Raw genomic sequence first — 57,671 nt, 5'->3', positions numbered from 1 at the left:
TTTGTTTAGTGTAGAGCCTGACGGTAAATCGCGAGAATACTCGGCACTAACGCTTCACAGGAGTAATGACTGGATACTGTCGTTATACAACTTTCGGCCATGGTTTTACGCTGCCCGGCATCTGTTTGACGCCATGCCTCTATATGTCGACAAAATGCTTCCAGATCTTCTGCCGGTGCCAGCCAGCCATTCTCTTCTTTGTTGATCAGTTGAGGTAAACCGCCGACCTGTGATGCCAGTACCGGGATACCATAGGACATCGCCTCAAGAGCAACCAGCGGCAGGCCTTCATCACGTGAAGTAATGCTGAGTAGCCCCAGTTGGGGCCAGTACTGCTCCATATTACGGGTCATACCCCTAAAGCAGACATTGTCTGGTGCTTTTGCTTCCAGCTCACTCCGCATAGGGCCATCACCAAAGATGATGAAGGGTTGGGATGGTACCCTTTTAGCCAATTCAATAAATATATCCGGGCCCTTCTCATGACTCAGGCGCCCGACAAAACCAATGGCCTGACCTGAGGACTGCACGCCCGGCTCGGGCATATCGACAAAGTTGGGAATGACCTTACGGTTGAAAGGAAGCTTGCTACCTATTTCCTCGCTGACAGCAATGTTGGCTGACAGAAAAGAAGTCAGGCGGTCGAGCAGGGTATAAATGCGCATTTTTCCCTGACCAAGGTCGCCATTATGAAAAGTACTGACAACGGGGATACCTGCGAGCTTTCCTGCGATTCGACCGGAAAGTCCGGCCTTATAGCCATGAGTATGAACCAGTGCCGCAGTTCGCAGCTTATTGCGAAGTTGTCCAAGCCCGCCATCCAGATACTCAAAATCAATCTCCAGAGATTTCAGGCTGTCTTCCATAGGGTGGGGCTGGTTGTACTTTTTCATAAACAGTACAAGTGGGTTGATACCATCCCGCTTGAGTGATTTGGCCAGTAGTAATACATGAGACTCAATACCACCCGTTCCGCGACTATCAAGCAGCAATACAACCGGGCCTGAAAAGCGATCAGCCATTACCATATTCCCTGTTTTGATCCCTGATCATGCTTTCGAATGCATCAGGAGAAACCGGCTTGCTGTAATAATATCCCTGTCCTTCATCGCATTCCTGGCAAGTCAGATACTGTTCCTGCTGCAGGGTTTCGACACCTTCGGCCAGAACAGTCATCTTGAAGCTTTTGCCCAGTTGGATAATGGCATTGACGATAACGTTGTTTTCACTGTTTTCCGGCAGACCATCAACAAAACTGCGATCGATTTTGACCTTGTCGAAGGGAAAACGCTTCAGATAGCTGAGAGAGGAGTAGCCGGTACCAAAATCGTCGAGAGCCAGTTTTACACCGATATCCTTGATTGCGCGCAGTTGACGACAGGAGCGTTCTACGTCGTTGATAAGGCTGGTTTCCGTGATTTCCAGTTCAAGGGTATGAGGTGCTATGTCGTACTTTTTCAACAGTTGGGCGACTCTGTCCGGTAGTTCGTCATCCTGAAGCTGGATAGCAGACAGGTTTACTGCCAGAACAATGTCTCGGTAGCCTTGCTGCTGCCAGTCATGGAGCTGGCGGCAGCCGGTTTCAAGAACCCAGTCACCAATCGCGATAATATCCCGGCTGTTTTCAGCCAGAGGAATGAATATATCAGGTGAGACAAGCCCTTTTTCCGGATGGGTCCAGCGCAGCAATGCTTCGGCGCCGATGATACGGGCATGGTCGCTGAATTTAACCTGGGGCTGAAAAACCAGGTGAAGCTCATCATGATCCACCGCATGGTGGAGGTCGGCCTCCAGCTTTTTTCTTTCCCGTATTTCCTGATCCAGACTTGCGATATAGAATTGATATCGAAGGTTTCGTCGACTTTTGGCCAGTAACATAGCGGCTTCAGCCTGCTGTAGAAGCTCTTCAACACAATGGCCGTCGTCGGGGAACACGCTGATACCTATGCTGGCTTCAATCGTAATGCTTTCCTTTACGGTATCGAAGGGCTTACCCAAATCGCGAAGAATTTTCTGAGCCAGTTCAGCCGCTTCTGCCGGTTGCTCTAGTGGCTGTACCATACAGAACTGATCACCACCCAGACGTGATGTGTAAACACCATTTCCGGCTATATCTCGCAGCCGGTCGGCAAGCTTTACCAGCAAATGGTCGCCGGTATGAAAGTTATACTGGGCGTTGATTTCAGTGAAATGATCCGGCCCGATACACAGGATGGCAAAACGCTGTGGTTGTTTACTGTTGTTTTTAATCAGGCGTCGTAAGTGTTTTTGTAATGTTCTCTGGTTTGGCAGGCGAGTTAGATAGTCGTATTGCGACAGTTTAAGAATTTGAGCCTCGGCTTTCTGACGTAGATTGAAATTACGTTCGATAGCACGCAGCAGTTGATTAGCCGTTCTGACCCATAACCCGAGTTCGTTGTTACGATGCCCTTTCAGGTAAGGAAGCTGCTCTTTTCCCGGATGTTCAGGGTCGATTTTAGACAGGTTACGGATCATCCGGTTAAGCGGACGGGTGAGAATGAGTGAGTAAATAAGATACAGCAGTAGCGCCATGGTAGCTGCGCGTACCAGACCAGACAGCATGATCACAATACCGCGGCGAATGAAATTTCTGCCGTAATATGCGGTATCTATATGAATCACAATATCGCCGAAGTAATCTGGATAAGGCTCTTCTGCAGTCAGAGGGGTTCTATAAATCCGGGAACGGTCAAAAATCTGGTCTGATATCCGGCGGTAACGACTCTTGCTGAAGGGGCGGGACATTTCAGCCAGGGGTTTTTGATCAGGGTGGACTATGGCTGCATATTGAATGGATTCGATCTCAAAGAGGCCTTCGAGTACTTCGACCGCCATCTCCTCTTCAATGCGGTATGCTGCCCTTGTGGCAGGATCACGTACCATCGACAGCATCTGTTTTGCTTCTGTATCAATGGCGTGGCCGGAGTTGTAAGCATCAAAGATAATCTGGATAGTACTCAGGACAATACCGATGAAACAGGCAGAAAGCATTACGACTTTAAACAGTCGTAATGAAAGCTTTGTTTGAGGACGCCCGGTATTTTGCGGTGTCATTGACCTGTACTTCGACCCTGAACCCAGTTGAGATCAAATAGCTCTCTTTTAAAGCGAGCTGTTAAATCAAGGCAGCGGCTGGAGACTCCAGACTCACCGAAAAACAACTGAATTAAATTAATTTTTAGGAATTCAAGGTCAAACTGCTGCCTTTGTTCCTGTAATAAATAAGTGTAGAGAGGGGTTTTATGGCATCTAATAAGAAAAAGGAATTTAAAAGTTTTCTGTTTTCAGGAAATAATCACTTTTATTAGTTTGATTTTTTATATTCCGAAAAAATATACATATTTTGATTAAGTCCTGAATTCAATCAAAACTCTTCGCTAGGATTAATTATGTAGAGCTGCCGTTTATTCGGATGTTTCTACTTAGCTAAAGACCCCGTTCATTATTAAGGAATCAAACGGGATCCATCCAGGGAAGGAGTAGAAGTAATGGATTACCAGACATTTCATGCCGCAGACTTTGATGTCGTTTCTCTTCAGTCAAAGTTTGACGCCGATACTGTGCCAGGTCTGAGAGGCCACTTTGAACACCTCATAAAGGACTGCAACGGCAACGTATTGATTGATATGAAATCAGTACAGGAGCTTGATTCATCCGGTGTTGGTGCTCTGGTATTTCTTTATAAGCGACTGAAGCAAAGTCAGCGTGAACTTGCACTGCTGGGTGTTCAGGGCAAGCCTCAAGAGTTGCTCTCTCTGTTGCGTATTGATCACACCATCAAACAATACAACAACCTGGCTGAATATCAGAATACCCCCTGATTTACTGAGGGGGGCTCTGAATTACATGTGAAAGGGACTTATGTTTTACCGTAACAGGCTGGTCGTTATAATTTTTACCCTGACAGGGCTGGTTGGCTGCTGGAGCTGGCCTGATGATTATGAACGATCTGTTGTTGATGTCCCGGATGTTAAAGCAGAGCAGCTATCTCCTCTTGTTGAAGTGGTTCAACAGAAAATATCTTTATTAAGTGGTCAAGGGGCTGATTACTGTTTACCGGGACAAATGAAAATTTTGAGACAGAGTTTGGGTGATATAGAAATCAACCTGGAACACGACTTCGATTTTGATGCCAGTGAAGATATTGTCAGACTCTATGACGATATAGAGAAAGTTTCTCAAATGCTGGATCTGATTGGCAGAAGAACTGAATGCATTGCTGAGTTTGAAACTAATCAGATAAAGCAGAAGAAAATAAAGAAAGTCGTAGCATCATTGAATTCAAACCTGAATTGCAGTTGCAAGATTTTTGAAAGTGACGAAAAGCTAAGCACCAGTTTTGTTGAAAAGTTAAGTGATAGTGCTCAAGTTATAAAAGCAAACCCGAATGTAATTATTGAAATTCATAAGCCTGATTTGCAGCATGACAATGACTTGATTGAGACAGCACTAGTTTCTTTTGGTGTCTCCAGAGAAAGAATCCTGAGTTTTACCTTTATTGATTCCGGTAAAACACCGGGTGGTAATACCCCATTCTTTGTGGCTACAGAGCGGATACTGTACCACGGAGAAAAAACAAAACGTTTACGTGACTGGGAGCTGAAGCAGGTAACTGCTGAATCAGAAAACCAAGAACAATGACAAGGTTACTTCACAACCTGTCGTTCAGTCTGTTGTTTGCCTGGCTGGCATGGCTGAATCCAGCAGCTGTAATGGCTACAGAATATGTAGCTGGAGATCGTATTTACAGGTCAACACCGTCTTACGATGATGCCAGCTGTCTGTATGCCGCTAACAGCTATGGCCAAATCAAGACAGAGGCAATGATTAGTGCTCCGGCTGCAATGAATGGCCTTGCAGGCTCTGCTTCTGATGACAATCCTTCCTCGGAAAATAACTCAAATTTCTGGCCTGATGATCTGATTTCTGATGTAACCGTGCTTGGAGATATCAACGAGCCGGGTGCCATACAAATTCCTTTGGGTTACACCCTTGATCAGATGCTGGAGCAGATCAGCAGTGATGCAGTGGAGTACTCAGACTCATCCTACTGTGTCGTCCGTCAGGGCAGTCGCCTGAATATTGATAGTGATGGCGCTGAACAGTTTGTGCTGCAGGGTGAAGATATTGTGATTGTTGCTCGTGGCGATCAACTTAAACCACCTGTTGTTCATAACCCTGAGCCAGTGCTTTCTACTGATGATAATGACGTTACTGCAGGTGCTGAAAAATTTGGAGCTGATGGTGAAACTGCAGCAGCTGATGTACCGGCAGAACATTTACCTCTTTCACCCGATGATATGTATGTTTTGCAAGCAGGCGACAAAATCTTTGTTGGCTTGCCTGATGAGAAAGAATTCAACCAGATCTTTGAAATAGACCGTGAAGGTGTCGTTCAGCTACCTGAAATCGGTTCCATTACACTGGCAGGCTTATCTCTGACTGAGGCCAGAGAAAAACTGTTTAGTGAGTTAAGCAAGGTCTTCCGCGGGCTGGATCGTCTGGTTGTTTCTCTGAAGGAAAGACAGATCTTATTGACGGTACTCGGATTTGTGGAGTCACCCGGGGAAGTTCAGCTGCCGGTTAACGGCAATATCCAGATGGCGATCAATGAGGCCGGTGGTCTCAGTGATGGAGCACAGATGGATAAGCTGCAGCTGAGAAGAGGTGATCAGGTCACATCCTTTGATTACAAGATGTATCTGGACACTGGTGACCTGTCGATTCTGCCTCAGCTACAAACACTGGATGTACTTTTTGTTCCTTCTTCTCCGATGCTGAGCAATATTCACGGTCACTCTGCGGATACCGGTGCAACCAGTACCGGAATGGAAGAAAAAGGCTTCAAGGTTCTGGGTGAAGTTTCAAAGCCAGGCAGTTATCCCTATAAAGAAGGGTTAACCGTTGTAGATCTGATAACTGTTTCTGGTGGTGTAACCCGTTATGCCAATGTTGAGCAGATCCGGGTGATATCCGGTAATGAGCCGGTCCTTTTCAATCTGAAGCAATATCTGGATTCTGGTGACAGCAGTTTACTGCCGACACTGGTTGAAGATTCAACAGTCTTTGTACCCAAACAAAGTGATGCCATTCGTTCTGGAACCAATGTTGTTTACATCATCGGTCAGGCAAACAAACCCGGTGCCTATGAAACCAGTGATAATGTGAATTTTCTTGATGTGCTGGCAAATGCTGGCGGTCCCAATCGATTTGCCGAGCTGAGACAGGTCAGAATTTTGAGATCGGATGGCTCGGTTGAGCCGGTCGATCTGAGTGCTTATACCGAAGGCAAGCTGGACTCTTTGCCTCAGCTTCGTCTCGGAGACGCAATCTTTATTCCGGAGAAAGGTGGTGATGGGACAGAAAAATCCTGGCTTAAGCTGCCTTCCGAGCGTGCCGTCAAAATTATCGGAGCCGTTAAAAAACCCGGCAGATACGAATGGTCAAATGAAGTCGATCTGCTTGATCTCCTGGGTAATGCTGGAGGGCCAACGCCTAAAGCCGATCTGGCCCATATAAAGGTATTGGCAAACGAGGACGGAAAACAGCTGGTTGCATTTGAGTTTGATCTCGATACCTTGATGAAAGAAGGTGGTGATCCATCTCTGCTACCGGTTATTAAGCCTGGTTATACGATTACGGTTCCTCAACTGGCTGAAAGCCCGACAGATAATAAAGGCAGTTGGATTCGGCAGCACCCTGACCGCTCTGTTTACATTATTGGTGATGTTGTAGCACCGGGTCGTTATGCTTTCTCTGAAGAAATGGATTTCCTCGATATATTATCAGCAGCAGAAGGCCCCAAGCCGGATGCAGACTTGAGAAATATCGTAATCAATCACCGTGGTGGAGCAGCGCCTCATGTGACCCGGTTCAATATGCTGCTTTATTTTGAAACCGGAGATGAAACGCTGCTGCCGCAAATTCAGGCGGGCGATAATATCTATATCCCTTCGCGCAAGGGGAACTGGATCGAGCAAAAGAAAAAGGACACTGTCAGGATTCTGGGGGCGGTGAAAACCAGTGGCCGTTACCAGTTCAGTCGTGAAATGAGCATCCTGGATGTTCTGGCTGAAGCTGGTGGACCCACCAAAACTGCTTATATCGAGAAAATTATTGTTGTCAGTATGTCTGGCAATCAGAACGAGGCCTACACCTTCGATCTGCTGGAATTCATGAAGGATCCTGATGTTTCTGATCTACCGGTGCTTCGCCCCGGAGATACCGTGTATGTGCCTGATAATTCCAACAGCCGCTGGGCGGTGGTGATGGAGAATATCAAGGACATCCTGAGCATTATTTCGCTGATTGCGCTGAGTAAGAGCCTATGATCCGGTTACCGATTAACTATCTGGAAGTCGAGACGGTTTACTCCAATACCATCGGTAATGGCATGCGCTCAGTAGCCCTGACATCAACCATGCCCGGTGAAGGTGTCAGCACCATGGCTTATGCACTGTGTAAGCGAAGTGAGGCGGCTCATCAGAAAACGCTGCTGGTTGAAATGAACATGCAGCATCCTGAAATCGGTGAGTTAACCGGGCACAATCATGAAAAATGGTATCCGGATATTCCTTCTGCTGATGCTTCGATTATTCATCAGAAAGGTGAACAAACGGATGTATTACCTGCTCCAGTGGATACGGATGCGCTGGTATTTCGAAATAACAGCTCCATGAAAGACTTGCTGGATCACTGGCTGGAAGAATATCAGGTGGTGATTTTTGATACTTCACCGGTCAATGCGATTAACTGCCGGAACATACCTGCGGAGATGGTATGTTCCATTGCTGATGGCACGGTAATGATGGCACTGGCAGGAAAAACCAGGCAATCAGATTTTTCCATTGCTGTTGAGCGACTGAACCAGGCCAATATCAACCTGGTCGGAGTTGTGTATAACGATATGCATAACCCCAGACTGGCAGATGAAATCGTTCGCGAAAGCCGCAGGCTGGACCGGCTCTTCCCTAATGCGATGAATCGTCTGAGACGCTACATCAGGCTTTCAGCATTTTTTAATATCAACCTGTAACCTGCTAATTAGCGATTACCGGAATCGATCAAGAATTTCTTCTATTTTTCCCTGCTGCTTGAGTTGCTGAAGTATTTTATTTATTTCTCTGCCGTCTTCTGCTTTGTCTTTGGAAAACATAAAGGCGACAGGAACACAGTCAAACCTTTCTCCCAGCTCAAACTCTTTTGACCAATTACTTTTCATCAGGTGCTGAGCGACCAGTGCATCCATAAACGCAAGTTCTGTGCGCCCAAAAGAAAGCATCTTGAACACATGGTTTTCGTCGAGCGCGTCGACCCGGGTGATCTTTTTTGATTCGAAATGATCTTGATAGCTGGGAAAAGTGAAACTGGCGACAGTCCCTACTTTTTTTCCAAAAAGATCAGGTGCGCTTTGAACCTGGATTTTTTTTCCTTTGGGGAAAACCATGACTTCACAGTGCTCAGTGATAGGCGATGTGAAAAAAACGTGATCCTTCACATTTTGTCGCCATGCTGGTGATGTCCAGGCTTCCAGGTCCAGCTCTCCGTCCGCGACTTTTTTGATCAAACGGTTAAATGGATATACCTGAGTTTCAAATTGATAGTTGCTCACACGTTCAATGGCTTCAAGGGTCAGTTGAATAATGCCTTGTTTTTCTTGATGCCAGAACAGGGGGGGGTAGTCCTCAGGGTAAAGGCCGACAGTTATGACCTTCTTTTCCTGTTGAGCTGTAGCAAGTCCGGAGAGTAAAACAGCAACTAGACAGAATGACTGGATAAAACCTGACCAGATTTTCATTTATTCTCCTTCCCTGGAGTAAGTAGGCCAACGGAACTTGTTGCTTATGTTGGCGGAGTCTCCCCGATGATCACTGGGTCGCCCAGAAAACGGGGTTGTGTATTTATCAGGTTAACATCAATTACGGCGAGCACACGTGCCAGATGCTCTCTCAGACGATTACGCCAGTCTGCGGGAAAGCCGGTTCCGGCATTAAAGCCGATGGCTTCGATATCATTTTCCCGGGCAATATAGATTGCCCGCTCATTCTGATAGGGCTGGGAAATGATTGTGAACTGCTCCAGCCCGAAGACCCTGTTAGCCCGGATCACGCTATCCAGTGTTCTGAAACCGGCGTAATCACGATAAATGCTACTGGCAGGAATACCCCGAGCCATCAGGTCGGCACGCATTCGAGTTGGTTCGTCATAATAGCGAGTGGCATTATCACCACTAACAAGCAGATAGCTTACTTTGCCAGCTTTATAGAGCATGACCGCGGTGTTAAGCCGCAGGTAATAGTGAGCATTCTGGTTGCCTTCGGAGGTGTAGCGGCTGGTACCCGGAATCAGACCGACTTTGCGATAAGGCAGCTTTCCGAGCGAGTCATAAAGGTAAACTTCTGTTTTTGTGGATATCAAACGGTTGCTCTCATAGACCAGCAGTCCAGTCATGATGATTATGCTTAATACGGCAAGCAGTATTATCTGGAGCGGTCTAAAAGAACGAAGCGGCATCAGTCTCAGTCATCAAAGCCTTCAGTTGTGTGAAGGCTGTTCTCAAGTCAGATCGGGTAGATATCAGTTCCAGCTGCCAGTTAAACACAATCGTACAAGCCATTAAAGCCTCGGCCATGGCGATTACTGTAACTGTTGCCGGATCAGGTTCAGCATGAGTGCTGAGCCCTCGCCTGGAAGCCCCAGTTTTGAAAACCGGGCAGATGCACTGTCACTATCCGTACTTCGAAGTACTTGCTCCAGCTGCTTCTGACTGCTGGCAAGAGGTGCTATCCGATACTGAATCAGCGGTGTGGAATGATCGGACTCCGCTACATATACAACCGACTTGCCCTTGTAGGCTGCCTGAATAGCGACGGTTGATTTATGAACGGCAACCAGATTAGCCGCAACCGATAACTCGGCAGTATTGTGGACAGACGAGGGAATGGCTCGAATAGATTTACTGCTGGCCCTGGCAACCAGCTGTTTTTCCAGACTCCCGTCAGTTTTGGGATGCCAGGTAATCAGTGTTTCCCATTCCGGGTTCAGTTTCATGGTATTGATAAACAGCTCAAGGTACTCGGGGTAGGAGCTGTCATAACCTCCGGCAAACACCACTACCTTCTTATCTGCTGGGATACCTAGCTCTTGCTTCAGGGCGTTGGCGGAAAACTGTCGATAAGTTTGATCCCAGGACTCCAGTGATGGTTGTCCTACGATTTCGATAACCGAAGGGTCTATTTCAAGGTGACGACCCATATCGTCTCTGACAATACTGGCAGGTACCCAGAAACGGTCTATCTGACGGGCCTTGCCCAGAAATGCCTGAACAAAGGGTTTGTGCTCTACAGAGTCCAGATTGTCGTAGTAAGCAATGGCGTAACTTTTCTGCTTGTCTCTGAAATAGTTCAGAGTTTCTGCCTGAGCGCCGCTGGCCATTCCCGAAATGACCAATCTGACCTGCCACTGTCGGGCCAGTTCAGCAAGCGTATCACTGTCGATACGTGCCGAGCGCTGGGTATGCCAGTCGCTGTCCGGACGTGCATCGGTTTTGATTGCAATAACCTTGTCATTTCCCTGCAACCGGCCGGCTGCGGCATCCACGGCCAGTATCCGATAGTCAATAGCTTCTTTGTCCAACAGCTTCCAGAGGGGCTTGAAAGCATTGGTCTCGCCCATGTCATAGACACAGAACAGCAAAGGAAGCTGAGCCATCTCGGCTGCCGGAACAGGGGTTGCACCCAATAAAAACAACACCAGCAGGATGCTGGAAAATGACAGTTTATTCATGAAAATCCGTATTTTTAGCTTGAGCCATCTCTGAAAGTAATAGCTCATAAAAGCAGGATTTTCCGGTATTGGCGGGAAAGAGGGCTGCAAAGCCCTCTTTGGAATCGAGATTAGCTGCGGCGTTTCAGCAGCACACCGCATTCAGCGTGATCGGTGTAGGGAAACTGGTCGAACAGTGCAAAGCGCTCAACCGAGTGGGTTTGAGTCAGGGTTTCCAGATTTTCCCGCAGAGTTTCAGGGTTGCAGGAAATATAAACAATATTGTCAAAGCGCTGTACCAGCGCTTCGGTACCCTTATCAAGACCGGAGCGAGGTGGATCAACAAAAACGGTGCTGAACTCATAGCTGTCCAGATCAATACCCTTCAGGCGATTGAATTCGCGCTCTTTGTTCATAGCCTGAGTGAACTCTTCGCTCGACATACGGGCAATCTCCGCATTGCGGACACCGTTCAGCGAGAAGTTGTGACGAGCAGAGTTTACGGAAGTCTTGGAAATCTCTGTTGCCAGCACCTTGTCGAAGTTTCGGGACAGCACGCAGGTAAAGTTGGCATTGCCACAATACAGCTCCAGCAGATCCCCGGAAAAGTCTGTGGTTGCACCTTCTGCCCAGCCCAGCATTTGCTCATTGATGCCGGCATTCGGCTGAGTGAAGCTGTTTTCGACCTGCTGGTAGCGCCAGATACGGCCATTGACGGTCAGGGCTTCGGTGACAAAGTCTTCTTCCAGCACAATCTTCTGCTTGCGGGCACGGCCAATCAGCTTGATATTGAACTGCTTCTGCAGTGGTCTGGCTGCTTCGATCCACTCTTCACCCAGTGCCTTGTGGTAAATCAGGGTAACCAGCATCTCGCCACTAAGGGTGCTGAGAAACTCGATCTGAAACAGGCGGTGAGCCAGCACCTCCTGCTCCCGGCAGGCATCCAGCAGTGGCTGCATGAGCGCGTTGATAGCTTCTGAACCGATCGGGTAATCCTGCAGCAGGATAGGCTCATTCTTGCAGCCCTTGCGGAACATGGCGTAGTCCAGCTTACCATCATGGCGCCAGATCTTGAATTCGGCCCGCATCCGGAAATGACGGTCGCGGGAACGGAAGACTTCCAGTTCGGGCACATCAAACGGGCCAAAATCGGCACGCAGGCGCGCAGCTTTATCGTCTAGAAGAGCGGTATATTGTTCCGGAAAAATGGCGCCTGGCGTCATGGTGTTGTCTGCATCCCCAGTGAAAACGGACTTCAATTACAACCCATCGGGTTGGAAGAGGGCGCATGATATACGAGCCGGGACGAAATGTTGATCAGGTCGTGCTGTGAATATAAGAAAGCCTCCACATTGTGGAGGCTTTCCCGTCACGGATTTTCCCTCATGGATCAGAAGAAGCCGAGTTTGATCACAAACAGAGCAGTCAGTACTACCAGTGCCGGTGTGATTTCATCACGACGGTTACTCAGCAGCTTGATCGCGGTGTAAGAGATGATGCCAAGAGAGATACCGGAAGTAATAGAGTAGGTCAGTGGCATGCTGACAGCAGCAATCACAACCGGAGCGGCTTCGGTAATATCTTCCCAATCAACCTGAGTCAGGCTGTGAGTCATCAGTACAGCAACAAAGAACAGTGCCGGAGCCGTAGCATAGGCTGGTACTGCGCCCGCCAGTGGTGACAGGAACAGTGCTGCCAGGAACAGCACACCGACAACTACGGCGGTCAGACCGGTACGTCCGCCTGCGGCGATACCCGCACCACTCTCGATGTAACTGGTGGTGGTAGAAGTACCCAGCATGGAACCGGCAATGGTTGCACCACTGTCGGCAACCAGCGCTTTTTTCAGACCCGGCAGATTACCTTTCTCATCCAGCAGCTTGCCTTTCTGTGCTACGGCGATCAAGGTGCCGGAGGTATCAAACATATCCACAAACAAGAAGGAGAACACGATACTGATCAAGCCAATTTCCAGTGCACCGGCAAAATCAAGCTTCATCAGGGTCGGAGCCAGACTCGGTGGTGCAGAAACAATGCCGTTTAACTCGACATGACCACTGAAAATACTGATCAGGGTGACTGCCAGAATACCGATCATTACCGAGCCGGTTACCTGGCGGTGGTACAACGCAGCAATAATAATAAAACCAAGGCATGCCATCAGCGCCGACCAGCTGGTCATATCCCCCAATGTGACCAGTGTGGCAGGGTTATCGACGACAATGCCGGCATTTTGCAATGCCAGAAAACCAAGGAACAGGCCGATACCGGCGCCAATACCGCCTCGCAGGGACAGCGGAATACTGTTGATAATCCACTCCCGGATTTTGAATGCACTCAGCAGGAAGAAGCAGATACCTGAGAAGAAGACAGCCCCCAGTGCCACTTCCCATTTGTAACCCATTTGTCCGACAACAGTGAAACTGAAGAAAGCATTCAAGCCCATACCAGGTGCCAGAGCGACCGGATAATTGGCATAAAAGCCCATAATGAAGCAGCCGATAGCGGCAGCCAGACAGGTAGCTACAAATACTGCGCCGTAATCCATACCTGCTGCTGAGAGCAGATTGGGGTTGACGAAGATGATGTAGGCCATCGTCAAAAAGGTAGTAAAACCGGCAAGCATTTCAGTCTTGACGGTCGTCTGGTTTTCCCGGAGTTTAAATAATTTTTCTAGCATGATTATTGTGCTGCAGTCGGGTATGCGGGCGGTTTTGATCTGCACACCGACAGTCTGAGCGTCCCTTGTTATAAGTTAGATACCTGCGGGTGCGTATTCTAATTTCTGCTAGATATATGTAAACAAAATGATTGTGGAAAATAACGGGCGAGCTGTGGTTATTTCTTACAGTTGTGCCCGAGATAGAAGTCACGTGCCATTGGCAGGCTGAGCCGGAATGCTTCGTCTTCATGATCCCGGCTGAGGTAATCTTTCCGGAACTCTTCCTGTTTTATCTCACCACGCTCAAACTGTCGTACGTGTACCAGTTCATGGGCGAGAGTGATTCTCAACTCGCTGGGTTCAAGGTGTGGAGCCAGAATGATCAGGTATTTATGTGGCGCAAGCTGACGAGCCTGACCGAGGTGATAGGGGTGTGACAGGTCTTCAAAACGATATTCGATTTTTATATCCGATAACCCGAGCCGGCTGAGATAGAATGCCTCCATCGTTTCAAAATCACAGGCAGGTAAAGAGACGTTTTCTGATGACTCAGGCTGTTGAGCCATAGCAGGTATCAGTGTCAGTAAACCAACCGTGATCCCTGCTATCGCCGGCCTGAGATTCATATCAGGCTACGTCCTGACTTAACCTTGCACCACGACATTCCGGATAGGTACTGCAGACCCAGCATAGCTCGCCAGCATGTTCACCCTTGTTGATCCGGCGTTGCTGCATATCGCTGCCACACTTGGGGCAGGCCGGATGTTCCTGTTCCGGCAGTTCTCTTTCAGGTAAATCCGAGAGTTGCTCTTCCAGTGCAGACTGAACGGCAGGTGAGCTGTCATGCAACAGGGTATCGTGCAGATTGGCCGCACTCAGTACTTCATGCTTTAGCGTTGGCACATCAAAACAGGGTTTGAAGCGATACTCCAGCAGTGGTAACTCTGCCTTGTCGAACATTCGGTGCATCAACTGGCTGGTTTTAACCTCAGCCCTTGAAGGGGCTTTGCTTTCCAGCTGTACAATGGTTTTTACTTCCAGTGTCCGGCGATCACAGAGAACGTAATCCAGTGAACGGTGCTGGATTTTCTTAAGCAGCCATTTCTGACGCCAGCCTTTGGGCTTCAGAATATGAGCCACAGGCATACACGGCATAATCGTCAGATGATCCCGCACTGCAATTTCCAGCAATCCGAAAAAGGCGCGGTGATCCTCATCCAGCGGGGTCGGCCTGATATTGATGGCGGGTGGATGCTTTTTTAGTCGGCTCAAATAGAGCCAATACAAGATCCCGGTCACCAGGGCAGATGCGATGGTGAGAATAATTGTCTGATTGGTCAGTACGAGTGTCACAGGCGGCACCTGAAAAATATCCGTAATCCTTTCGATCATTACTGCTCTGATTAATCCCTGAATTCAAACATGGCCATCTGAGTTATACAGTGGCCAATCCAATCTTTGTCACAGTGCCTGACCTTTACCCTTCAAATGTACAGGTGTCAGTTGACGGACAAATACAACGGCGCATTCCCGATGGTGGTTTCAATCAGTTCAAACTTTTCTTCGTAATCGGGATCACCTGGTCCCTCATACAAGTCGCGAAACTGAGTCAGGCTCATCGATTGCGGCAAGCCGGATGGTATTGGCAGAAAGTCATCTTCCTGCCTGTGTTTCATCATGAACTGTTGAAAGTGCTCGGCACTCTCGGGAGTCACAGCGATTCTAGCAAATGCTATGCCAGCAACGTCGGCTGCCAGATCGGTGAAGTTAAAGCCGGAACCGCCGGGACGGGCATCTTCCATTTCCTTGTTGAAGCCGATCTGCAGTGCAGTGTCATCTCCCAGCTGCAATGCCAGCGCTGCACTGATCAGAAGGTGCTGGGCCAGATCATGTCGGTTATGAATGCTCAGTCTCGAAGCACCCTTGACCGCGGATCCTCTTCCGAGCATCGGGCTGACTTCTGGTGGAGCTACAGCCTTGGCCAGGGTGTGAATCAACAGCCTGTTTTCTGCAATGGCTGAGTTTCCCGCTTTAGTTCGGGTATGTGCCAGACCTGCCAGAACCCGCAGCACTGGAGTGAGGGATACGTTTTCTCCCTTGCTGGTGGATATTGCAGCCTCCAGTACCTGTTGATAAAGCTGGCGATCTTCAACCGTACCCGGAGCCACCAGATCATTCAGTGACGTCGTTTTCAGACGCTCCCTGAAATCTTCCTGTAGCCGAATCCCGACCAGAATAGCGCTTTCATTAATATCCACATGCTCAACTGAAGCGATGGCATCATTCCATGACTGTTGATGTTGTTCCGGCAACCATGGATAGACAAGATAACGCCAGGCTGTTGCAGCATACTCTCCGGACAGGGTCACGCGTCCAAGCTGTAACCAGTTAATGACAGGCTTGTCATCCCGGTGTCCAAACTCAATACCCAGCCGGGTAAACCATCCAGACCATTTATTCAGTGAGATGCTGGCTGCAATCTCGGCAGATTCATCCCTAAAATCAGTACTGCCGTTGATTTCTACTGGCAGAGGTAGCTGCTGAACGCGTGCGAGCCCATGATGAAGCATAATCCTGATATCACGGCGGGACAGTTGCAGCCAGCTGTGTTCCTGGTGTGTCAATACCTTGAGGCGCTTGATAATCTGCTGGACTTCTTTACTGGAAGCCTGCTTTGACAGTATTGGCTTGCCTCTGAAAGGGGGCTCGCCTCGCTCTATCAGAATAAATGCAAGGCTGATACTGCCAATAACAAGCACGACGCAGAATGCCTGCAGCAAACGCTTGAGTAGGCGACCTGAAAATTTTGCCAGCTTGAAAGCAATAGATTGTCGGGGCAGTTTCATGAAGAACAATCCATGTTCGGGGTGAAACCAGATATTCCGTAATCTGTCATCCAGTAAAAAGTTACACTGTCTGAAAAAAATTATACAGCGGTAATGTTCAATTCGGCTGGCAGCTTTTGTGGATCTTCAATTCTGACAGTTTTCTGGCGGTTCAGCTCGCCGCTGATAATCGATATATCCCGCTTGGGAACACCGAATTGCTTGCTCAGAAAACCGGTAAGGTAAGCATTGGCCTTGCCATCGACCGGTGGTGCCTTGATCCGGATTTTGATGCTGTCCCCGTGAAGTCCGGAAAACTCGTCCTTACTGGCTCGGGGTTGCAGATGACAGCGAAGAATCAGGGCTCCGTCCTGCCATCGAAAGAAATCTGACATGTCTGTCTCTGTGATCGTGGTATGCCTGCGCTATTGTAACCAATCAGTGGCCTGTAACTGTATTCGTAGTATCTTCCTGTTGAGCCAGGGCTGATTATCCTGGCTCTGATGTTCGGGTTACTTCTGAGCTATTTCCCGGCTATTTCTGAGCTATGCTGTTCTGGTTCCCATGGATAAAGAATCAGGCTGCCAGTCATGCGCATGAATCACCCTGTGGTATCCCGTCTCCTTCGCGGCCAGTCCGGCACTCAACTGCGATGGCGGGTTCTGTCTCTTCTGGTTTCACTACTGTTTATTGATCCGGTTCTGGCTCTTGATCCAAGCAAGTTTCAGCTGCCTGAAGACCGCTGGGGGCAGCTGGTTATTTTGAACAGTAGTAAGGATGCTGACGATGCAATTGAACTGCATTATCTCTTATGTAGTACGCGTGAGAGCCGTATGACCTATCAGCCGGCAGAGCGGAAAGAGCTTTGTCTGGCAGAAAAAACGGTCACGATTCCTGCGGGTGGCATGATTGAAGTGTCCGTACGCGACCAGATTCAGGCTATGAGAGATAAGAAGCCTCAGGATGATGACATTATTTACTATGTGCGTATCACCGGCCTGGAGGGCAAAGGATTTACGACAATTGAAAAGGGTGGTCAGGGAGTACTGTTCAGAGATCTGTTTTGTGAGCGCCGTTTACCGATATGGCATCGTGGATGGCGTGAGTTGAGACCTCATGTGCTGGATCTATCGGTTTTCCGTGACAAGAAGGTTGTGGTATGTCGTGACTGTTCACCCAACATCAATTCCGGTCTTGAAAACCCATACTTCAATAAAAAGATTCCCGCGCCTCAAACTGTTATTGAGAAAGAGTAAGGGCTTGAAGCAATATGCCGGACAAGCCGCCGGCATATTGCGCGATGAAAATCAGGCCGCCTTGTTTTTCCTTCTAGGTGCCTTTTTCTTGGGTTCTGCTTCGGGGAATACGGCTTTCACCTGATCCCCATCGACAGACTCGAGATGGACATCGAACCCCCACAGTCTGCGGCAATGCTTCAGGATCTCGGTGGTGGAACCGGCATCCAGAGGTTGCCCCTGATGCATAAAGTGACGCAGGGTCATTGACCGGTCACCCCGGGTTGCCACGTTGTAAACCTGAATGTTCGGCTCACGATTACCCAGGTTATATTGTGCGGCCAGCGCCTGACGAAGTTCGCGATAGCCGGATTCGTTATGAATCGGGCCAACTTCAATATAAGGGTTTTCTTCGTCATCTTTCAGACAGAACAAATGCATATCCCGCATTACCTTGGGTGACAGGTACTGCAGAATAAAGCTCTCGTCCTTGAAGTTCTCCATTGCGTAATGCACTGCTTCCAGCCAGTCACTGCCGGCCAGATCAGGGAACCAGGCCCGGTCTTCATCGGTCGGGTTTTCACAGATCCGGCGAATATCGCAGAACATGTTAAACCCGAGAGTATAAGGGTTGATGCCACTGAAGTAGGGTGAATCAAATCCCGGCTGCATTACCACGTTGGAGTGGGAATGCAGGAACTCCATAATGAAGCCTTCGGTGACCAGTCCCTCATCGTACATTTCATGCAGGATGGTGTAGTGCCAGAAGGTAGCCCAGCCCTCGTTCATCACCTGGGTCTGGCGCTGGGGATAGAAGTACTGGGAAACCTTGCGCACAATGCGGATCAGCTCCCGCTGCCAGGTTTCCAGTAAGGGTGCATTCTTCTCAATGAAGTACAGGATATTTTCTTCCGGGTCAGCCGGGAAACGGCGGTCATCCTGCGCCTGATCTTCATCGGACATTTGCGGAATGGTGCGCCACAGGTCATTCAGATTGCGCTGTATATATTCCTGCCGTTCCTTCTGCCGCAGCTTCTCTTCTTCAGCCGAAATGGGTCTTGGTCGCTGATAGCGATTGACCCCTTGGTGCTGCAGAGCATGGCAGGCATCCAGAATATCCTCGACCGCATCGATACCGTATTTCTCTTCACACTGGGCCACATAGTTTTTGGCGAACAGCAGGTAATCGATAATGGAATCAGCGTCTGTCCAAGCCTTGAACAGATAGTTGCCCTTGAAGAAGGAATTATGTCCATAGCAGGCATGGGCAATAACCAGGGCCTGCATCGGCATGGAGTTCTCTTCCATCAGGTAGGCAATACAGGGATTGGAGTTGATAACAATCTCGTAAGCCAGTCCCATGCGACCACGCTGATAATTCTGCTGGTTGCTGAGGAACTGTTTGCCATAGCTCCAGTGGTTGTACATCAACGGCATGCCGACAGACGCATAGGCATCCAGCATCTGTTCAGAGCTGATGATTTCAATCTGGTTGGGATAGGTATCCAGCCTGAACTTTTCAGCAATGCGGGCAATTTCCCGGTCATAGCTCTGAATCAGCTCAAAGCTCCACTCTGAGCCGGTGGAAAGCGGTTGTTTGCGTTTGGTCATTACGCTTCCCTCTTTTCAAACAGTTTGCGGAATACCGGATAAATGTCTCCCGGCTCCTGAATATGCTGTATGGCAAAGCGATCAGGGTGTTCGTCTTCAATGGCTTTGTAATCGTGCCAAAGTGCTTGATGGTGACGGTCGGTAATCTCTACATAGGAGAAGAACTGGACCTTGCTCAGAATCTTGTTACGAATCAGGTCGTCGCACTTGGCACAGTCTGCTTCCCAGTTATCGCCGTCAGAAGCCTGGGCTACATAGATGTTCCAGTCTTTCGGGCTGTAGCGCTCATCAATGATCTCATTGCTCAGCTTCAGGGCGCTGGATACGACGGTGCCTCCGGTTTCACGGGCGTAGAAAAAGTCATGCTCGTTGCACTCGCGAGCCTCGGCATGGTGACGAATAAAGACCAGTTCAACGGTTTCATAGCTGCGCTCAAGGAACATATAAAGCAGCATGAAGAAACGCTTGGCCATATCCTTGATATCACGTGTCATGGAGCCAGAGACGTCCATTACACAGAACATCACTGCTTTGCTGGAAGGGTTGGGTACCTTCACCATGTTGTTGAATTTGAGATCAAACTCATCAATAAACGGCAGTCGTTTTATCTTGGCATTGAGCTCCCTGATTCGGGCACGGAGTGCTTCAACCCGTTCCTTATCGGTTGTTTCAGGGCTGACTTCCATCTCCCTGATTTCCCGCTTGAGTTCACGAATCTCTTTCCGCTCTTTGCCTGACAGTGCGATCCGGCGGGCATGAGCCCCGCGCAGGGAGCGAATAATATTGATTTTGTCCGGCGAGCCGGCATTTGTGAAGCCGGCACGCTTGAGCTTGTAATCACTGGATTCTTTCAGCTCTTTCTCAACCAGGTTGGGCAGTTCCAGATCTTCAAACAGGTATTCCAGCAACTCTTCTCGATCGATCTGGAACACAAAGTCATCCATACCTTCGCCGCCATCACTGGCCTGGCCTTCGCCGGCACCACCGCCTCCGCCACCACCCCGCGGGCGGGCGAAACGATCGCCACTGTTGAAATCTTTGTTGCCGGGATAGACACGCTCTGTCGCACCACCTTCACCATGGTGAAAGAAGGGTTCGGACAGATCTTTGGTAGGGATTGAAATTTCACCGCCCCGATCGACATCCGTGATCGAGCGCTGGTTTACAACTTGCTCAACAGCCTTTTTGACGTGGTTCTTGTAGCGCCGCAAAAAACGCTGGCGGTTCACCGTACTCTTCTTTTTGGCGTTGAGGCGTCGATCAATCACGATACTCATAGGACGCACTCCCTTGTTCTGTGAATGACTCTGTGAATGACTGCCCCGGTCCGCCTGCAAACTCTGTGTACGTTGAAGACGTTTAAGACTCAGCCGGCCGGATTCATCTCTACGGGCCGGCTGATGGCAGTGTTTTTATCGGATGTATCAGGGCGTACCCGGTAAAGGGCACGCCTGAGCTGATGATTACTGGGACTTGCGAACACGGATATACCATTCAGATAACAGGCGAACCTGCTTTTCGGTATAACCATGCTGCACCATGCGGGACACAAAGTCCTGATGCTTGCGCTGCTCGTCCTGACTGCCCTTGGCATTGAAAGAGATGACCGGCAGCAGATCTTCGGTGTTGGAGAACATTTTCTTCTCGATCACTGCACGCATCTTTTCATAGCTGAGCCAGCTCGGGTTCTTGCCTTCATAGTTGGCCCGGGCTCGCAGTACAAAGTTGACGACTTCGTTACGGAAGTCCTTTGGATTGGCAATGCCAGCTGGCTTCTCGATTTTCTCCAGTTCATCGTTCAGGGATGTACGGTCCAGAATCTGGCCGGTATCCGGGTCACGGAACTCCTGATCCTGAATCCAGAAGTCGGCGTAAGTGATATAGCGGTCAAAAATGTTCTGGCCGTACTCACTGTAAGACTCCAGATAAGCGGTCTGGATTTCCTTGCCCAGGAACTCGATGTACTTGGGTGTCAGGTACTCCTTGATAAAGCTTACATAGCGCTCATGGATTTCCTGCGGGAACTGGGCCTGTTCAATGGTTTGTTCCAGTACATACATCAGGTGCACCGGGTTGGCAGCCACCTCTGACGGATCAAAGTTGAATACCTTGGATAGCACCTTGAACGCGAAGCGTGTAGACAGACCTTCCATACCTTCGTCCACGCCAGCCAGGTCTTTGTACTCCTGCAGTGACTTGGCATTCGGGTCGGTGTCTTTCAGGTTTTCACCGTCATAGATCCGCATCTTTGAGAACAGGTTGGAGTTTTCCGGTTCCTTCAGACGGGACAGAATGACGAACTGGGCCAGCATCTTCAGTGTATCCGGAGCGCAAGGCGCTTGTTTCAGTGAGCTGTGCTCCAGCAGTTTTTCATAGATCTTGACCTCTTCATCAACCCGCTTGCAGTATGGCACCTTGATGATGTTAACCCGGTCAATAAAGGCTTCGTTGGTCTTGTTGTTGCGGAATGTCTGCCACTCTGATTCGTTGGAGTGCGCCAGAATTATGCCGCTGAACGGAATCGCCGCCATACCTTCGGTGCTGTTGTAGTTGCCTTCCTGAGTTGCAGTCAGCAATGGGTGCAGAACCTTGATCGGGGCCTTGAACATTTCCACAAATTCAAGGATACCCTGGTTGGCCCGGCACAGACCGCCGGAGAAGCTGTAGGCATCCGGATCATCCTGGGAGAACTCTTCCAGCTGACGGATATCAACCTTGCCGACCAGGCTGGAAATATCCTGGTTGTTTTCATCACCCGGTTCGGTCTTGGCTACGGCAACCTGATCCAGACGACTGGGGTAGATTTTTACAACCTTGAATTTGGAAATATCTCCGCCATATTCATGCAGCCGCTTCATGGCCCACGGCGACATGATGGTTCCCAGCTTGCGAGAAGGAATATTGTATTCCTCTTCCAGTATCTGGGCGTCTTCAGCCGGATTGAACAGCCCCAGTGGTGATTCAAATACTGGAGAGCCTTTAATGGCGTAAAACGGTACTTTTTCAATCAGCTCTTTCAGTTTTTCTGCCAGAGACGATTTACCGCCGCCAACCGGACCCAGGAGATATAAAATCTGCTTCTTTTCTTCCAGCCCCTGGGCTGCATGCTTGAAGTGAGAAACGATTTGCTCAATCGCTTCTTCCATGCCGTAAAAGTCTTTAAACGCCGGATAACGCTTGATGAGTTTGTTGGAGAAAATCCGGCTTAATCGTGCATCGCGAGAGGTGTCCACCAGCTCGGGCTCGCCGATGGCCTGCAGCATACGTTCAGCTGCTGAGGCATAGGCGTTTGAATCTTGCTTGCAGAGCTCCAGGTACTCCTGAATGCTCATCTCTTCTTGCTGAGTGGACGCGTAGCGTTCCTGATAATGCTTAAATAATGACATTTCACTACCCGCCTTGTTTTTATACGACCGTGTTGGTTGTGACTTCATTGTATCTCTCGGTCGTATCTTTTTTCGATGGGCAAACAGGTGAAATTTAATAACTTTTTATTATTGATAAATTCTGTTGATAATATTTTTTAATATACGACGTGGTTATTATAGTGTGCCTTGTATATTTTCAGAAAAATTCAGTATGATTAATCGTTTGACTTGTGCTGTTTTATAGAAGTTGCTGAAATCTGTGGACGTTTATTAATTAGTGTGTTTTAGTTGTTTAGTTGGTTCTCATCACTCTAATTTAATTGTCGTTTTTCTTCTGTTTGTACTTTTCTTGAGAAATAAACGGGGTCGTTGTTACGACCCGGTTACCGGCGTGATTTCTTCATTTTGCAGTGAAGGGAATTTTTTGGTTTCACTGACTGCTTTGCGGCGCATGTTTTTCTGAACAATATTTGATGTTCTTGCTCCCGTGAAGTCACAGCTTTCTATTCTGCAATCATCAAAAACGGTATTGAAAAAATCACAGCCTTTGTCTCTGTGATTATTCATTTCAGAAAACCTGCACAGCCCGAATGTACTTTGCTTCAGCTTTGCAGTCATAAATAAGCAGTAAATAAAATGAATGTTCTCAAACAGGCAATCTGAAAGCTCAGCACTGAAAAAATCGGCTCTCAGAAAGGTGCAGTTTCGGAATGTGGTCTGTTCGACTGTGGTGCCCCGAAAGGATGTGAACCCGCCTTTGTCTGCTTCATCGTGGCAGTTGTCGATCAATACATGTCGCAGCCCGGCGCGCTCAAATAGCGTACTGGACAGCTTACACTCCTGTATCACCACCTCCTGCAGTTGTGAGTCTGACAGCTTCAGCTGGGTCAGGTCGGCGCTGTAAAAGCCTCCATCCCTGAGCTTGGCGTGAGTGAGCTGGCATCCGGAAAGATCATTGCTCTGGTCGAATAATATGCCTTCAAGGGAGGCTCCGCTAAGATCTGCATTATTGAAGTTGGCGCCCTGTATCCTGCAGTTGATTAGTGTGGCATTTTGAAGGTTGGCTCCGGAAAGGTCGGCATTGCTGAGATCGCAGTTACTTAGCAGAGCATTTTCGAGATTACAGTTCTTCAGGCTGGCCTGGGATAACCGGGATCCGGACAAGTTGCAGCCTTTCATGATTGCCTGGTTGAACCTGACGCTATTCAAGTCGGCATTGCTCAGGTCTTGGTCAGAAAAGTTCAATTGACGGGGAAGGGATTGTCCTTCGCTGAGTGGGTGAAACCCCTTTCTGAAAAGATCGTGAGTTGTTTCTCCCGGTGCGGGATCTCTAATAATATTCGCCTGTGGTAATTGAACTCCCGGTAGCCAGCTGAAACTTCGTTTCAACCCTGCATATTTATCACAACCCGGGTGATAATAAAGGGAGGACAGAGGCGCAGCTGCAGCATTCACTTCCTTGTGATTCGACATATCTTTTCCAACTGATAAAACAATTTTCTTATTGATTCAGTGTAGGCCATCAAAATGGCCGGGCATCATCTACAATTATTGCTGTTTTGATGTTCGAAACCTGCAGTTAATTTCAGTTTGAACCTATTTACGATAAACAGGGTCGAATATTGACGGGCATTCCACTTGAATTCAGGTTTGTAATGCCTGCACTGATTTAATACCGCCTGATGCTGACTGCTTTGATATTGTGGGCTTCGGACAGGCTCGGTCTGGTTTAAACCAGAGATTTGGTGTCTGTTTTGCGGGACTTGAAACAGGCAGATTTTATTGCACCCGGCGACAGTACAATCCAGTAATGCATTCGGATAAAAAACTGAATTTGCTACAGTTGACCGTGATTGTCACGGGCAACATGATGGGGCCGGGACTGTTTCTTATGCCCTCCAATCTGGCAGCTATTGGTAGTGTTGCCATTCTGGGCTGGGTGCTGACGGCTGTAGGCGCCATGATTCTGGCGCTGATGTTTGCCAGACTTGGTTTTCTTTATCCGGGGAACAGCGGGCTCTATACCTTCTCTCATCAGGGGTTGGGAAGGTTTGCCGGGTTTCAGGTCGTCTATGGTTACTGGTTTTCTATCTGGACCGGTAATGTAGCAGCAGCACTGGCTGCTACGGGTTATCTCAGCTATTTCTTTCCTGCATTGCATGATCCTTTCCATGGCTGTCTGGCTGCTATTGGCCTGATCTGGCTGTTGTCTCTGTTCAATTCATCCGGGTTGCGAGTAATCGGCTGGTTTCAGGTGGTTACAACCAGCTGCATGCTGGCCCCGGTATTACTGATTCTGGGTTTTGGCTGGATGAAAGCTGACCCTTCCAGGCTGATGGAAGCAACCAATGTCAGTGGTGGTAGCCTGTTTGATGCTATTACTGATGCGGCCTCACTGACGCTGTGGACTTTTATCGGACTTGAATCTGCCTGCAATGCTTCGGTTGTCTCCGAGAATCCTCGTCGCAATGTGCCCATTGCAACCCTGCTGGGAACCGGGGTGGCTGCTGCAGCCTATATTCTGTGTACATCCATGGTAATGATGCTGGTCCCCAATGAGATGTTGCAGGAAACTTCTGCACCACTCTCTCTGGCAGCCAAAACGCTGTTTGGGGATCTGGCCGGAAGTCTGGTGAGTGGGTGTGCTTTTATTGCCTGCATTGGCAGCCTGAATGGCTGGATTATGATGCAGGGGTTAGTGGCTCGAATGGCAGCGGGAGATCATCTCTTTCCTCGTATCTTTGCCAGAGTCAACAGACACCAGGCACCCGTTTTCGGATTGTTTATAGCGGCTATTTTGATGAGTGGCATGTTATTCCTGACACTTTCCCCAACACTGAACAGTCAGTTTCAGACCATGGCGCTGCTCTGTGTTTTCGGCACCCTGCTGACCTATGTTTACTCTGTTGCTTCAGCTCTGGTCATTTTGCGTAGAAGCTCGTTTGAGACCGAGTACCGGCGAGGCTTGTATCTGCTGGCTTTTATGGCGCTGATTTACTGCTTCTGGGCTGCATTGGGTGCGGGCAAGGAAGTACTCTATTACGGTGCGGTGGCTATGCTGTTCAGTGCTGTGCTGTACGGCTGGACTCAGCAACAGGAATTGGCGGTACAGGAAGGCATAGAGCCACCCCCTGATAATAATCCCGATTCGGCCAGCAAAGATGATATGTCGGGTTCACGGATGATGGGAGATGCAGGAGGCTATCAATGACAGTCTCTCAGGCAAAACTGTCGCTACCACAGTTAACACTGGTGGTGATAGGTAATGTACTCGGGCCGGGACTGTTCCTGCTGCCGGCCAACCTGGCTGCGCTGGGTAGTATCAGCCTGATCGGCTGGCTGTTTACGGCTTTGTTTGCATTGGTCATGGCCTTGCTGTTTGCCCGGCTGGGTATGATTCGTCCTGACCGCTGTAGTCTCTATGCCCTTTCCTGTGACGGCATTGGCCGGCTGGCCGGGTTTCAGGTGGTTTATGGCTACTGGTTCGGTATCTGGGCCAGTAATGTGGCTGGAGCCGTTGCTACTGTTGGTTACTTGTCCTGGTTTTTTCCCTCTCTGTCGAACCCTGTCACGGGCTGTATTACTGCTGTTGGTATTATCTGGCTGCTGACAATGGTTAATATGACCAATCTGCGGTTTATTGGCCTGTTCCAGTCAATGACGACAGGGCTGACGCTCATTCCTGTCAGTTGCCTGGCTTTGTTTGGCTGGTGGAAGTTCGATCCCGAACTGCTCCAGCAAGCATACAATGTGACAGAGGACAGCGACCTGAGGGCAATTATCAGTGCTGCCTCCCTTACTTTGTGGACTTTTTTGGGGATGGAAGCGGCCTGTAATGCTGCTTCTGCTGCGAAGAACCCCAAACGGGATGTACCACTGGCGACGTTGATCGGTACTGTTATCACTGCCGTCATTTATCTGGCTTGCACAACAGTGGTTATGGGACTTGTGCCCAATGATGTGCTGCAGTCATCCTCTGCACCAATGGCATTGGCCGTTGAAGCTTTGCTGGGTACTACCGCCGGAACCATTGTTTCGCTTATCGCTGTAATAGCCTGTCTTGGCAGTCTGAACAGCTGGATACTGACTCAGGGACTTATTGCCAGAACGGCAGCACGGGATGGTTTGTTTCCGGCTTTCTTTGCCCGTCTGAATAAAAATAATGTTCCTGCCCAAGGGCATATGTTGACGGCATTGCTCGTCAGTCTTTTCCTTATTGTTACCGTTGAACCGCAATTGAATGAACAGTTTGAAAAGGCAGCGCTGGTCTGTGTTTTCGTCAGCCTTATCTCCTATGTCTATGCCCTGTCAGGTAGTTTTGTTGTGTTGCGCCAACTTCATATGTCGGAAGAGCGCTATCGGATCATGGCCCTGATTATCAGTATTTCAATTTTTTACTGTTTTATGGCGGCTATTGGTACAGGTGCCGATGTGCTGTGTTATGGCGTAATTGCTGTGCTGTTCAGTGTGGTTCTTTTTGCATGTTCCGGTGCCGGCAATGGCGGGGGTAACTGGATGCTGTCTGACAAGTAAAAGGACCTGTCTGACAAGAAAAAGTACAACAGTCCAGAGCATTTTATACTGCCTGTTATCCGCAGCTTTTGGCACCAATACCTTGCCATCCTTGTGATACCATTGAAAACTCGAAATAGTTTTATCGCTTCGATCTATAGTTCATCGATCTACAGCTCATCGATCAATAGCTCAGAAGTCATACCCCTATTTCGATTTACTCTCTATCGGGCTCAATCTTTTTATAAAACAAGAACCACTGGTTAGAGAGCTTTCTTTATCAGACAGGACCCGTTTATCTATGATTTTCCTGGCCTATTTATTACTGGGTGCTGTTGCCGGCACGATGGCAGGTTTGTTTGGCATAGGGGGAGGTCTGGTTGTTGTTCCTGCCCTGGTTTACAGCTTTACCCTGCAAGGTATTTCTGAATCGGTGCTGACGCATCTTGCGGTTGGGACCTCTCTGGGAACTATTGTTTTAACCTCTATCAGTTCTATTCGTGGTCATCACAAGCGTGGTGCAGTGATGTGGCAGGTCTTTATCTGGCTGACTGCAGGTATTGCTGTGGGAGCCGCACTGGGTGCTATGACTGCGAGCCTTTTAAGCGGGCCGTCATTGCAGAAGCTGATAGGTGGTTTTGCGTTTCTGATGGCCGTGAAGATGTGGTTTGGTGTTGATCCTGCTGCAGGAGAGGCAGCGCTGGCTCCGAGGAAGCCAATACTGGTCAGTGCCGGAGCAGTGATTGGCTGGGCTTCCGGTATTTTTGGAATTGGTGGTGGCACGCTGACAGTACCATTCCTGAATAAGTGTCGTTATACCATGCAACAGGCCGTTGGTACCTCAGCTGCCTGTGGACTGCCCATTGCACTCAGTGCGGTATTGACCAATATCGTTGTGGGTTGGGGGCATGCAGATCTGCCACCCTGGACTACGGGCTTTTTGTTTTGGCCCGGCCTGCTGGGTATTGCCATTACCAGCACCATTTTTGCCCGATTTGGTGTGAAACTGGCGCATCAGATGTCACCGGAAAAGCTGAGACGTGCCTTTGCGGTATTTCTGCTGGTAGTCAGCATCGATTTTCTCTTAATCTGATAGCATCTCTTTTTTTATATTTGGTGGAATAGACGCAGTGATTGCTTACCCTGCAATTGATCCTGTTGCCATCCAGCTCGGACCGCTCAAGGTTCACTGGTACGGCATTATGTATCTGATTGGTTTTTCAGCGGCCTGGTTTCTGGGTGTGTACCGGGCCAAGCGCTCCGGTAGTTTATGGACTCAGGATCAAGTCGGTGATTTGATTTTTTATGGCGCTGTCGGGGCTGTTATTGGTGGTCGGCTGGGTTATGTCTTCTTTTATAATTTCGACTATTTCCTGCAGGACCCGCTCTGGTTGTTCAGGGTCTGGGAAGGTGGCATGGCTTTCCATGGTGGTCTGCTGGGTGTGCTGGCGGCCATGTACTGGTACGGTCGCTCACTGGGCAAGAACTTCTTTCAGGTCACCGACTTTATTGCACCGCTGGTACCGATAGGCCTGGGCTGTGGCCGACTGGGTAACTTTATTGGTGGTGAACTCTGGGGGCGTGCCAGTGATGTGCCCTGGGCGATGATTTTCCCGAAAGACCCGATGCAGTTGGCACGGCATCCTTCCCAGCTGTATCAGCTGGCTATTGAAGGCATTCTGTTATTCCTTGTGCTGTGGTTCTTCTCTTCAAGACCGAAGCCGCGCATGGCTGTTTCCGGACTGTTTCTGGCAATTTATGGCGCCGGTCGGTTTGCTGTCGAATTCGTACGTGAGCCGGATGCCCAGCTTGGCTTTATTGCGTTTGACTGGCTGACCATGGGACAGCTGCTATCGACCCCAATGATCCTCTTGGGTTTGGCAATGATGGTTGTCGGCTATAAACGTTTTCCATTACAGGGCGGGATCAACCCGGACGATCAGGCATGGTTAACTGCTCATGGCCCAAAAGGGCAGGGTAGCCACAAGAGGGGGAAACAATCGTGAAGCAATATCTTGATCTGATGCGTCATGTTAAAGAGCATGGCGTCTATAAATCAGACCGCACCGGCACCGGAACATACAGTATTTTTGGTTACCAGATGCGGTTTGATCTGCAGCAGGGTTTCCCGCTGGTCACAACCAAGAAGTGTCATTTGCGTTCCATTATTCATGAGCTGCTGTGGTTTCTGAAAGGTGAGACTAATATTGCCTACCTCAAGGAAAACGGTGTTTCGATCTGGGATGAGTGGGCGACAGATGACGGAGATCTGGGGCCGGTTTATGGCAAGCAATGGCGCAGCTGGGAAGGTGCCAATGGTGAGACTGTGGATCAGATTGCCGATCTGGTTGCAGAAATCAAAAAGAATCCGGACTCTCGTCGCCTGGTGATCAGTGCCTGGAACCCGGCGGTTTTGCCGGATGTTTCAGTCTCGCCTAAAGAAAATGCAGCACAAGGTAAGCAGGCATTACCGCCCTGCCACTGTTTGTTCCAGTTTTATGTGCTGAATGGAAAGCTGTCCTGCCAGCTCTACCAGCGCAGTGCAGATATTTTCCTGGGGGTGCCATTCAATATTGCATCCTATGCCCTGCTGACAGTGATGATCGCTCAGGTTTGTGATCTTGAGCCCGGCGAGTTTGTTCATACATTTGGCGATGCTCACCTGTACTCCAATCATATGGATCAGGTTAATGAACAGTTGTCGCGGGAGCCGTTGCCGTCACCAGTGATGCAACTGAACCCGGAAGTAAAGGATCTGTTTGATTTCAGGTTTGATGACTTCACTTTGCAGAACTACCAGTTCCATCCTCATATAAAAGCGCCTGTGGCTGTATAACTGATGGGTAAAACAGCGGTTGTAATCGGCGCTACCGGTGTTGTTGGCAGATCACTTGTTGATCTGCTGGCTCAATCGGATGCTATTCGTTGTGTAGTAACACTGACCCGCCGACCTGCACTTCACGAGTCATCCAAAGTCAAAAATCATGTGATTGATTTTAAGTATTTGGACGATCACGCGAAATTGTTTGCCGGCGATATGATGTTTTCCTGCCTGGGCACCACGCTCAAGCAGGCGGGCTCGATTGCAAATCAGCGAAAAGTTGATTTTGACTATCAGCATCAGGCTGCACAGTTGGCCGCACAGCAAGGGACAGAGCATTACCTGCTGGTATCCTCCAGTGGTGCCAACTCTCAGAGCAAGGCGGCCTATTTCAGGATGAAGGGTGAACTTGAACAGCAAGTAAAACACCTGCCGTTTAATCGTATCAGTATCTTTCAACCTTCCCTGCTGGTAGGAGAAAGACCTGACTTTCGTCTGGGGGAAAATATTGGTCGGGTGATTATGCCGGTATTGTGTCGATTGCCAGGTTTAAAGAAGTACCGCCCGGTTACGGGGAAGCAGGTCGCTGCTGCAATGGTTAAAACAGCTTTGCAGCCGGGGTTACCGGTTGAGATATTTGCACTGGATAAGATTCTGACAATCTGATTTTGTTGCTTGCACGACATAAAAAAGCCCCGGCTGTTATCAGTCGGGGCTTTTCGTATTAGATGCCTGAGTTACAGCGTCAGTACCTTGAGAATATCCAGTGCGCTGATGATGCCTTTCAGCTCACGCTTTTCGGTAACCATCACCCGGTGAATTCGTCCCTTGGCCATGGCTTCGGCTACCTGAAATAGCGGTGTGTCTGGAGCCACTTCAAAAATCATCGGGGTCATAATGTCCCGTACCATAACGGTATCATCAACACTTTCATGAAAGGAGCGCTGGTCTTCGGGAGACATGGATGCATTCAGCATGGAGTTATAAAAGTCATCATCCCGTCTTGAATGATCAACCATATCGCTGCCGGCATGACGCACGATATCGGAAAAGCTGACAACCCCCGTTAACTGTCCGCTGTCATTAATGACCGGTGCGCCGGAAATACTCTTGTCTGTCAGAAACCGTGCAAGCTGATCAACCGGCCAGTCTTCAGGCACAGTCATCACGTTCTGACACATAATCTGGTCTGCAGTTACTGTTTGAAGAATATTCTCACTGCTCATATCCCTGACCTCTTTCATAAGGGTTCTCAGGCATCAAATGCTCAACGTCCCTGTCCGGGCATCAGGGGGGCAATCTCGATACCCTGTGCAGGGTTTGGTAATCAGTATGCTGATTCCTGATGATCCCATCTTGACCTGTATCAATTGAGTGGCTTGATTCTGAATTGCAATAGAAGACAGCGTAAAAATTCATCAACAGTGATGAATAATGAAATGATCTGCTTGAAATAAGACAACGGATTAGTCAGGCTCGTATGAATATCTGCAATAAAAACTGTAAATAATCCATGGCTCAGGGATTTGATTTTCATGGACAGCAACACAATAAAGGCGGATAAAATGGCGTTGCCAATTGTTACCCGTGTCGATAGTTGTAAAAGGATATTCAAGTATAAACTGATGGTTGCAGTACTGGTTTTTGCCGGTGTTTATGCGCCTCAACCATTGGCAATGGATGGTTTTCGTAGTGCAGGTGACTTTTACCTGATATGCAGTCGTCAAATCAAAAACAACAATAACAAGTTCACCAAAAGCATGACCGGCCCCTGGCGGCAGTGTTACACCTATACTGCAGCAGTGTTGTCTACACTCGACTTTACTGACGGTAAAAGCCTGTTACCGCTCTACTGTATTCCTTCCTTTGTGAAAGTCGAAAAGGGAATCTATCTCACAGTGAACTATCTTCGGGAACACCCTGAATCACGCAAAAAAGTGCCGGCACTCGCTATTCTGGAGGCACTGGATCAGCATTACCCCTGTGAAGAAGTAGCAGACACTCAGGCTGGGGATTATTCAGCCGAATATACCGACGGATAAGGATGTAAACTGCTGCGGAGAACCCTGCTTGACGACAGGGTGGGGGCTACGTAGCCTGCGCCGTTTTCTTTTGCCCTTTCGCCGGGAGTCCTTATGACCGATAGTTCACAGCCGTACTGGTACAGCAAGCGCCTGGATGAAATGACAGATGAAGAGTGGGAATCACTCTGTGACGGTTGTGGTCGCTGCTGCCTGAACAAGGTTATCAATGACGAAACCGATGAAATGTTCGAAACCATGATAGCCTGCAAGTTGCTGGACACACACACCTGTCGTTGCAGTGACTATGCCAACCGTCATGCAACGGTACCGGACTGTATTCGTCTGACAATCAGGGAACTGCCTGATCTGTTCTGGCTGCCGGAGACCTGTGCTTATCGATTGCTGCACCAGGGATATGAGCTGCCGGAGTGGCATCCGCTGATCAGTGGTACTCAGGACACTGTGTATAAGTCCGGTTATTCGGTACAGGACAAGGTATTCTCGGAAAAAGATGTGCCAGACCCTGCTGACTGGCACGAGTATGTTATTCGAGTGATAGAAGAGCCTGAAGACTAAGCTCTTTCTCTAACTGGCTGCCTGCTGTAACCCTTCAGCAAATGGAGGGTGCAGAATCCCTTTCTCGGTAATAATTCCGGTCACAAGTTCGGCTGGTGTGACATCAAAAGCCGGGTTCAGCACCGAAATATTTTCCGGAGCTGTTCGGCGCGCTCCGAACTCACAAACCTCTTCAGCGTGCCGCTGCTCGATTTCGATATCTGCTCCGGTTTTGGTTGAGAGATCAATCGTGGAAGAGGGGCTGGCCACATAAAACGGAATATTGTAGTGCTTCGCCAGAATGGCAACACCGAGGGTGCCAATCTTGTTGGCCACATCGCCATTGGCGGCAACCCGGTCTGTACCGACAATCACCAGATCAATCAGCCCCTGCTGCATGGCATAGGCGGCCATATTATCGGTTTGCAGAGTGACATCAATACCGGCCTGTGACAGCTCCCAGGCGGTCAACCGTGCACCTTGCAGCAGCGGCCGGGTTTCGTCAGCATAAACCTTGAAGCTGATATTCTGCTCATGTGCCAGATAGAGTGGTGACAGTGCAGTCCCGCGCTCGGATACTGCCAGACCGCCGGCATTACAGTGGGTCAGAACACCCATGCCTTCTTTGATTAATGGTAATCCATGCTCGCCGATACCCCGACACAGTTGGCGGTCTTCTTCATGGATCAGTTCAGCTTCGTGGCGAATAATACTGAGCAAGGCTTCAGCGGTATCTGCATCAGACTGGCCTGCTTTATTTACTACGCGCTCCAGTGCCCAGGACAGATTGACGGCCGTTGGCCGGGCACTGTTCAGATAATCAGCTTGCTTGCGCAGTTCTGCCAGAAACTCTGCTGTAGACAGCTCTACATTATCCTGCATCCCGATCACCAGTCCGTAGGCACCGGCAATTCCAATCGCGGGTGCCCCCCTGACTTTCAGTTGCTTGATACTGTCCCAGACCTGTTCAATGTTCTGCTGCTCCTCATAGCGAAGCTCCAGTGGCAACAGCGTCTGGTCCAGTAGGGAGAGGGTGCGGTTATCCTGCCAGATAATGCTCAGAGGCAATGAAGACTGTGACATGGAAGTGCGGATCCCCTTGGCTTTAAAGGTAATGAGTCGGGTGTCGGTCTGCATTCTAGCGAAAACGTATCAGGTGCGGTGAGGTTTTTTATCAAGAGCTCATCAGGGTTTCAGGCTGGAATCGGGATAATGAAATAAAAAACAAAATGGAAATGAAAATTTTATTAGAGACAAATGAGTAGATATTCGAATCACTGTTAGTAATTGCGGTCAAAAAGCAGACTGCTGGTGGAATAATTCGCCTGTTGGAAATACTGCCCTGATATCAATCTGAGCCAGCGGCAGTTTATGGAAAAGGAAGAGGTCGGAATCAAATTATATAAACCTGCAGAACAGTGAGGACATACCATGAAGTCAGATAGTGCTGTTATGGCTAACTCGAACAACAATACCCTGTCCCGAACCGTCTGGTCTTCCGGCATTAATACCAGCCGTAATCTTGACGAAATACGCAGTGATATTGCGAAAACCTTCTGTGACCTTGGCTTCAACTCTGTCAGCTATCAGGGTGCACCTTACCGGCTGGCAGAAGATCTTTCCTCTGCTCCCGAGGCCCGGCTGTTCTCATTGAGGCATCTGGCCCGAGCCCGGTCGGTACTGCATACCTGTGAGATGGATCCGGAGCTGACCGAAGTGTATCTGGAAAAGTTTGCCACGCTGGATCCGAACTTTATTCCGACTATCCGGTTTGACTGGCCACGTGTTCAACTGACGCGCAGGCAGGGCAATAGCCCGCTGGCCCGGCTCAGTGCCTATATGAAAACCCTTGGGGTCAAATCAAGAATTACCTGGCCGATGCGAGCGTTTACCGGTGAATACTGGTGCGGCCTGTTTTCATTAACCAGTGATATGGAAACCTGTGACCTGAACAACTACGTGAAATCGATTGGTCATCAGCTGCATCACCTGTTGATGCTTTACCATCTCGAATTGCAATCCAGTCATAGTCAGCACTTTAACCCTTACCTGAATAGCGATGTGATCTGCCCCAATGCCATGAAAACACTGGAAGGGGTATCCCGGGGAAAAAGCAGCAAGCAGATGGCCGATATTCTGAGCCTTACCGAGCGGGGCGTTGAGTATCATATCGAGCGCCTGAAGCAGCAGTTAGGCGCTGGTAACAGGCAGAACCTGATTCATATTGCGCACAAGCTCGGTCTGGTTTAAAGCAATCTGACCACGCCTGATTCATCCTGGATACAGTTGACTGAATCTGAAGGATGCGGCAGGGTTGCTGAACTCATCCCCGGTTTTGGTTTGTACGGTGACTTACCTTTCCGATGCTGGAGGTATGAATTTCGGCGGGCTGACGTGCAAGGGGGACACTGTCAGCCCGATCAAACGAAAAGTTTTAATGATTGGCTACATATGGCAACAACACATAGCAGGGACTTCTGGCTGGAGTGCTGGCAGAACGGCGAAATCGGCTTTCATCAGCCTGCGGTTAATCCTCGTATGACCCGATTCTGGCCTGAACTGGGTATTCCGGAACACAGCAGGGTATTGGTACCTCTGTGCGGTAAAACTGAGGATATGATCTGGCTTCGCTCTCAACAGCTGGAAGTTCTCGGTGTCGAGCTGAGTGAACTGGCTGTCGAATCGTTCTTCAAGGAATGGTCGTTACAGCCGGAAGTCAGCCAGGATGGAGTCATGAAGCTCTATTACAGTGCTGGCACTGAAGACGGTAAAAATGCGGATCTGACCATTGCCTGTGGCGATTTTTTCGAGCTTACGCCAAAGCAGTTGGAAGGGGTGGTTGCGGTGTATGACCGGGCTGCTCTGGTAGCTCTGCCGCCAGCCATCAGACGCCGTTATGCCGAGGCATTGTGCAACTGGCTGCCTGAAAGTGCAGGCATGCTGCTGGTTACGCTTGAGTACGATATGAATGAAATGCAGGGCCCACCTTTCAGTGTCCCTGATTCAGAAGTTGAGCAGCTGTATGGTGAGCACTTTGAAATTACCCTGCAGTACGAAGATGAAAAAGTGCTTGATCGTACGCCGCACTTCAGGGAAGAAGGATTAACCTGGCTAACCGAGCGCACTTATACGCTGGTTCGTCGAACTTGACGTTAGCTGTTCCGACGTGACAAAAAACAAACCCGATAACTTAAGTTATCGGGTTTGTTTTAAGAGCATCAGGTTGCCGTTGCAGATAGTGTCGAGCAAAGCGCAGAGCGACATAAGTTACCATCAGGGTGGCAATCGCAAGCTCCGCCATGGCTATACCGGATACAACCTTGTAGGCCTGCAGATAACCATCGGCCTGCAGTAAGTGAGCCAGTTTGATCAGAGCTGTTGCGCCAATCACCATGGGAAATGTGAAAGCAGCATAGCCGGGAGAGAAGGGCAGTTTCAGCAGGCGAATAAAGGCAACATAAACCATGGCAGTCATAAATATAGCCAGTGGTGCCAGGATCATAATCAACAGATAACCCGGCTGGCTCGAGATCGTCAGATAACCTGCTAGAGACAGGCTGGCGGGTGCGGCCATAACAGCAAAGGTCGGTAGCGCTGCTGTGGGAATAGCCTCGGCAAAAACCAACCGATAGAGCATCACTGGAAGCTCCAGAGCATAGGCGCAGAGCCCGAACAGAAACAGTCCCTGAGCCAGAGACTCAAATCCCATTCCCTTACTGGTCACCGCGGCAACAATAATGCCGACGGGCGGTATAAACCAGCTCGGAACCATATGCTGAAGTCTGAAATCCTTGAGCCGGAACCTTACAAAAGCCACCAGTAGTAGAAGATGCCCGGCAACGGCCAGGACCCAAAGGCTTCGGGCCAGTTCCGGCCAAAACTCCATAACAGACTGGGCAATGACCATTGTGGCCATGGTGCAGGTCGGTAATACACTGCCAATAACCGGATGGGACAGTTCCTCTTTGAGCAGTTCTGGCGAGGTTACAAACTTCGAGGCAATGGCTGTCAATAACAGGGCTGCAATCGCTGCTGAAATCCAGGGCATATACTGGCATGCGGGCATAATGCTTCCCCAGACCGCACCCAGGCTGGCAATACCCAGTGCCAGCCCTCCCAGTGGAGTCGGTATTTTTTTTAGGCGTTGAACCAGGCCTTTGGATTGGGCTGTATCGTGCATATTGTGCTTTCAACCGGGTAGTGCAGGTCAGAAGGTCGCTAAAAATATAAGCAAAAGGTTATAAGGATATAACCATAGCTCCAATAAGAAGATTCAACGATTTTTTACACCTCCAAATGGCAAAAGCCACCAGGCTTCCTCTCTTTATCAAGGCCTGCCTGCCGATAACAGTCTGCAGAATTCTCTATCTGTGGTCTGAATATGAATCAACCGAAGACCCGGTTATTACCGACTCTGCCAGCGCTGGCAGCAGGGTTGCTATTGTTTTTTTCCTCTGTTGGCTACGCACAGCGCCCTCCTACCATTGAGGCGTTGACGCAGATGCTTAGCCAGCAGGAAAAAGAAGCTGACCCGGCAGCAAAACAGAACACCGATCAGTACCGAAAGGCTCTGGCTTTCCTGCAGGAGGCCGAGGACGAGCAGGACTGGCTGACGAAGCTGCAGCAGGAGCAGCAGGACTGGCCGCAGCAGGTCGAAAAACTGCGACGTGAGCTGCAGCAGCTCAGTATTGCTGAAGATAAGGTATTACAGAACAAGCATCGCAGCCGTGACTTGCAGCAATTGGAAAAGCTGCAGGGCGAGTTCCAGCAATCCCAGCAGGAGTGGCAGGGACGGCTGGACAGTGTCAGTGATCGTATATTGATAGAACGTGGGCGTCCGGAAACTATTAGAGCCGATGTTGCTGCAGGCCATGAACGGGAAAAGAAACTTGCAGCACAGCTTGCACAACTTGGCCCGGAAACTACCAGTGACGTCGCTAAAGAGCAGCAGCGCAATGTCATTCTTGCAGAGATAAGCCTGCTGCAGGCGCGTACCAATCGCCTCAATCTGGAGTTACAGGGGCATGGTCTTTTGCTGGAAAAGCTGACACTTGAACAACAGCTGTCAGAAAAACAGCTGGCTCGTTATGACGCTGAACTGGCCGTTATCCAGGAATTGCTGGGAGAGAAACGCCGGGCCGACAGGGAAGCTATTGCAGCATCTGCTACAGATACTACGGATGTTTTGCAACAAAGCCGCCTGTTGCAGGAAGAAGCAGAAATTAATGTGGAGCTGAGCAAGCAGTTGCTGAATCTTACTGACCAACTGGCAGAGCTCACCCGGCGTAACCGTGATGTCAAACAGCAGATGCACCGGCTTCAGGCCGTTGATCACGAAGTAGAACACCAGCTGATGACGCTGGGAAACAGCCAGCTGGTTGCGCGCCTGTTACGCGAACAAAAACAGGCCATTCCTGAGCTGGTTGTTGATGCATCCCTGAATAAACAAGTAGCAGATCTGAAGTTGCAACAATATTTGTTCAGCCAGCAGCGACATGAGCTTGAACGAACAGAATACTGGACAAAGCAGCGCTTGCTGAACTCGGATGAGAAGCTGGGGCGTAAAGGCAAAGCCGCACTGGAAAAACTTATCCAGAACCGAATGACACTGCTGGATAAGTTAAACAGTGAGCTGGATAACCTGGTAACAGTGGCAGTTAGTCTGGTTGCCAATCAGAAGTCACTGGCAGAACGTAGTACCCGTTTATCCGGAAAGCTTCATGAACGACTGTTTCTTGTTGCCAGTAACCCCCGTATTGATTTGCAGTGGCTATGGCGGTTGCCACAAAGATTACTGCAACAGTTTGATGCCATGCCCTGGAGCAGCTGGCTGGTAACAGTTGTACAACGTCTGCAACAACAGCTGTGGCTGCTGTTATTGCTGTTGGGTGCGACCGGATTGCTTGTTTCACGTCGACCACGACTGCAGGCGATGCAGTCTGAGTTAAATGAGCGGGCCGGAAAAGTCGGGCGGGATAGTTTACTGACAACATTCAAAGCCCTGGTTGCTGATTTGCTACTGGTATTACCCATGCCGCTGGTTCTGACTGGAACGGGCTTGATGCTCAATCTGTCACAAGGGCAGTCAGGTGCACGAGCTCTGGGCCAGACACTATTAATAACCGCTCTGGTATGGCTTGTGTTTGCATTAGCGATACGGTTGATGCGTCCCGCTGGTGTGGGTATCAATCACTTTCGCTGGTCTTCGGACCGGTGTCGTCAAAGCAGAGTTCATCTGCGCAAGTTGATGACAGTAATGCTGGTCGGCAGCTTATTGTTGGGGTTCAGCTCCAAATACCATATTAATCTGGGGCAGGATGCCCTTGGTGAACTGGTACTGCTGATAACATCGGTACTTGAATGCCTGCTGATCTATAAACTGCTGAACGTCGGTGGCCACCTGCTATCGTCCCGTATGGCACACTGGATATTGGGTGGCAGCCTGTTGCTGCTGCCGGTAATCCAGATAGCGCTGACCCTGCAGGGGTATTATTTCACTGCCCTGCAGTTACAGTCACAGCTGGTGACCAGTCTTATCGCCGCTTCTGTTCTGGTGCTGTTACATGGCCTGGTCAGCCGGGGGCTGAGACTGGCTACCCGACGATTGATGCAATCCCGGGCCCAGAACAGACAAAAAGAAGGCGAGAGTATCGAAGCAGATACAGGCTCTCTGGCTGATGTTGTGACCGTGAATCATCAGGCCAGGAGTCTTGCCAATGGCCTGTTGCTGGTGGCTCTGGTACTGGCTCTCTATCTGGTATGGCATGACCAGCTGCCATTGTTGCAGTACCTGCAAAGTGTTTCTGTGGTTGAGGTCTCCAGTGAAGGAAGCCCGGTTTCGATTGTATTGCTGAATGTACTGCTGGCGATTGTTATTTTGGTTTCCTCATTGAGCCTGTCGCGCAATTTACCGGGATTACTGGAAATGCTGCTCTTATCGCGACTGGAACTGCAACCGGGTGCGGCCTATGCCATTGGTAAAGTCACCAGTTACAGCACGGTGGGGCTGGGTATCGTCTTTGCTTTATCGGTGTTGGGGGTTAGCTGGGACAAGCTGCAATGGCTGGTGGCTGCGATTGGTGTCGGTATTGGTATCGGTCTGCAGGAAATTTTTGCCAACTTCATATCTGGTCTGATTATTCTGTTTGAGCGCCCCTTACGAATAGGCGACACAATCACTATTGGAGAGCTGACCGGTGAAGTGACTCGGATCCGGATTCGTGCGACGACAATTAAAGACTGGGATAAAAAAGAGATAATTGTCCCTAATAAAACACTGGTAACTGATCAGCTTGTTAACTGGTCTTTAAGCAACAGTGTTGTCAGGATGTTGTTGTGGTACGGGGTTGAACACGGCAGTGATGCAGAGTTGGTCAGACGTCTATTGTTTCAGGCAGCCAGAGAGTCTGATTACGTACTGAAAGAGCCCCCTCCGGAGGTTTATTTTATTCAATACAGTGAGAGTGCCCAGGTATGGGAGTTGCGGATCTTTGTGAACCATGTAGATGACCGTTTTCCGGGAATTAATGCAGCCAATAACCGAGTGCATCAGCTGTTTGAAGAACATGGTATTAAGGTGGCTCATACCCAGCAGGATGTTCATCTCCATCATGTGTTATCAGCCAGAGATGCCGTTCCCCGGCCGGGTAATACACCGGAAATCTAGATGGCCGGATCATAAAAAAGCCCGCTTTAATAAGCGGGCTTTTTTGTAGAGAACAGGTCAGGCAATTTGCTCAGCTTTTTCTGAAGTGCTGGTATCAGAGTTATAGGTTTGCAGGTCGAGTTCATTTTCGCTGCGACCCACAACAGTAGTTACCATCAGGTCACCACTGACGTTCACCACCGTACGTGCCATATCCAGTATCCGGTCGATACCTGCGATCAGTGCAACACCTTCCATTGGCAGGCCGACAGTCGTCAGTACCAGACTCAGCATAATCAGACCTGCACCTGGAACACCTGCAGTACCGACAGAAGCCAGAGTCGAAGTGATGATAATAGTGATGTAGTCGGACATTCCCAGGTCAATACCAAAGGCCTGTGCGACAAACAGCGCAGTAACACCCTGATAAAGGGCGGTGCCGTCCATATTAATCGTGGCGCCCAGCGGCAGTACAAAGCTGGAAATACCCTTGGATACGCCCAGGTTTTTCTGGGCATTGTCCAGACTGGCAGGCAGAGTGCCGGCACTGCTGGAAGTAGTGAAAGCAATGCTTTGGGCAGAACGGATACCGCGGAAAAAATTCAGCGGATTCAGGCGGCCAAACAGGGACAGCATCAGTGAGTAAAAACCAAAAATATGCAGGGCGCAGCCAATATAAACGGCAGCAACAACCTTGATCAGCGGCATCAGGACATCAAGACCATAGCTGCCGGCAACCCAGGCCATCAGGCCAAATACACCAATCGGTGCCAGGCTCATAATGATGCCGGTCAGCTTGTACATGGCTTCACTGAGGCTTTCAAAGACAGCAACAGCAGGCTTGCCCTTTTCCCCAATCAGGTTCAGGGACACACCGAGGGCAACAGCAAACACAATAATCTGCAGAATATTACCGGCTGCCAGCGCTTTTACCGGGTTTGAAGGAATCAGTCCGACAATGGTTTGTACCAGCGTCGGGGCTTCTTTAGCTGCCTGATCGGTGCTGGCAATCAGGTTCAGACCTTCACCCGGTGCCATCACATGACCCAGCAACAGGCCGATGGAGATGGCGACGGCGGTTGTGGCCAGATAAATAATCAGTGATTTCAGACCGATGCGGCCCATCCGGCGGGTGTCTTCCATCGAGGTAATGCCGACGATGAGTGAGCAGAACACCAATGGCACAATCAGCATCTTGATGGCATTAACGAACAGGGAGCCCAGCGGCTTGAAGATCAGGGCGCCTTCACCCATCAGTGCGCCAGTGGCAAGGCCGGCAACCATGCCCAGCAGGATTTTGACCCAGAGGTCCAGTTGCTTCCATCTGGCCCGTAAAGACGAGCTTGGTGTTAACGAGTTGGCTGTCATATCAAAACTCCGGAAATTACAGCAAAAATTATTCTGAAGGGGGGCGTACGAAGCAGAAAGTGCTGTAACGGGCAGCTGCGGTTTTTTGGAATCAGCCCGCTGTACGAAAACCGGTACAGTTCGGTTTTGCGTTGCTTTTATCGTGATCCACCTGTCGTATTGTGTGGATAAACAGGTGTGCAGAAAGACCGGTTAAAAAATAATGCCCTTCCGGATTCAATGCTGTAACCGTGGAGCTCACCTTGACTTTGGCGGGATTTACAGCCTGCGCTAGGGGCTTCTACGGTTTATGGTGTAGTTCGTGTTAAGGGAGATATTGAAATGTAGATATTTGTCTCTTCAGTTACCTGTGATTTGCTTTTTCTCAACTAATCTTTCCTCTGTCATTACGTGAATAGTTTTTCTTTGCTGCCTTCAAAGTCCCTCCGGAATCAGGAGCTGTGCCATGCCTGTCAAAATATCCAGACGCAAGATTCAGGATAAGTTATTCGGGAATACCCAGAATACCGCAATTGGAGTCCAGCAAGCGGAGATGGCGGATGCCCGGCTCGGTGCCATGTATTTTCTGGGCAAGACCCGTATGGAAAAGGTGCCGTCATTTTCACTGGATCTGATTGGCGCTTTTGTCAGTGGCACTACGGCCATCAGTGATTTGAAGAATGGCTGTCAGTGGCTGCTGGAAAAAACCAATGCCGGCAGGAAGGTGGTAGGTGCTATCAGTGCTGTAGGTGAAAAACTGGGAGAAGGCATTGCGGCGATCAAGGAAAAGCTCAAACAAATAATGGCCAGTTTTTTTCAGGGACTGATCAACAAGGTTAAAAAAGTCTACGGGGAGGCGCTTTACGGTATTGAGTGGATTTCCGAATTTGGCGTATGGGCTGTGTCGTCATTTGCCGGCAGTCTGGCAGACTGTATTCCCGGCTGGGGATATGTCCAGAGCCTGGCTGATATGTATGATGGCGCGAGAACTGCAGTACTGAAAGCCAAGGATTTTGTTGAGCAGATGTGGAGTGGCTATGGCGTGCATTTGCTGGGAGGGCAGCCTTCCATTATTGCCAATGCACTGGCCCGGCATTCAATCACAGGTATTGCCGGGGGCGTCAAGGATCTGGCACTTGGTGTAACCAGTCTGGGGCTTGAGGCTGCAGGTGATGCAGCAGGTGGAGCAGGAACTATTGTCAGTGCCGTAACTGGAGTATTGCAGCGTATAGCCAACCTGGTTGATTACATTATTCAACGTTACAAGGTAAACAGCATCTTCAAATATGCGACCAAACAGTGGGACAATCATATGTCCGCTACCAGTATTGTCCACAGGCACAAGGAATTCTCCGAGTGGTTCCAGAAGTCGGTTGTTTGTACCCCGATTATTGCGGCACTGACACTGGGTTCCGGTTTTGTTGCTCATCCCTATAAGTTTTTACAGCTGTTAAATCCTGATGACAAAATTGTCAGTCAGGCAGAGTTTGATAAGGGGGTAAAACATATTGAGACCCTGAAAAAAATATCCGGTAACTACATATCGGATTACACCGATAACTACAGTGTTCAGTTTTCCAGTGTTGATGGTGTTGTTGCAGCCAGACTAAGCCAAATCCAGGATGGTAAGGGTGTGCTGCATAATGAAGAAATGAATGTCACCATGACCCCGGAACAAATGAAAAAACTCTATGCTGCTCATACTTTGGCAACTCAGCCCGGAGCAGATGCCGCAGCTATTGCTGCAGCACAGACTGCGGCGGCTGCCAGGAAAAAGCCCTGATGATGTATGGCTTGATATGGACAGCCTGATTCCCTGATTATACGCAGCTGAACAGTTATAAATAGAAAGGTATATCAACACTGTGAAGTTGTATGGAAAAGTACAGGGCACTGGTCAGCCACTCGTTATGCTGCATGGTTTGTTTGGAACCCATGAAAACCTTGGGGGACTGAGCCGCCAGCTGGCTGAAAACTATCAGGTGCATGCGCTTGACCTGAGAAACCATGGTCGTTCACCTCATGTAGAGGAAATGAACTATCCGGCTATGGCTGCTGATGTCCGGGAATATATAGAAGAACACCGGTTGGGATCTGCGATTGTGGTAGGTCACTCGATGGGCGGTAAAGTAGCAATGCAGCTGACGCTTGAATCTCCGGAACTGGTTACGTCACTGGTGGTATTGGATATTGCGCCGGCTGCTTATGGAGATCGCCATAAGGAAATCTTCAAGGGACTGTATTCTCTGGATCTGGAAGAACTCAGCAGCCGTGCTGCTGCAGATCAACCTCTGACAGAATATGTAACCGAGCTACCAGTGAGACAGTTCCTGTTGAAAAACCTGGTAAGGGGAGAGAACGGTTTCAAGTGGCGGATGAACCTGTTTGCGATTTATCAGGGATATCAGAATATTGTCAGTGCTGTGGCTGAAAAGTGCTGGGATGGCAAGACGCTGTTTATACGGGGAGATCAGTCCGACTACATCACTAAACAACATCGCAATGATATTGTGATGAGATTTCCTGGCGCGAAGGTGGTAACGATAGAAGGAACCGGCCACTGGCTTCATGCTGAAAAACCAGCGGCGGTTTTAAAGGTAATCAATCGTTTTCTGGGTGGTTGATGGGGCCTTATATTTAATATAAATAGAGAGCTAATCGATCATCCCTGAACAGCGCCGGGAGGGGGACGCTGTCCTGCAGCGGCAACTCCCAGTGCTGTTTTAGGTAGCCGCATCAGGCCTATTCCCCGGAGATCATTGGTGTCATAACCGCCTGCATCCAGCATATCCAGGCAGTAGCTGTAACAGTTGTGCTTTGTGCCACTCCATGTCCACTTCTCCTGAGCGGTTTTATTTATATGGTCATGGAGTTGTGATGTGGTTTCGGTGTCATTGCCCTTTTTCAGCTCAGGGCGATACTGTAACAAAATCTCGCCGGCTTCTTCCTTGAGGTAACGGGCACACTCGACTTCGTTCATGTGCTCCGGGTATCCGCGCAGGTTATTTATCTGGCTGTAGTGGTGTTCTTTGGTAACCGGATCTTCAAAGCCGATCAGGGCATGTCCGAAGGGGTTGGCTTCGGAGCCTTTAACAATAATCAGTGTAGGGTTGTGATATTTGCTGAGAAGCTCTGATGGAAGCCCTGTTTTGGGATAGACCTCTCCATAGTAATGAGTGTGTACCAAAGCGCCCATAGCTTTGGCTTTTTCTATTGCCTTGTTTCTAAGCAATAAATCGGCGGCCTGATCCCGTTTTCGTTTCGGTTGCGTTGGGGCACTGTCTTCTTCTCTTGTACTGGTTTTTTCCTGTTCCAGAGCTTTGAAGTATTTCTCATCAGGTGCGATGTCAGCGTTACTGAGAGGAGCACTGCTATCAAGAGAATCCAGTTTACGAACATTGGTGCTTACTTTAAGTGGATCAAGTGTTGCCATAGACGCTGTATGCACCACATGGTCAACACTGGGGCTGTGTCCGCGAATTCGGTGATAAAGAGACTTGATGCCGTTCAGTATGGATCGGATAAATTTGGGGAGCCTGATTCGGCGCTTGTGTACAGGCGTGTCCGGAAGCTCTGAGCGGCTGTGCTCGGGAACCTGTTTGGTGGCGCCACTGGAAGAGGTGACAAGTGAGCTGTTGAAGGATCCTGAGGCTTGAGTCGTTTCACCCGAGTGCGTATTTACAGGTGGGACGTTAACACTGGACGGTGCTGAGTGTGATCTTTCAATTGGCACTTGCTCTCTCCCTGAGCGTTGCTGATTGTTACTTTCGGGTTATTCAGCGTTGTTTGCGGTCAGATTCGAAGTATTCATCTATTCCTTGCTGAATCGTTTGATTCTGCCAGTTTTTACCTTTTTCATCCGAGCTCCGCTGCTTTCTGCCAATTAACTCCTCATCCTCGATGAACATCATGTCTGATTTTTTATGCATATGGCTGTACTTCCTTGCTCTCGCCATAACTTCCTGCCTTTGTTACTGCTTCATTTAATAAATCTAGCAGCTGGGGCAGGCTGTCAGCCGGGAGAGTAGGACGAAAACGGGACTAAAATTGCCATTTCTGGAACAAAATTGCATAAAAATGACTGATTGCATCTAAATGCTGCGAAAGTGGTGCTATTTTCGCTTTTCAGGCTTCTGCAGTATTGAAATCGGATATTTCCAGCATTTCGCCACCTTTACGGCAAAGATCGAGGCAGTCTGATAAAAAGCGGTTTAGCTGGAATTTTTCATCTGGCTGGTGCATTTGGGGATTGGGATAGCCATACCGGGGGCTTAACTGACGCTTACCATCGATATTAGCCACTTCGGCCATGCGAACATCATGATAGATTCGAACCTGCAATTTTGGGGGGGTAATCCAGCCTCCCCAGCAGGAGTCAAAGCTGATATCTACCAGTGTTGTATAGGGACAGCGCTCTCTGACCGTAAATCTGACCTGAAAGGTATGCTGGCTGAGGATAATATTGAGGGCAAAGTGCTCTCCTGCTTCCAGTGGCAGGAGGTGGGTCAGTTTGTCGTAGTTAGCCTCGCACACGTCGTGATGACGGGGTAAATCAATAATATAACGGGCTGCAGGGTTTGTGTTCATAATATATCAAGCATAGCTGCCGGCCGGATATCTGGCACGGGATTCCAGATGACCATTCTCTGACAGTATGTTTATACCTCCTGGTAAACTGGTTGCCCGTTCAGGAATGTCTGCTTTATTGTGAAGTCGTCATCAAACAGGACAAGATCTGCTCTCATACCGGCTTTAATTGCACCAAACTCACTGCTTGTACCTAGTGCTGTGGCTGGGTAGAGGCTGCCCATACGAAGCGCTTCGTCCAGCTCGATACCGCCCTGTTCCACACAGTTTCTGACAGCCTGAATCATGGTCAGGGCAGATCCGCACAAGCGGCCTTCGGAATCTGTACAACGCCCGTCTTCGACACGCATTGTACGACCCTGAACAACAAATGTGTCGGTCTGGCTACCTGAAGGAGGCATTCCGTCGGTGACCAGAAAAAGTCGCTGCTTCATCAGTCGACGACATAAATGGAACACAGGCCAGGCGACATGATAGCCATCGGCAATAAAGCCGGCATGAATCCCCGGTGTATCAAGCGTTGCGCCAATAACGCCAGGTTCCCTGTGATGCAAGGGGGCCATCTGGTTAAACAGATGGGTGACACAATGAGCCCCATGGCGAAAAGCGTCGCATGCCTGATCCCAGTTGGAGCCACTGTGACCAATAGAAACATGAATGCCGGCATCAGCTAGCAGCTCTATTGTTCCGGCAGGGCAGCATTCCGGCGCGAGTGTGATCATGGAAATAACATCGCTATGATCACAGAGTGTGGAAATAAGTTCCGGTGTGGGTGTCTGGATATATTTGGGCTCGTGTACACCCTTGTAATCAGGGTTGATAAAAGGGCCTTCCAGATGCAGACCAAACTCCGGATTGTCGGTAAAAAACTTCCACTGTCGAACAGTTTCAATAGCCTGCAACATCTCATCTACTGATGTTGTGATCAGAGTCGGCAAAAAACGGGTGCAGCCGGTGCGAAAACACATTTGCTGCATGGTATCCAGAGTTTTATGACTGACTGATCCGTTCAACATGACACCATCACCACCATTCAGTTGTAGGTCAATCAGCCCTGGTGCCAGATGATGTCCACTGAGATCCAACCAACTTGAAACTTCGCTGTTTGCCAGTCCTTCTTCCAGAGGTAAAACCTGCTGTATATGATGATCCCTGATCAAGACACAATGGTCGTGCAGTGTTTTGTCACCGGTATGGATAACGGCATTTTTGAGGCCAAGCATTAAGGGTAGGTCTCCAGCGGTCTGTCCTGCGATATGGGATTATGACGGGTTTGTTTTCTGAGTGTAATCCGTCATGTGTATGTTGTCGTTTATGGTCAGCGATTCAAAGTAGCGTAACGTTTTGACTTTCAGCTCACTGACAGCGGCATCATCACAGGCGATCATTGCCTGAGGGTGTTGTTGCAGGGCTGTAATTGGAAATAGTTGGCTGACAGCCCCTTCTATTGCCTCCCTTACAGCCATCGCCTTGCCTGACCCTGTAGCCAGAATAAGAACTTCATCAGCCTCAAGCAAAGTTTGAATACCCACTGTTAATGCTTGAGAAGGAACAGCCTGAGAATCATCATTGAAAAAGCGGGCGTTAGCTTGGCGGGTCTTTTCCGTCAGGGTTGAAACCCGGGTTCTGCAACTCAGTGGAGACATTGGCATATTAAAGGCGATATGTCCGTCATGCCCAACGCCTCCAAGGAACAAGTGGATACCTCCCGAGCTCTGTATCAGGGCTTCGTAGCGCAAACATTCCTGCTCCAGATTACTGGCTTCACCGCTCAGAAAGTTGATATTAGCCGGCTGAATATCGATATGGTCAAAAAAATGCCGCTCCATAAATGATCGAAAGCTGCATGGATGGCTGACGGGTAAACCGATGTACTCATCCATGTTGAACGTGATGACATGGTGAAAACTCAGCCCTTCATTTTGATGCATGGCGACCAGCTGGTGATAGGTGTCGAGCGGGGTACTGCCCGTTGGAAGCCCCAGAACAAAAGGTCGTTGGGCATCAGGCGCGAACTCCCTGATCCGGCAGGCAATATAACGGGCACTCCAGCGCCCGACGGCAGAGGCTGACGGTAGTGGAATCAGACGCATTCTGTGCTCCGGGCAATCGTTGGTATTGGTCGAAATTCCTCATAAAACTGTAGAGTAATCTTGCATAATTCCAAACTGTCAATTATCTGTTAGTGCCAGATGATAAAAGATCAAGACCAGCCGAAGCTGGCGCCGTTCTGAAACTTGTTGTACCTGAGCTGTTGGAAATCATGACCTTCGGGGGATAAAGGCAGACATTATTGCCACAGAATAAATAGATCCCGGAGGCCTGATGAGTATCCTTGGTTACCTTCAACGGCTTGGCAGAGCCTTGATGCTGCCGGTTGCAACCTTGCCCATTGCAGCGCTGCTGCTGCGGCTGGGACAACCGGATCTGCTGGATATTGCCTTTATGGCGAAAGCCGGAGGGGCCATCTTTGATAACCTGCCGCTACTGTTTGCCATGGGCGTTGCAACCGGGTTGTCCAGAGATAATGCTGGCGCAGCTACCCTGGCCGGAGCCATTGGCTTCTTCGTACTGGATCAGGCATCGCAGACGATCAATCCGGATATCAATATGTCCTTCTTTGGCGGCATCATTTCCGGCGTTCTGGCTGGTCACACCTATAACCGCTTCAGTCAGGTACGCCTGCCGGATTACCTTTCGTTCTTTGGCGGGTCAAGACTGGTGCCTATCCTGACAGGGCTGTTTGCCCTGCTGTTGGCATGGGTTTGCGGCTACATCTGGCCGGTCATGCAGAATGGTATCGATGCCTTCGGGCGAAGTATCGCTGACTCGGGTCTTCTGGGTGAGTTTATATATGGCTCCCTCAACAGAGCGCTGATACCTTTTGGCCTGCATCATGTGATTAACTCGATTTTCTGGTTTGGATTGGGCGATTTCGTTAATGCAGCCGGAGATATCGTGAATGGTGATCTGCACCGGTTCTTTGCCGGAGATCCGGAAGCTGGCAAGTTTATGGCTGGTTTCTATCCCGTGATGATGTTTGGCCTGCCTGCGGCTGCATTTGCGATGTATCTTGCTGCAGCACCGGATAAACGCAAACAGGTCGGCGGAGCGCTGTTCTCTGTAGCCCTGACATCATTTTTGACCGGTGTGACCGAGCCACTGGAGTTTATGTTTATGTTTCAGGTGCCGGTGCTCTATTTCGTGCATGCCATTCTGACTGGCGTTTCACTGATGCTGGCCAACCAGCTTGAAGCCTTGCATGGTTTCGGGTTCTCGGCCGGACTGTTTGACTTTGTCCTGAACTGGGGGCTGGCAACCCGCCCGGAAAGGTTGGTGATACTCGGTGTATTTTTTGGTGTTATCTATTTTTGCATATTTTATTTCAGTATCCGGATATTTCATTTGAGAGGGCCTGGTTGGGATGATGGCTTTCATCCGAATACGGTACCTATCAAAAACAGTTCATCAAAACAGGCATCTATTGAGAGCATCAAAACTGGAAAGGATTCTGATACTACTGAAAAAGCTGAAAAAATAGCCAGTGCTCTTGGTGGGCTTGAAAATTTAACGTCGATTGACGCTTGTATTACCCGGCTGAGACTTGTGGTCAAAGATCAGAACCTTGTCGAAGAAACTGCATTGAAGGCACAAGGTGCTCAGGCTGTAGTTAGCCTCGGTAAAGGCCATGTTCAGGTCGTACTTGGGGCTGAAGCAGAACCTGTAGCACAACAGTTAAGGCAATTACTCTGATATTGGATGAAGACTACCCGTTAATCGAAAATTAGCGGTAGCCTCCTGTAGCTTTGCTAATCTTTCAGCTTTGCTTGATGGTAGTTTGAGGAGGCAGAGGCATGCGTCGTTTTTATATATTTGCAGTTTTTGTCGTTGCCTTTGTTTTATCTATACCCTCGTATGCTGGCGGAGAGAAGCTGACGCGAGAGGGTGCAAAGCTTGTAAAGCTACTTTCTTCCCAACCGTCAAAGCGGCTAACAACATCAGTAAAGAAAATGCCTGATGCTGTTGTTTCACCGTTTAAAAACGCTACTCGCCCGAACTTTCAGGCCAGCGTTTTAAGGCCATTGAGGTTACCAGTATCTGCTCTCAAACCACAGTTGCTGGCATCATACATTCCTTCTAGTGGGTTTCATTCGTCTATTGTCTTGCAATCAGAATCCGAGAGTCCTTTGCCCGAACAGGGTGAGGCTACTCACAAAATAATGCGGCAGGCATTTCCTCATGAACCTCCGATGAAAGACATTTGTTTTATCCGGGATCATGTAGCCTGCATGCCTGAATTCTGGCATAGCGAGTTGGGGCTTTCGCCTGAAGATATTGAATCGATATTTGAAATTACCGAAGGAGTGCTGAAGTTTTCCAAGGAATATCTACAGCCTTTCAGTGCAGAAGCAGACCGTCTGGGGAGTCGTCTGGTCGATGGTGAAGTAATAACGCCACCGGGCTACAAGGCAGCCTACGAACAATATGCAAGGCTCGGGCTGCCAGGAATGACGTTGCCTGAGACCTATGGGGGGAGTGGGCTGCCGATGTCTGGCAGCCTCATAGGTGTTGAAATCACAGGCTTTATGGACTGGCCCTGGTCAATGTTTCCGGGGCTCTCTCTGGGTGCTGCCAATACCATTGTGATGCATGGCGATGAAAAACTGAAAAACCTTTTTTTGCCCCGGCTTGCCAGCGGTGAATTTCTTGGAACGATGTGTCTGACAGAGGCACATTGTGGTACAGATGTTGGAGCCAGCAGAACCCGAGCAACACCTCAGGAGGATGGTTCGTTCAGAATCAGAGGTACCAAAATTTTTATCTCGGCGGGTCGTCATGACCTCGGTGTCAAGGGTACAGCACGAAATACTATTCATATCGTACTGGCCCGACCGGATGGAGCAGAGGAAGGAACCAGAGGACTTGGGCTATTTGTAGTGCCTGAGCGGACGGTTAACCCGGAGACAGGAGAGGTCGGTGACAGTAATAATGTCTACTGCCGCAAGATCGAGGACAAGCTGGGATTGCATGGCTCTCCAACCTGTGAACTGGAATTTGATGATGCTATCGGGTATCAACTGGGTGAGCCGGGGCTTGGCTTCAAGCAAATGACCAGCTTTATGAATTTTGCCCGCTTGGGAACAGCCTCACAGGGCCTTATCCATATGTCGAGAGGGCTGGTTTTCAGTAAATATTATGCAGGGCAGCGTCAGTCAATGCGGGCGGCCAGTGGTACAAAGTATCCGGGCTTGCGTGCTGATTTACTTGTGTCTCATCCTAATATTCAACACAAGCTGATGATTTTAAGGGCTCAGTCTCTGATACAGCGCAGCAAAATATATGAGGCTGCAAAATATGCAGATTTGGCCCAGCACGGTAAGACGCAGACTATCAGGGATAAAGCTTTTGCAGATTTACGTAGAGTGACTCCTGTCCTGAAAAAAGGCGCTACAGACAGAGGTGTATCGGCAGCCCTTGATTGTATAGGCATATATGGAGGTCATGGATATATTACGGATCATCCCTGCGCTCAAAATTTGACGGAAGCTGTAATTGGCACCTTGTATGAAGGTCAGAATGACATTCAGGCGATGGACTTCATGTTGCGGGGTATTGCAAAGGATCGTGGTGCAGGTATGTCGCTGAGAGTATTCAACATCATAACCCGAGCAACAAGGCATGCGATTACGGGGCCTCATCGATGGGAAGGTATAATGCTTGCGACACGGGCAAGTATGGGAGCATTGAAGATAGGCTCTGTTTTGATGCGCAGTGCAGTTAATTTTGATCAGGGGGTACTGTCTTCCAGTGCAGTACTGAATCTGTACGATGCACTGGATAGCTGGGGGCATGCTCTGGCTATTATTCAGGCAGCCCAGGATCAGCTGGCTCTGGGAAACGCTGTAAAGTATCACGCAGGTATTCAAAAAATTATGCTTGCATACATACCTGAATTGCAGGCTCAAGTGATTTACTGGTCAAAACAGTGCTCCACAAGTGTTAGCCGATTGACCCGGATCGGACACAGCGAGCTGGCTGATATTGAAGGAAAAGAGGTTGACTAGCGCTGAGTCTTTAATCTGTGAACAGGTAATAACCTCCCGAGTCTGCTTGACAGTATCTCGGGAGGTTAGCAGGTAGAAAGGGGTCGTTATACCTTGCTATATAGTTCCTTACCGATCTCGTTGAACTCCTGAGATTTTTCAGCCATCCCGGTTTCTACCGCGTCATCAATCAACGTGATCTTGTTTTCCGCAGCATACTCCCTGACTTCCTGACTGATCTTCATTGAACAGAACTTGGGACCACACATAGAGCAGAAGTGTGCGACTTTGGCAGACTCTTTCGGCAGTGTTTCGTCATGGTAGGAACGTGCAGTATCCGGATCCAGTGCCAGGTTAAACTGATCTTCCCAGCGGAACTCGAACCGGGCCTTGGACATAGCGTTATCCCGGATTTGCGCACCCGGGTGGCCCTTGGCCAAATCAGCTGCGTGTGCAGCGATCTTGTAAGTGATAATGCCCTGCTTTACATCTTCCCTGTCTGGCAGACCCAGATGCTCTTTCGGAGTGACGTAACACAGCATCGCACAGCCATACCAGCCGATCATGGCAGCACCGATACCGGATGTAATATGGTCGTAGCCTGGTGCAATATCGGTAGTCAGCGGTCCCAGAGTGTAGAACGGTGCTTCGCCACATTCCCGCAGCTGCTTGTCCATATTCTCCTTGATCATCTGCATTGGTACGTGACCAGGGCCTTCAATAAAGGTCTGGATATCATGTTTCCAGGCGATCTGGGTCAGTTCACCCAGTGTTTCCAATTCGGAAAACTGGGCTTCATCATTGGCATCTGCAACGGAACCGGGACGCAGGCCATCACCCAGAGAGAAGGTCACATCATAGGCCTTCATGATTTCGCAGATTTCCTCAAAATGGGTGTAGAGGAAGTTTTCCTTGTGGTGAGCCAGACACCATTTGGCCATGATGGAACCACCGCGGGAAACGATACCTGTCAGACGTTTAGCGGTCATTGGCACATAGCGCAGCAGAACTCCGGCATGAAGCGTAAAGTAGTCGACACCCTGTTCAGCCTGTTCAATCAGGGTATCGCGTACCAGTTCCCAGCTCAGGTCTTCAGCAATACCACCTACTTTTTCCAGTGCCTGATAAATCGGAACGGTGCCGATTGGTACCGGTGAGTTACGAATAATCCATTCGCGGGTCTGGTGGATATGCTTGCCTGTGGATAAGTCCATAATGGTGTCAGCACCCCAGCGGGTGCCCCATACCAGCTTGTCGACTTCTTCATTGATGGATGAAGTAATAGCCGAGTTACCAATATTGCCGTTAATTTTGACCAGGAAATTACGTCCGATAATCATCGGCTCGGATTCCGGGTGATTAATGTTGTTCGGCAGTACAGCCCGGCCACGGGCAATTTCCTGTCGTACAAATTCCGGAGTAATTTCGGCAGGAATACTGGCACCAAAACTCTGGCCTGGATGCTGCTCAGTCAGAGCGCCACTTTCCAGCGCTTCCTGCAGCTTCATATTTTCCCGAATAGCAACAAACTCCATCTCCGGGGTAATAATTCCCTGTCGTGCGTAATGAAGCTGGGTAACGTTCTTGCCGGCTTTGGCCTTGCGCGGCATATGAACCGGACCAAAACGCAGGTGATCCAGTTTCGGGTCAGCCATACTGTCGCGGGTAAAAGAAGAAGAAAACTCTGACAGCTGTTCTGTGTCGTTTCTTTCCTGAATCCAGTTTGCCCGCAGTGGATCCAGTCCCCGGTGCAGATCTATCTCTGCATTTGGATCAGTATACGGACCCGAAGTATCGTAAACAGTAACAGCGGGGTTCTGTTCTCCGCCAAAGGATGTCGGGGTGTCTGTGAGACTGATTTCCCGCATGGGCACGCGAATATCAGGGCGGCTTCCAGTCACATAAATCTTGCGGGACTTGGGAAAGGGACGCACGGAATCTTCATTCAGGCGGGTGGCATTCCCGTCTGCGACTGCTTTGTTATTGTCGTTCATCAGGCTGTAGTTTTTGTCATTTGTGTTTTTCAAGGCTGCTGTTCGCGATCTTTATTGCAGCACTTGTGCATGTGGTCTGAAAAATCAGGCGCAAGGCGAAGGATTAATCTATTTTTTGGTCTCGGTTGTCAAATTTACTTTCAGCTCAAGAGGTGTGGAACCAGATGAGCTCAAGACACCTGAGATCCGCTATCGGCGCGGCTTTAGCCTTATGTGTGATGGGTATCTCAGCCGGTGAAAAAAAACCGGACCTGATGGATATCTATAATCTGGCGCTTAAAAATGATGCCCAGCTGGCCGCTGCACGTGCGACCTTGAAGGCAGAAGAGGAGCGTGTACCGCAGGGACTGGCATTGCTACTCCCAAATATTGGTCTCACAGCCAATACCCGCAAGAATGATGTGAAGCAGCAGGTAGATCGTGGCAAGGATATCAGACAGGAATATAACTCTCATAATTGGGGTGCCAGTCTGCGCCAGCCGGTTTTTAATTTCGCCAACTGGTTCAGTTATCAACAGGCAGAAACCTTGAGTGCCAAAGCCCAGGCAGATTTCGCTGTCGAGCAGCAGAACCTGATTCTGCGCGTAGCTGAAGCCTACTTTAATGTTCTGCGGGCAGAAGATAATCTGACTTCGCTTAAAGCAGAGGAAGAAGCTTATAAGGGGCAGTTGGATCGCAGCCAGCAACGCTACAACGTGGGACTGATTGCCATTACCGATGTGCACGAGTCCAAAGCGGTATATGACACTTCACGAGCTAACCGTATCAAGGCTGACAGTGACCTGAAGAACTCCTTTGAGTCATTACGGGTGATAACTGCCGAATACATTGATGTCATTGCCCAGATGAACAAGGAAATGCCGGTCAGCCCACCGGTTCCGGCCGTTATGGAAAAATGGGTAGAACAGGCTGTTGTAGAAAACCTGAATGTCCGCTCTGCAAGAGAGTCAGTCTCATCTGCGCTACAGCAGTTAAAAGTCAGTAAGTCCGGTCACGCACCGACACTGGATGCTGTCGTCAGCTATACCGACCAGAAAGACGGTTCCCAGGCCGGTAGTCGCGTTGATGCTGGTGGAGTAATGAGTGGTCGGGGGAAATCCACCGTTTATGGGCTTGAACTGTCACTGCCCCTTTTCTCTGGAGGCGCAACAACATCGAAAACACGAGAGTCCGAATACCGGCTTAAAACTGCAGAAGAACAGCTCGATTACCAGTTACGATCTGTTTCGGCCTCGACTCGTAACCAGTACCGGTTGGTTTTGTCTGATATTGACCGGGTAGATGCACTTTGTCAGGGGATTGTGTCATCAGAAAGTGCGCTGCAGGCGACACAGAGTGGATATGAAGTGGGTACCCGTAACATTATCGATGTGCTGGATTCACAGCGTAAATTATATGCTGCTCAAAGAGATTACCTGACAGCTCGGTACGATTACATTATTGATACTTTAAAGTTAAAACAGGCTGCAGGAACTTTGAGTCCACAGGATTTGGTGGATTTGAATAAGTGGCTGTCCCAGAAAGCCCATTCACTACTGACTCCTCGCTGTAGTGTTCGGCAGGGCTGATATGTAATCCTGCTCCCTGGGAAATAATGATCTAACGCTTATTCTTTTTAAATATGTAAATAAAAAAGTGAATAAAGATACAATCTATCGTTGGAATTAATTCGTGTAGGAGATTTTTGTCATTGCCTTGTTTTTGATGTTTTTTGGTTCACACTAAACCGGCAAAGCTGATTTCAAATAAATTTTGAGTTTTGTCAGTCATGGTTATGAATAATAAAATATTATTGGCGCTTTTTTTGCTGCTGTCTTTTTTGTTTGCACAGTATGTCCATGCCGTTTCAATTTATATTGTTGTATTCAATAAAGATTCTATAAGTAGTGATCGTGTTTTTCATTGTGTTTATAAGAAAGACGCTGAGTACGCAGCACAGAATATCGTTTTCAATATACAGAATAAAAATAGCTCTAAAGTGGTTTTTCAGTCAGAAACAAGTGTTACAGTGCCCCTTTGCTCCGTAGATTATGTCAGTCAGTGTGGTTTTGCTGGTCAGAATCTTCAGATAACTGAGCCGGTACAATATGGTGAACTTGATATCTGTGGAATAGACGGTGAAATATGTATAGATGGAATGGAGAGAGTCAGTAATGATTCTGTTTTATACTTCTCAAAGGCAAAATATGTCGAGAGGCAATTAAAAACTCCTTTTCTGGTCGTTGAAAGAAAAAGTAAAAAACCTTTAATCATTCCTTGGTTATCTGGAAAAGGGGGAAGTACACAGTATCATAATTGTGCAGATGACGGCTGTATTGTAAGTAGGCAGGAGTTCCATTTGTTACAAGCTCGAGGAGAAATTCTGGCGTTTATTGAACTACCAAACCGTTGTCTCTGTTATAGCGTGACCAAGGATGAATATAGTCATAACAGCTCCTCATGCCTTTATGACCATATTGCAGATCCGACAACACCTTTTCTTATCCAGAGGGCTCATACTTCTATAGGTGAAAAAGAAAACACCGTAGCGAAGGAAGTTGAGCGGTACTTTAGAGCTCCATTATTGAAATTAATCCATCCTGTTATAGGGACAAGAGAAGAAAACAGTGGCATTGATAGCATGTTGTTTGATGTTTACTGGCCAGGTCAAATGTATGAAGGGGAAAGTATAGATATATGTCTGCTTGGCAGTAATGCTCCTATAACCTACGTGCGGGGGAAAAAAGAAAAAACAACCAGAACACTTCAGTTGTGGCATGTACAGCTTTATGGAAGTTTTGATCCAACGATAAGCTATGTACTCCGGTTCAAGGGGAAGAATGATTGGGGTCAGAGCTTTCCATTTATGTTTAATCCTGAAATTAAAGCCAACAGTGAATTAAAGAAAGAATCTATATGGTCCTATCGGAGTATGCCTCCATTTGAAGTTGTCCTGTGCAGTCATGAGGAAGTCGAGGATAGAGATCAAGTTTCTGAAGGTTATTTATTTCAAGCTCAAACAGCAAGTGAATCTTACGAAGAGAAATGGGATTTACAAAGTAAATTGCCTGTAGAATGGCGCAGCAAATATGTATTAGGAGAAATGTTAGGTGGTGGAAATGAGTCTGATATTTTCCCTTGTACAACAACAGACCTTAAAAAGTATGTGTTTCGATTAGATAAAAAAGCCAGGCCTGAAAAAGAAGTAAACAAAGAGCTTGCGGTCTGGGAGTTAGTAAAAGGACTGCGACATCCGAATGTTGTTCATGTAGTTGATGTTGTTAAAGTTCCTGATCCAGGAGGAATAGGTGAACTAAACTACAGGTTGGCAGTTGTGATGGAATTTTGTGAAGGGGATTTACAAACGACACTGAAAGGAATGAATGATAAAAAGGTTTCATCTGATCAGCTCAAAGATTATACAAGGCAAATTTTAAGTGGTGTTAGTGCGCTACATAGTTTGAGAATAGTACATCATGATCTTAAACCACAAAATATCCTGAAAAGTCACGATGGCTTCTGGAAATTATCTGATTTTGGAGTGGCAGAAGTATTGGATGACTCCGGAATTTCTCACCAGCTGGCAGGCTGTCAGGGTGTCTTTGGATTTACACCAGATTATTTTTCAGCAGGTTGTGATTTGGCTCAAATTCTGACGGACTATTCTACTAATGGTT

General features: G+C 48.9%; 47 protein-coding genes (1 of these 47 only partly in view). 22 read left to right on the top strand and 25 right to left on the bottom strand.

The features are described from left to right. Nucleotides 1-5 precede the first annotated feature (5 nt). Both ACYZZ0_RS07330 and ACYZZ0_RS07325 read right to left on the bottom strand, forming a co-directional pair. The gene (locus tag ACYZZ0_RS07330; RefSeq protein WP_461535948.1) at nt 6-1,022 is read right to left on the bottom strand and encodes a glycosyltransferase family 4 protein; all 1,017 of its coding nucleotides are present in this window, start codon (nt 1,020-1,022) and stop codon (nt 6-8) included. After that, nucleotides 1,015-3,075, bottom strand: coding sequence for a putative bifunctional diguanylate cyclase/phosphodiesterase (locus ACYZZ0_RS07325; protein ID WP_461535947.1), 2,061 nt, complete (start codon nt 3,073-3,075; stop codon nt 1,015-1,017). Before ACYZZ0_RS07325 ends, ACYZZ0_RS07330 begins: the two co-directional genes overlap by 8 nt. A 434-nt stretch (nt 3,076-3,509) precedes the next feature. Here ACYZZ0_RS07325 and ACYZZ0_RS07320 point away from each other — a divergent pair, with 434 nt between their 5' ends. Genes ACYZZ0_RS07320 through ACYZZ0_RS07305 form a run of 4 tightly spaced genes read left to right on the top strand, consistent with a single transcriptional unit; the run spans nt 3,510 to nt 8,056 of the window. Next, entirely contained in the window at nt 3,510-3,842 is a 333-nt protein-coding gene (locus ACYZZ0_RS07320) for an STAS domain-containing protein (RefSeq protein ID WP_461535946.1), read from the top strand. 40 nt (nt 3,843-3,882) lie between these two features. After that, a complete protein-coding gene (locus ACYZZ0_RS07315; RefSeq protein WP_461535945.1) occupies nt 3,883-4,662 on the top strand; it encodes a hypothetical protein in 780 nt (259 codons plus the stop codon). Then, nucleotides 4,659-7,352: an SLBB domain-containing protein gene (locus tag ACYZZ0_RS07310; RefSeq protein ID WP_461535944.1), complete on the top strand. Its 2,694-nt coding sequence runs from the start codon at nt 4,659-4,661 to the stop codon at nt 7,350-7,352. Before ACYZZ0_RS07315 ends, ACYZZ0_RS07310 begins: the two co-directional genes overlap by 4 nt. Further along, complete coding sequence (locus ACYZZ0_RS07305; RefSeq protein ID WP_461535943.1) at nt 7,349-8,056, top strand: CpsD/CapB family tyrosine-protein kinase; 708 nt, start codon at nt 7,349-7,351, stop codon at nt 8,054-8,056. Before ACYZZ0_RS07310 ends, ACYZZ0_RS07305 begins: the two co-directional genes overlap by 4 nt. Before the next feature lie 15 nt (nt 8,057-8,071). Here the strand turns inward: ACYZZ0_RS07305 and ACYZZ0_RS07300 are convergent, their stop codons facing one another. The 9 genes from ACYZZ0_RS07300 to ACYZZ0_RS07260 all read right to left on the bottom strand — a co-directional run bounded on the left by ACYZZ0_RS07300 (nt 8,072) and on the right by ACYZZ0_RS07260 (nt 16,667). Beyond that, nucleotides 8,072-8,818 (bottom strand): substrate-binding periplasmic protein, encoded by a 747-nt coding sequence (locus tag ACYZZ0_RS07300; RefSeq protein ID WP_461535942.1) that lies wholly within the window; start codon nt 8,816-8,818, stop codon nt 8,072-8,074. A gap of 44 nt (nt 8,819-8,862) precedes the next feature. Then, nucleotides 8,863-9,471 (bottom strand): SanA/YdcF family protein, encoded by a 609-nt coding sequence (locus ACYZZ0_RS07295; protein WP_461535941.1) that lies wholly within the window; start codon nt 9,469-9,471, stop codon nt 8,863-8,865. A 186-nt stretch (nt 9,472-9,657) separates the two neighbouring features. Further along, nucleotides 9,658-10,806 (bottom strand): hypothetical protein, encoded by a 1,149-nt coding sequence (locus tag ACYZZ0_RS07290; RefSeq protein ID WP_461535940.1) that lies wholly within the window; start codon nt 10,804-10,806, stop codon nt 9,658-9,660. A gap of 110 nt (nt 10,807-10,916) precedes the next feature. Next, nucleotides 10,917-12,044: a tRNA (uridine(54)-C5)-methyltransferase TrmA gene (gene trmA, locus ACYZZ0_RS07285; protein WP_461535939.1), complete on the bottom strand. Its 1,128-nt coding sequence runs from the start codon at nt 12,042-12,044 to the stop codon at nt 10,917-10,919. 131 nt (nt 12,045-12,175) lie between these two features. Next, a complete protein-coding gene (locus ACYZZ0_RS07280; RefSeq protein ID WP_461535938.1) occupies nt 12,176-13,465 on the bottom strand; it encodes an NCS2 family permease in 1,290 nt (429 codons plus the stop codon). Nucleotides 13,466-13,623: 158 nt separating this feature from the next. Beyond that, nucleotides 13,624-14,073: an ImmA/IrrE family metallo-endopeptidase gene (locus tag ACYZZ0_RS07275; RefSeq protein ID WP_461535937.1), complete on the bottom strand. Its 450-nt coding sequence runs from the start codon at nt 14,071-14,073 to the stop codon at nt 13,624-13,626. Nucleotide 14,074: 1 nt separating this feature from the next. Next, nucleotides 14,075-14,800 (bottom strand): DUF2726 domain-containing protein, encoded by a 726-nt coding sequence (locus ACYZZ0_RS07270; protein ID WP_461535936.1) that lies wholly within the window; start codon nt 14,798-14,800, stop codon nt 14,075-14,077. Between the two features lie 146 nt (nt 14,801-14,946). Continuing rightward, entirely contained in the window at nt 14,947-16,293 is a 1,347-nt protein-coding gene (locus ACYZZ0_RS07265) for a hypothetical protein (protein ID WP_461535935.1), read from the bottom strand. Nucleotides 16,294-16,373: 80 nt separating this feature from the next. After that, entirely contained in the window at nt 16,374-16,667 is a 294-nt protein-coding gene (locus tag ACYZZ0_RS07260; RefSeq protein WP_461535934.1) for a DUF167 family protein, read from the bottom strand. 195 nt (nt 16,668-16,862) lie between these two features. On the opposite strand from ACYZZ0_RS07260, the gene ACYZZ0_RS07255 reads away from it, so the two are divergent. Beyond that, nucleotides 16,863-17,528 carry a hypothetical protein gene (locus ACYZZ0_RS07255; protein WP_461535933.1) on the top strand — a complete coding sequence of 222 codons (666 nt, stop codon included), beginning with the start codon at nt 16,863-16,865 and terminating at the stop codon, nt 17,526-17,528. Between the two features lie 51 nt (nt 17,529-17,579). Here the strand turns inward: ACYZZ0_RS07255 and ACYZZ0_RS07250 are convergent, their stop codons facing one another. From ACYZZ0_RS07250 to ACYZZ0_RS07235, 4 genes are all read right to left on the bottom strand, one after another. Next, nucleotides 17,580-19,118: a SpoVR family protein gene (locus ACYZZ0_RS07250; protein WP_461535932.1), complete on the bottom strand. Its 1,539-nt coding sequence runs from the start codon at nt 19,116-19,118 to the stop codon at nt 17,580-17,582. After that, a complete protein-coding gene (locus ACYZZ0_RS07245) occupies nt 19,118-20,395 on the bottom strand; it encodes a YeaH/YhbH family protein (RefSeq protein WP_461535931.1) in 1,278 nt (425 codons plus the stop codon). The genes ACYZZ0_RS07250 and ACYZZ0_RS07245 overlap by 1 nt, the downstream gene beginning before the upstream one ends. Before the next feature lie 186 nt (nt 20,396-20,581). Beyond that, nucleotides 20,582-22,504 (bottom strand): PrkA family serine protein kinase, encoded by a 1,923-nt coding sequence (locus tag ACYZZ0_RS07240; protein WP_461535930.1) that lies wholly within the window; start codon nt 22,502-22,504, stop codon nt 20,582-20,584. A gap of 354 nt (nt 22,505-22,858) precedes the next feature. After that, on the bottom strand, nt 22,859-23,959 hold the full coding sequence (locus tag ACYZZ0_RS07235) for a pentapeptide repeat-containing protein (RefSeq protein WP_461535929.1): 1,101 nt from the start codon (nt 23,957-23,959) through the stop codon (nt 22,859-22,861). A 337-nt stretch (nt 23,960-24,296) separates the two neighbouring features. On the opposite strand from ACYZZ0_RS07235, the gene ACYZZ0_RS07230 reads away from it, so the two are divergent. From ACYZZ0_RS07230 to ACYZZ0_RS07205, 6 genes are all read left to right on the top strand, one after another. Beyond that, the gene (locus tag ACYZZ0_RS07230) at nt 24,297-25,697 is read left to right on the top strand and encodes an amino acid permease (protein WP_461535928.1); all 1,401 of its coding nucleotides are present in this window, start codon (nt 24,297-24,299) and stop codon (nt 25,695-25,697) included. Next, nucleotides 25,694-27,019 carry an amino acid permease gene (locus ACYZZ0_RS07225; RefSeq protein WP_461535927.1) on the top strand — a complete coding sequence of 442 codons (1,326 nt, stop codon included), beginning with the start codon at nt 25,694-25,696 and terminating at the stop codon, nt 27,017-27,019. The genes ACYZZ0_RS07230 and ACYZZ0_RS07225 overlap by 4 nt, the downstream gene beginning before the upstream one ends. A 280-nt stretch (nt 27,020-27,299) precedes the next feature. After that, entirely contained in the window at nt 27,300-28,091 is a 792-nt protein-coding gene (locus ACYZZ0_RS07220; RefSeq protein ID WP_461535926.1) for a sulfite exporter TauE/SafE family protein, read from the top strand. A gap of 37 nt (nt 28,092-28,128) precedes the next feature. Next, the gene (gene lgt / locus ACYZZ0_RS07215; protein ID WP_461535925.1) at nt 28,129-29,004 is read left to right on the top strand and encodes a prolipoprotein diacylglyceryl transferase; all 876 of its coding nucleotides are present in this window, start codon (nt 28,129-28,131) and stop codon (nt 29,002-29,004) included. Continuing rightward, nucleotides 29,001-29,834 carry a thymidylate synthase gene (locus tag ACYZZ0_RS07210; protein ID WP_461535924.1) on the top strand — a complete coding sequence of 278 codons (834 nt, stop codon included), beginning with the start codon at nt 29,001-29,003 and terminating at the stop codon, nt 29,832-29,834. Before lgt ends, ACYZZ0_RS07210 begins: the two co-directional genes overlap by 4 nt. Nucleotides 29,835-29,837: 3 nt before the next feature. Continuing rightward, on the top strand, nt 29,838-30,485 hold the full coding sequence (locus ACYZZ0_RS07205) for an NAD(P)H-binding protein (protein WP_461535923.1): 648 nt from the start codon (nt 29,838-29,840) through the stop codon (nt 30,483-30,485). 71 nt (nt 30,486-30,556) lie between these two features. Here ACYZZ0_RS07205 and ACYZZ0_RS07200 read toward each other — a convergent pair whose 3' ends face one another. After that, nucleotides 30,557-31,045: a CBS domain-containing protein gene (locus tag ACYZZ0_RS07200; RefSeq protein ID WP_461535922.1), complete on the bottom strand. Its 489-nt coding sequence runs from the start codon at nt 31,043-31,045 to the stop codon at nt 30,557-30,559. Between the two features lie 309 nt (nt 31,046-31,354). Here ACYZZ0_RS07200 and ACYZZ0_RS07195 point away from each other — a divergent pair, with 309 nt between their 5' ends. Together ACYZZ0_RS07195 and ACYZZ0_RS07190 are read left to right on the top strand one after the other, a co-directional pair. Then, nucleotides 31,355-31,861: a Rap1a/Tai family immunity protein gene (locus ACYZZ0_RS07195; protein ID WP_461535921.1), complete on the top strand. Its 507-nt coding sequence runs from the start codon at nt 31,355-31,357 to the stop codon at nt 31,859-31,861. A gap of 93 nt (nt 31,862-31,954) precedes the next feature. Then, nucleotides 31,955-32,419 (top strand): YcgN family cysteine cluster protein, encoded by a 465-nt coding sequence (locus ACYZZ0_RS07190; protein WP_461535920.1) that lies wholly within the window; start codon nt 31,955-31,957, stop codon nt 32,417-32,419. 9 nt (nt 32,420-32,428) lie between these two features. On the opposite strand, the gene mtnA is transcribed toward ACYZZ0_RS07190, so the two are convergent. Next, nucleotides 32,429-33,481 (bottom strand): S-methyl-5-thioribose-1-phosphate isomerase, encoded by a 1,053-nt coding sequence (gene mtnA / locus ACYZZ0_RS07185; RefSeq protein WP_461535919.1) that lies wholly within the window; start codon nt 33,479-33,481, stop codon nt 32,429-32,431. Nucleotides 33,482-33,829: 348 nt separating this feature from the next. Here mtnA and ACYZZ0_RS07180 point away from each other — a divergent pair, with 348 nt between their 5' ends. After that, nucleotides 33,830-34,648: a helix-turn-helix transcriptional regulator gene (locus ACYZZ0_RS07180; protein WP_461535918.1), complete on the top strand. Its 819-nt coding sequence runs from the start codon at nt 33,830-33,832 to the stop codon at nt 34,646-34,648. 201 nt (nt 34,649-34,849) lie between these two features. Continuing rightward, nucleotides 34,850-35,548: a thiopurine S-methyltransferase gene (locus ACYZZ0_RS07175; RefSeq protein WP_461535917.1), complete on the top strand. Its 699-nt coding sequence runs from the start codon at nt 34,850-34,852 to the stop codon at nt 35,546-35,548. A 40-nt stretch (nt 35,549-35,588) separates the two neighbouring features. Here the strand turns inward: ACYZZ0_RS07175 and ACYZZ0_RS07170 are convergent, their stop codons facing one another. Then, nucleotides 35,589-36,578, bottom strand: coding sequence for a TDT family transporter (locus ACYZZ0_RS07170; RefSeq protein WP_461535916.1), 990 nt, complete (start codon nt 36,576-36,578; stop codon nt 35,589-35,591). Between the two features lie 201 nt (nt 36,579-36,779). Between ACYZZ0_RS07170 and ACYZZ0_RS07165 the strand changes: the two genes are divergently transcribed. Next, nucleotides 36,780-40,064, top strand: coding sequence for a mechanosensitive ion channel domain-containing protein (locus tag ACYZZ0_RS07165; RefSeq protein WP_461535915.1), 3,285 nt, complete (start codon nt 36,780-36,782; stop codon nt 40,062-40,064). Nucleotides 40,065-40,121: 57 nt separating this feature from the next. Here ACYZZ0_RS07165 and ACYZZ0_RS07160 read toward each other — a convergent pair whose 3' ends face one another. After that, on the bottom strand, nt 40,122-41,411 hold the full coding sequence (locus ACYZZ0_RS07160) for a dicarboxylate/amino acid:cation symporter (RefSeq protein ID WP_461535914.1): 1,290 nt from the start codon (nt 41,409-41,411) through the stop codon (nt 40,122-40,124). Nucleotides 41,412-41,856: 445 nt separating this feature from the next. Here ACYZZ0_RS07160 and ACYZZ0_RS07155 point away from each other — a divergent pair, with 445 nt between their 5' ends. Then, the gene (locus ACYZZ0_RS07155) at nt 41,857-43,173 is read left to right on the top strand and encodes a hypothetical protein (protein ID WP_461535913.1); all 1,317 of its coding nucleotides are present in this window, start codon (nt 41,857-41,859) and stop codon (nt 43,171-43,173) included. 82 nt (nt 43,174-43,255) lie between these two features. Beyond that, nucleotides 43,256-44,014: an alpha/beta fold hydrolase gene (locus tag ACYZZ0_RS07150; protein WP_461535912.1), complete on the top strand. Its 759-nt coding sequence runs from the start codon at nt 43,256-43,258 to the stop codon at nt 44,012-44,014. A gap of 38 nt (nt 44,015-44,052) precedes the next feature. Here ACYZZ0_RS07150 and ACYZZ0_RS07145 read toward each other — a convergent pair whose 3' ends face one another. The 5 genes from ACYZZ0_RS07145 to nagB form a co-directional block, all read right to left on the bottom strand. Continuing rightward, complete coding sequence (locus ACYZZ0_RS07145; RefSeq protein WP_461535911.1) at nt 44,053-45,123, bottom strand: hypothetical protein; 1,071 nt, start codon at nt 45,121-45,123, stop codon at nt 44,053-44,055. A 43-nt stretch (nt 45,124-45,166) separates the two neighbouring features. After that, entirely contained in the window at nt 45,167-45,319 is a 153-nt protein-coding gene (locus ACYZZ0_RS07140; RefSeq protein ID WP_461535910.1) for a hypothetical protein, read from the bottom strand. 196 nt (nt 45,320-45,515) lie between these two features. Beyond that, complete coding sequence (locus ACYZZ0_RS07135; protein ID WP_461535909.1) at nt 45,516-45,977, bottom strand: DUF1249 domain-containing protein; 462 nt, start codon at nt 45,975-45,977, stop codon at nt 45,516-45,518. A 71-nt stretch (nt 45,978-46,048) separates the two neighbouring features. Then, a complete protein-coding gene (nagA, locus tag ACYZZ0_RS07130; RefSeq protein ID WP_461535908.1) occupies nt 46,049-47,200 on the bottom strand; it encodes an N-acetylglucosamine-6-phosphate deacetylase in 1,152 nt (383 codons plus the stop codon). A gap of 39 nt (nt 47,201-47,239) precedes the next feature. After that, nucleotides 47,240-48,070: a glucosamine-6-phosphate deaminase gene (nagB, locus tag ACYZZ0_RS07125; RefSeq protein WP_461535907.1), complete on the bottom strand. Its 831-nt coding sequence runs from the start codon at nt 48,068-48,070 to the stop codon at nt 47,240-47,242. 232 nt (nt 48,071-48,302) lie between these two features. On the opposite strand from nagB, the gene nagE reads away from it, so the two are divergent. Both nagE and ACYZZ0_RS07115 read left to right on the top strand, forming a co-directional pair. Next, a complete protein-coding gene (gene nagE, locus ACYZZ0_RS07120; protein ID WP_461535906.1) occupies nt 48,303-49,730 on the top strand; it encodes an N-acetylglucosamine-specific PTS transporter subunit IIBC in 1,428 nt (475 codons plus the stop codon). 497 nt (nt 49,731-50,227) lie between these two features. Beyond that, nucleotides 50,228-52,042, top strand: a complete 1,815-nt coding sequence (locus tag ACYZZ0_RS07115; RefSeq protein WP_461535905.1) for an acyl-CoA dehydrogenase family protein — start codon at nt 50,228-50,230, stop codon at nt 52,040-52,042. Between the two features lie 86 nt (nt 52,043-52,128). On the opposite strand, the gene thiC is transcribed toward ACYZZ0_RS07115, so the two are convergent. Beyond that, a complete protein-coding gene (gene thiC, locus ACYZZ0_RS07110) occupies nt 52,129-54,015 on the bottom strand; it encodes a phosphomethylpyrimidine synthase ThiC (RefSeq protein WP_461536178.1) in 1,887 nt (628 codons plus the stop codon). Nucleotides 54,016-54,179: 164 nt separating this feature from the next. On the opposite strand from thiC, the gene ACYZZ0_RS07105 reads away from it, so the two are divergent. Together ACYZZ0_RS07105 and ACYZZ0_RS07100 are read left to right on the top strand one after the other, a co-directional pair. Next, entirely contained in the window at nt 54,180-55,583 is a 1,404-nt protein-coding gene (locus tag ACYZZ0_RS07105) for a TolC family outer membrane protein (RefSeq protein ID WP_461535904.1), read from the top strand. 206 nt (nt 55,584-55,789) lie between these two features. After that, nucleotides 55,790-57,671, top strand: the 5' portion of a protein-coding gene (locus tag ACYZZ0_RS07100) for a protein kinase domain-containing protein (RefSeq protein ID WP_461535903.1). Its footprint extends 371 nt past the window's final position; 1,882 of the gene's 2,253 nt are visible here — the first part of the coding sequence; its start codon is at nt 55,790-55,792; its stop codon lies off the right edge, out of view.

This window comes from Spongorhabdus nitratireducens (genome assembly GCA_947387575.1).
In the GTDB taxonomy this organism is placed as follows: Bacteria; Pseudomonadota; Gammaproteobacteria; order Pseudomonadales; family Endozoicomonadaceae; genus CANDOC01.
This window is presented reverse-complemented; position numbering and strand designations above follow the sequence as displayed.

Bases quoted from the DNA above. Each gene is read 5' to 3' on its own strand.
- ACYZZ0_RS07170 (WP_461535916.1), bottom strand. From the start codon at position 36,578: ATGCACGATACAGCCCAATCCAAAGGCCTGGTTCAACGCCTAAAAAAA.
- ACYZZ0_RS07265 (WP_461535935.1), bottom strand. From the start codon at position 16,293: ATGAAACTGCCCCGACAATCTATTGCTTTCAAGCTGGCAAAATTTTCA.
- ACYZZ0_RS07220 (WP_461535926.1), top strand. From the start codon at position 27,300: ATGATTTTCCTGGCCTATTTATTACTGGGTGCTGTTGCCGGCACGATG.
- ACYZZ0_RS07330 (WP_461535948.1), bottom strand. From the start codon at position 1,022: ATGGCTGATCGCTTTTCAGGCCCGGTTGTATTGCTGCTTGATAGTCGC.
- ACYZZ0_RS07310 (WP_461535944.1), top strand. From the start codon at position 4,659: ATGACAAGGTTACTTCACAACCTGTCGTTCAGTCTGTTGTTTGCCTGG.
- nagE (WP_461535906.1), top strand. From the start codon at position 48,303: ATGAGTATCCTTGGTTACCTTCAACGGCTTGGCAGAGCCTTGATGCTG.
- ACYZZ0_RS07105 (WP_461535904.1), top strand. From the start codon at position 54,180: ATGAGCTCAAGACACCTGAGATCCGCTATCGGCGCGGCTTTAGCCTTA.
- ACYZZ0_RS07245 (WP_461535931.1), bottom strand. From the start codon at position 20,395: ATGAGTATCGTGATTGATCGACGCCTCAACGCCAAAAAGAAGAGTACG.
- ACYZZ0_RS07200 (WP_461535922.1), bottom strand. From the start codon at position 31,045: ATGAGCAGTGAGAATATTCTTCAAACAGTAACTGCAGACCAGATTATG.
- ACYZZ0_RS07295 (WP_461535941.1), bottom strand. From the start codon at position 9,471: ATGACTGGACTGCTGGTCTATGAGAGCAACCGTTTGATATCCACAAAA.
- nagA (WP_461535908.1), bottom strand. From the start codon at position 47,200: ATGCTTGGCCTCAAAAATGCCGTTATCCATACCGGTGACAAAACACTG.
- ACYZZ0_RS07175 (WP_461535917.1), top strand. From the start codon at position 34,850: ATGGCAACAACACATAGCAGGGACTTCTGGCTGGAGTGCTGGCAGAAC.
- ACYZZ0_RS07250 (WP_461535932.1), bottom strand. From the start codon at position 19,118: ATGACCAAACGCAAACAACCGCTTTCCACCGGCTCAGAGTGGAGCTTT.
- ACYZZ0_RS07195 (WP_461535921.1), top strand. From the start codon at position 31,355: ATGGACAGCAACACAATAAAGGCGGATAAAATGGCGTTGCCAATTGTT.
- ACYZZ0_RS07115 (WP_461535905.1), top strand. From the start codon at position 50,228: ATGAAAGACATTTGTTTTATCCGGGATCATGTAGCCTGCATGCCTGAA.
- ACYZZ0_RS07290 (WP_461535940.1), bottom strand. From the start codon at position 10,806: ATGAATAAACTGTCATTTTCCAGCATCCTGCTGGTGTTGTTTTTATTG.
- ACYZZ0_RS07160 (WP_461535914.1), bottom strand. From the start codon at position 41,411: ATGACAGCCAACTCGTTAACACCAAGCTCGTCTTTACGGGCCAGATGG.
- mtnA (WP_461535919.1), bottom strand. From the start codon at position 33,481: ATGTCACAGTCTTCATTGCCTCTGAGCATTATCTGGCAGGATAACCGC.
- ACYZZ0_RS07325 (WP_461535947.1), bottom strand. From the start codon at position 3,075: ATGACACCGCAAAATACCGGGCGTCCTCAAACAAAGCTTTCATTACGA.
- ACYZZ0_RS07320 (WP_461535946.1), top strand. From the start codon at position 3,510: ATGGATTACCAGACATTTCATGCCGCAGACTTTGATGTCGTTTCTCTT.
- ACYZZ0_RS07240 (WP_461535930.1), bottom strand. From the start codon at position 22,504: ATGTCATTATTTAAGCATTATCAGGAACGCTACGCGTCCACTCAGCAA.
- ACYZZ0_RS07155 (WP_461535913.1), top strand. From the start codon at position 41,857: ATGCCTGTCAAAATATCCAGACGCAAGATTCAGGATAAGTTATTCGGG.
- ACYZZ0_RS07205 (WP_461535923.1), top strand. From the start codon at position 29,838: ATGGGTAAAACAGCGGTTGTAATCGGCGCTACCGGTGTTGTTGGCAGA.
- ACYZZ0_RS07300 (WP_461535942.1), bottom strand. From the start codon at position 8,818: ATGAAAATCTGGTCAGGTTTTATCCAGTCATTCTGTCTAGTTGCTGTT.
- nagB (WP_461535907.1), bottom strand. From the start codon at position 48,070: ATGCGTCTGATTCCACTACCGTCAGCCTCTGCCGTCGGGCGCTGGAGT.
- thiC (WP_461536178.1), bottom strand. From the start codon at position 54,015: ATGAACGACAATAACAAAGCAGTCGCAGACGGGAATGCCACCCGCCTG.
- ACYZZ0_RS07190 (WP_461535920.1), top strand. From the start codon at position 31,955: ATGACCGATAGTTCACAGCCGTACTGGTACAGCAAGCGCCTGGATGAA.
- ACYZZ0_RS07225 (WP_461535927.1), top strand. From the start codon at position 25,694: ATGACAGTCTCTCAGGCAAAACTGTCGCTACCACAGTTAACACTGGTG.
- ACYZZ0_RS07305 (WP_461535943.1), top strand. From the start codon at position 7,349: ATGATCCGGTTACCGATTAACTATCTGGAAGTCGAGACGGTTTACTCC.
- ACYZZ0_RS07135 (WP_461535909.1), bottom strand. From the start codon at position 45,977: ATGAACACAAACCCTGCAGCCCGTTATATTATTGATTTACCCCGTCAT.
- ACYZZ0_RS07315 (WP_461535945.1), top strand. From the start codon at position 3,883: ATGTTTTACCGTAACAGGCTGGTCGTTATAATTTTTACCCTGACAGGG.
- ACYZZ0_RS07140 (WP_461535910.1), bottom strand. From the start codon at position 45,319: ATGCATAAAAAATCAGACATGATGTTCATCGAGGATGAGGAGTTAATT.
- ACYZZ0_RS07235 (WP_461535929.1), bottom strand. From the start codon at position 23,959: ATGTCGAATCACAAGGAAGTGAATGCTGCAGCTGCGCCTCTGTCCTCC.
- ACYZZ0_RS07180 (WP_461535918.1), top strand. From the start codon at position 33,830: ATGAAGTCAGATAGTGCTGTTATGGCTAACTCGAACAACAATACCCTG.
- ACYZZ0_RS07275 (WP_461535937.1), bottom strand. From the start codon at position 14,073: ATGAATCTCAGGCCGGCGATAGCAGGGATCACGGTTGGTTTACTGACA.
- ACYZZ0_RS07255 (WP_461535933.1), top strand. From the start codon at position 16,863: ATGCGCATGAATCACCCTGTGGTATCCCGTCTCCTTCGCGGCCAGTCC.
- ACYZZ0_RS07230 (WP_461535928.1), top strand. From the start codon at position 24,297: ATGCATTCGGATAAAAAACTGAATTTGCTACAGTTGACCGTGATTGTC.
- ACYZZ0_RS07280 (WP_461535938.1), bottom strand. From the start codon at position 13,465: ATGCTAGAAAAATTATTTAAACTCCGGGAAAACCAGACGACCGTCAAG.
- ACYZZ0_RS07165 (WP_461535915.1), top strand. From the start codon at position 36,780: ATGAATCAACCGAAGACCCGGTTATTACCGACTCTGCCAGCGCTGGCA.
- ACYZZ0_RS07260 (WP_461535934.1), bottom strand. From the start codon at position 16,667: ATGTCAGATTTCTTTCGATGGCAGGACGGAGCCCTGATTCTTCGCTGT.